Here is a 52,732-nt window from a genome sequence, read left to right as displayed (position 1 = left end):
GGGCCGCAAGATGTCCAAGTCGCTGGGCAACGGGATCGAGCCCCAGGACATCATGAAGACCCTGGGCGCGGACATCCTGCGCCTGTGGATCGCCTCGGTCGACTACAGCAACGAGATGTCGTTGTCGCAGGAGATCCTCAAGCGCAACGCCGATGCCTACCGCCGCATCCGCAATACCGCGCGCTTCCTGCTGGGCAACCTGCACGGCTTCGAACCCGGGCGCGACCTGGTGGCGGTCGACGACATGGTCGCGCTCGACCGCTGGATCCTGCATCGCGCCTGGCAGCTGCAGGAAACCATCAAGGACGCCTATGCCCGTTACGACTTCGCCGAGATCGTCCAGGCGCTGCTGAACTTCTGCAGCGTCGACCTGGGCTCGATCTACCTGGACGTGACCAAGGACCGCCTGTACACGATGCAGGAAGACTCGCGCGGCCGGCGTTCGGCGCAGACCGCGATGTACCACGTGATCGAAGCCTTCGTCCGATGGATCGCGCCGGTGCTGGGCTTCACCGCCGACGAATTGTGGGGTTACCTGCCTGCGCCGGCCCAGGGCACGCGCGAGGCCAACGTGCTGTTCGCCACCTGGTACGAGGGGCTGGCACCGATGGCCGACGATGCGGCGCTGTCCCCGGCGCGCTTCGAGCGCCTGCTGGAGCTTCGCGAGGACGTCAGCGGGGTGCTCGAACCCATGCGTGCCGCCGGTCGCATCGGCGCCGCGCTCGAGGCCGAGATCCGCCTGTCCTGCGGGGTGGCCGACCAGAACTGGCTTGCGCCGCTGGCCGACGAACTGCGTTTCCTCTTCATCAGTGGCGACGTCGAGGTCGTCGCCGACGACGACGCCAAGGACGTCCGGGTCGAAGCCGAACCCACCACCAAGTCCAAGTGCGTGCGCTGCTGGCACCATCGCGCCGACGTTGGCCAGGTCGAGGCCCATCCGCTGCTGTGCGGACGCTGCGCAAGCAACGTCGACGGCGACGGCGAAGACAGGCGGTGGTTCTGATGGCCGCGCCGCGTCCCCGCCCCGATGCGCTGGCCTGGCTGGCCCTCTCGGTGCTGGTCGTCGTCCTGGACCAGTGGAGCAAGGCCTGGGTGCTCTCGTCGCTGCCGGAGTACACCGCCATCCCGGTGATCGATGGCTTCTGGAACTGGTACCGCACCTACAACACGGGCGCGGCGTTCAGCTTCCTCAGCGATGCCGGCGGCTGGCAGAAGTATTTCTTCACCGTCCTGGCGGCCGGCATCTGCGGACTGCTGGGCTACTGGCTGTCGCGCACGCCGCGCCGGGACTGGAAGACCGCCGCGCCCTACGCGCTGGTCATCGGCGGGGCGATCGGCAACGTGATCGACCGCTTCATGCACGGACACGTGGTCGACTTCATCCAGTGGCACTGGCAGGACCATTTCTGGCCGGCGTTCAACATCGCCGATTCGGCCATCGTCGCCGGCGCCATCGGCATCGCCGTGCACGGCCTGTTCAGCGGTTCGCGCCAGGCGCAGGCCGACTGAGTCGGCGTTACACTGTCGCTTGTCGGCCGCACCCCGCGTGCAGGCCATCGCCCTCCCGCTTGGATCCCATGGACGTACTGCTCGCCAATCCCCGAGGTTTCTGCGCCGGCGTCGACCGCGCCATCGAGATCGTCAAGCGCGCGATCGAGACGCTGGGCGCGCCGATCTACGTACGGCACGAGGTCGTCCACAACCGCTTCGTGGTCGACGACCTCAAGCGCCGTGGCGCGGTGTTCGTCGAAGAGCTCGACGAAGTGCCCGATGGTGCCACGGTCATCTTCAGCGCCCATGGCGTGTCCAAGGCCGTGCGCGAGGAGGCCGACCGTCGCGGCTTGAAGGTGTTCGATGCCACCTGCCCGCTGGTGACCAAGGTCCATTTCGAGGTCTCGCGCCACTGCCGCGCCGGCAACGACGTCATCCTCATCGGCCACGCCGGCCACCCCGAGGTCGAGGGCACCATGGGGCAATGGCAGCGGGAGAAGGGCAAGGGCAACATCTACCTGATCGAGGACGTGGATGACGTCGAGCGGGTGCAGGTCGGCCAGCCCGAGCACCTCGCGTACACCACCCAGACCACCTTGTCGGTGGACGACACCCAGGCGGTGATCGCGGCCCTCAAGCGGCGCTTCCCGGCCATCCAGGGCCCCCGCAACGACGACATCTGCTACGCCACCCAGAACCGCCAGGACGCCGTGCGCGAGCTGGCCGCCGAATGCGACCTGGTGCTGGTGGTGGGCTCGGTGAACAGCTCCAATTCCAACCGCCTGCGCGAGCTGGCCGAGCGCGAGGGCGTCGAGGCCCACCTCATCGACGGCGCGATCGAGATCGACCCGCGCTGGGTGGAGGGACGCACGCGCATCGGCATCACTGCCGGCGCCTCGGCGCCCGAAGTGCTGGTCCGCGGCGTGATCGAGCGCCTGCGGGAACTGGGCGCCGCCCACGTCGCCGAGCTCAGCGGCGAACCCGAGAGCATGGTCTTCGCCTTGCCCAAGGAGCTGCGCGTCCAGCTCGTGGACTGAGCCGCCCGCCATGGGCGCCCGGCCCAGCTTTCGATTGACCCGGGCGCCGGCCCCGCCTAGAATTCAGCTCCCGCGGCCCGCCGCGGCGCCGCGCTTCGCAAGGCGGCATGCTCCACGCCGGAGTAGCTCAGTTGGTAGAGCACGTCATTCGTAATGATGGGGTCGTAGGTTCGATTCCTATCTCCGGCACCAATCCCCCTTGGCCCGTCTACGTTTCCCGCGATCTTGGGGCGTAGGTGGGGCCTAGGCGGCCTTCTCGCGCTGCTGGCGGGCTCGCAGCTTCTCCGCCCAGTCGTCCAGCTCCGACTTCCTCCACACGCGCCGCTTGCCGATCCTCGCCGGCGCGGGGAAGCCAGGCTTCGCTGCGAACTCCAAGAACGTCTTGCGCGGCATCTGGCCAAGGTATGCCGCTGCTGCGTCAGCGCATAGCCAACGCTCGCCTTCGACCATCGCCGCCAGGATTGCGACGACATCAGGTGCTGCGTGCTCAGACATCTAGATAGCCCCTCGCGGCCCCACCGGCGGCAGGCCGCGGCCAGCCACGGGCTGCGTCGCGGATCCTTGGATGGTGGGCCGGCCGGGGTCGTGCTCGATGAGCTCACCGACGAAGCCGGTGGGGCGCAGGCGCTTCGTCCCGACGGCCTTGATCATGTCCACCTCGACCTTGGCCGAGTTGATGATGGTCTGGGCGACATCGGCGACGCCCTTGGCTTTCTCGAGACTGATCTTGTCGTTGCGCAGCTGGTCCAGGGTCTCGAACAGAGCGGTACGAAGCTCTTCAACGGTGTGGGTCATGGCGTGGTCTTCCGACGGCGATGGTTGATGGAGCGCACCAGGCCGGCGCGCTGATGTATCACCCGCTTCAACGGCGCGGGCAGGTTGTGTATGGAGTTGCGGCGCATGCGCTCGCCTTGGCTCACCAGCTCGAGGTTCTCGATCCGGATATCGGACTTGTCGCCGTTGAGGAAACCGACCTGGTGGCCGGGCGGCACCGGTCCGCGGTGCTCCTCCCACAGCAGCACGTGCACGGCGCGCCAGCGGTGCTGGAGCGGCATGTCGTCGTTGACCTTGCGCTGCAGGTAGCCGTCCTTTGAGATTCGAGTGGCGCCGATCGGCTGGTACACCTCCCTTGCACGTCCGCCGCGGTGTCCCTTCTTGAACTGGGTTTCGGCCATTCGACCCGGCGCCCAACCTGGCGGACGTCGCACGCCCTTGTTGTGCGGCACATGGTTGCGCTTGAACCGGCAGGCCACGGCGTTCGGGCGTGCCCAGGTCGCCCAGAGGTGGGCGTGCGGATTGCGGTGGAAGCCCGGCCCCTTGCGCAAGCCGAGCTTGTTGGCTAGGTAGTGCACGCTCGATACCGAGCGGCCGACGACGTACGCGATCAGGAAGTTCGGCCAGTCCGCGTAGTTGATGCGCACGGTCTCGATCTCGTCGTCGTTGTAGGGAGCGCGGCTGCTCACTCCCCGTCTCCCTGGTCGACGCCGGCGGCGCGCTGTCGCTTACCGCGCCTGGACTTCTCGCGGCGCGCGGCCGCCAGCAGCGCCTGCATGGCGGGTATCCGCTTGGCGAGGTCGGCGATGTTCGCGGCGAGCGCCGCGTCCGTCATGCGGTTCACGGCGAAGTTCAGGCAGCGACGGGAGGCGGATCGGCTCACGTGATAGGCCCTTCCGGTGGCACGCGCATCCACGGCCGTGGGTCTTGGATGCCGGCGGCCTTGAGCTCAATGCGGAACGCAATGCAGGCCTCGGCCTCCTGGACCGAGGCGTAGATGCCGCCGACCACGCCGTGGGCGTCTCCTGAGTGCCAGTTGATGACAAAGCGCTCGCCCTTGGGGACCACGCTGTACGTGACGCCATGGGCAGGCGCTTGAACCTCCGCCGGCGGCGCCGGCGGAGGCGCGGCGAACAGGTCGAGCTGCGGCGTGCTCACGCGGCCTTGCTCGCCTTCTTGGCCTTGGGCTTGGCAGCCGCGGCGCGCTTCTTGGCGGGCGCTTTGGCGGCCTTCTTGGTCGGCTTCTTGGTGGCCTTGCCCTTCGCCGCGTTGCCGTAGCTCGGGCCGCGCAGCGTCTTGGGCAGCCAGCCGGTACCAGCCAGCAGCTTGGCTGCCTCGGCCGCCAGCTCGCCCTTCTTCAGGCCCTCGAGCGACTTGGCGACGTCCTTGCCCTTGGCCTCGGCGATCGCTGCCAGCAGGTAGGGCTTCGGAACGCGGGCCACGAAGTTGTCGCAGCCGGGGTTCCATCGCTCCGCCATCTCGAAGCCGATGGCCTCATGCAGCTCCTGGACGCCGGCGTGGCCACGCTCGTGGTCGGTCATGCCATCGAAGCTCTGGGCGACCAGGTCGGCGAGCATGTCGAGCAGGTCCTGCTGCGGTTGCTTGATCAGCCATGTCAGTCGCTTGGCGCGGGGCATCTTCTTGCGGCAGGCCTCCGCCGCCTCACTCTTGGGACGCAGCGCGTTGTAGTTGTCAGGCGCGATCGCCGCGGCATCGGCGCCCCGGCCCCCGGTCGCGGTGAGGAGTCGCGCGTGACTGAAATTGCCGGCCAGGTCCGAGGCGAAGCGGTCGACCAGCAGCGCCAGCGCGAGCTGGGGGTCCCGGCTCACGTGGTGGCGTGCCTCTTCGCTGCGATGGGCGCTGAGGTTGCGCAGGACGGCCGCGCTGAGCGTCAGTGCCTTCGGCTTGGCCGGCGCACTCGGATCGGCCCCGCCGGTGACCGCGCCGCTCTTGCCCAGCTTCTCGCCGGGCTTCAGGCGGCCATAGGTGATCGCGACACCGCCGCTACCGACCGTGACCAGCGCACCTGCCTGCGCCATGATCCGCTCGGGCCAGATCTCGCGTTTGCGCGCGGCGATCTCGTCGAGCTCCTCCTGAAGGTCCCAGTACTCGTTCTCCCCGTCATCCTTCTCACCCTTGTCCAGGGCTTGGAGGCGCGCCTCAATCTCGGTCTCCCGCGAGGCGTCTTCGGGCGTCGCATGTGTGAGTTCGACCCCGCGATCATCGACAGCCGGGAACTCGGCACGTGTCGCGTAGTCCAGGTCGATGCGCGCCTCGACCCACGACCAGCCCGCGTCGCGCAGCGCCTGTGCGGCCTGCTCGAGGCGATCCATGGCCAGTTGGTCCAAGAGGGCCCGGTCGGTCAACCAGGCGCGATCGCTGAAGAGGTCGCGGCGCACGGTTCCGCCGGCCTGCTCGTAGGCCTCCAGCCCCACGAACTTCGCGAGGGCCTCGTCTGCCGACACGTCGCTCTGGGTGAGGAACTGGCGCAGCTGGTAGGGGCTCCGCTCGTAGTCCTGGCGGTTCTTGCCCCAAGCCTGCTTCTGCAGGTCGTGGTTGTCGGTCAGCGCCAGCACCTGCAGCTGCTCGAGCGTCATCCTACCGTCGCGGTAGACCTGCACCAGGTCCGGATTGACGTTGGCCAGCTTCAGCCGCTGGCGGACGACGCGGTCGGCGACGCCGAAGTGGGCGGCGATGTCCGGGATCGGCTTGCCGGCGTCGATCATACGGCGGAACGCGTCGAACTCGTCGGCCGGGTGCATGGCCTCGCGCAGCGTGTTCTCCGCCGTCGATGCCTCCACGGCGATGTCGGCGTCGTCGACCACCAGGCAGGAGATCTCCCGCAGCGTCGCCGGCAGGCGACCCTGGGCGTCGAGCAGCTGCAGGGCCGCGAGGCGGCGGCCGCCGGCGATCACCTCGAAGGTGCCCGCTTCATCGGTCGGCAGGACCGTGAGGTTCTGCAGCAGGCCGTGCGCCTCGATGCTGGCGGCCAGGTTCTCGACGCCTTCGCCCTGGGTCTTGCGGGCATTGAGCGGTGACAACTGCAGGTGGGCCAGCGCGATGCGCTGCAGTGACGCCGCTTCGGGGCGCGCGAGCGGAGCGACGGCGTTCATGCCGGCACCTCCGCCACGTCGTTCGGGTGCACGCGGTACAGATGGGCCGGGCAGCTGAAGGCCGGCTCCGGGGTGGACAGCAGCGTCACCCAGTGGCCCTGGGCCGAAGAGACAGCGCCAGGCTTCAGGTGCCAGGCTTGGATACGGGCGCCGCGCTTGGCGGCAGCTCGCAGATCGGTGTACTCGTCCTGTGCGTTCATGGTGACCTCAGCGGCTGGAAGGGGTGATGGCGTGGCTGCGGCCGCGACCGAGCTGGGCCAGGAGACGCTCGGGCTTGGCGGCGATCGCGAGGCTGGACTCGGCGGCCTGCAGGGCGTGCTGGTCGCGCCGCCACTCGCGCGCGAGGGTACGAAGGCCTTCGGCGCTGACCTGCAGGCCCTGTCCCTCGGTCTGGTCGGCGAGGGCGTCGAGTTGGTCGGGGCCGCTAGTCGCGGCGTCGTGCGTGTTGAACATGGGCAGTCCTCAGGCGGCACGCTTGCCGCGTTTCGTGGGATGGATCTCGCTGCGCTCACGCCGGAAGGCTTGGGCCTGCCGCTCGCGCTCGGCGATTGAGTGGGCGGTCTCGCCCATGGCGAAGGTCTGCACGCGGCCGCCGCGCGCCAGGAAGGCGTCGACATCGCGCGCGAGGGTGTCGCGCAGAGGCTTCTTGACCTCGACGGCCGAGCACATCGTCGCGACGGTCGGCGCGGCGTCGCGGACGGTGGCGAGCGGCGCCGCCAGCGAGGTCTGGAGGCGGTTGGGCGCAGCCCTGGTCGACGCGGCGACCTCTCCCGCGCGCAGCGCCAGCGCGACGCGCTTGGGCTCAGGTTTCGGCGTGGCTACGGTCATGCCGCTGCGGCGGTCGACGAAGCTGGCGGCATTGGTGAAGAACCGGTTGCCGCGCTTGTCCAGCTTTCCGTGCTTGACCATGGTGGCCAGCATTGAGGATGTTGTCCGGCTCGGGCCTTCTCCCACCAGGAAGCGATGCACCTCGCGCGTGGTGGCGCCGTTCGCACGGCCCGCTATGAAGGTGCGCACACGGCCTGCGGTGGTTGGCTTGCCGGTAGTCATGCCTGGCGCTCCGCCGACTGATCGCCGCAACCCGGTCCGGTCATCCCCTTGTCGTTGGGATCAGTAAACTCGCGCCAGTCCACCCAGCCGCGCTCCGGGCAGTGGAAGCCCCAGGTACGGAGGCGAGGCCCCGTGATGAACAGAGTCCAGCACGAGATTGGCGTGTCATTGCCGGGCTGGCTCGCGACGAAGTCGCGGATCTTCAGCAGCTCGATCCGGTGCGCCCGGCGTGGCCCGCTCAGCTTGATGCTGGGGGCGCTACGCTCGCGGCGGCGATGGATGCCGCCTGCGGCAATCGTGTGCTCGATGTAGCCACCGCTCAGCAGGATGCTGCACCAGGGCCATGGGTGGTCGTGTAGGGCACGGTCGTCGTCGTCACGCAGGAAGCAGTGCAGGTAGACGTTGAACACTGGATTGCGCGGGATCAGGAACCAACGCAGCAGGTAGGGCTGTTCGACGCCGCCGACCACGAAGTCCGGCTTACGTTGGCGGGCCCAGGTGATGAGCGCGGACGCAGCTTTCTGGATCATGCGGCACCTGCCTGCGGGCCCTTCGTCGCCTCGGCGATCGCCTGCGCCAGCTGCAGGCCCTTGGCCGTCAGGGCGAAGCGGGTCGGGAAGCCCGGCTGGTCGGACTCGACCAGGTAGTCACGCTCGAGCATCAGCATCAGGCGCTTGGTGAACGTCTCCACCTGCAGCGGCTGGCTGCGGTTGGCCTTCGGGTACGCGCCGGCGGCGACGTAGCCGGCGCGTTGCCGGGTGAAGCTGTGGGAGGGCGATGCCAGGGCTGCGAGAAGCGCGCGGCGCTGGAGCAGGGACAGACTCTGGAGTGTCGTCATGGGAACCTCGGGATCAGGCAGCGGCGGCGACGACCGCCGCAATGCGTTCACGCACGCGGGGCAGGTCGGACAGCGGGATGTGGCCCATCGGGTCGCGCCAGCGCAGCTCGGTGATGGCGCGGCTGGGCGAGGGGACCGTGGCCACGCGGCAGCGGTGGCACTCGATGTGGAAGTGGGGCGGGCAGGGCGCGCCCACGCGATGGCCCGCCGGGGCCCCGCGGGTCTCGACGAGCTGCGGGCGGTGGCCCGGGACGCAGGTGGGGATGTCCGCCGGGAGCGGACGGCTTTGCTGGATCATGGTCAGAGGCCTCCGGTCGAGGTCTTGCGGTTCGCCAGGTGGAAGAAGCCGGCGGCGGTGCGCATGCCGAGGCAGAAGCCCAGGCACAGGCAGACGTAGGCGGTGATCAGGACGGTCATCGCGACGCCCACCCACGCAGTCGGCCGGCGATCGTGTGGCAGGTGTCGGCGGCCACCAGATCGAACCAGTCGGCCAGCCACGCGGCCGTCAGGCGGACCCAGTAGTCGGCCCAGGCGCGTAGGCGGGCACTCATCGCGCACCATCCTGCGCTTGCGCCGGCGTGGGTTGAGGCGGCCATGCGGGCGGCGGGTTGCCGCCGAAGAGCCGCAGCCACTCGCGGTCGCTCTGCTCGCGTACCGGCCCCAAGGACGCGAACTCGCGCTTGATGTCCATGGGGGTCATGACGCACCGCCTTCGATTTGAGCGATCAAGGCCTTTGCCGTGGCGTACTCCCTTTGCCAGCGCATGCCTGGGCCAGGCTCGCCATCCAACTCGTCGATCTTGTCGATGAACGAACGCGCGAATGCATAAAGATCAGGTGCGGTAGCGATCAGGCGCGCGTCGGGATGGTCTGCGCCGCCTGCGTCAGCGAAGTCATGCATGATCCCGCCGCGGCGACCACGCTCGCCGTGGCCCCAGAGGGCAAACCTTGGTTGCGCCCCTTGCATACCCTGCCTGGCGAAACCCATCACATAGAGCTTTCCCCGATCCGGGGTCTGCAGGCGCACTTCGCCGCTTGGAGTTGTCTCCCATGCCCAAGGCCCTGGCGTATGCCCGCTCATGCCGCACCGCCTTGCAGAGACGCCAGGTGGTGCCGGGTGCGCTGCAGCTGGAAGGCGACGGCCTGGCCGTTGCGGCCGGCCTTGAGCTCGGCCAGGACGGCGCGAATGCAGGCGCGGCGGTCGGGCGGGGAGGGCAGGCGGTTGGCCTGCGCGAGTGCGTTCTCGATTGGGCGCAGCGGGATGACGGTGGCCATCAGCGCACCTCCGCCAGCAGCTCGGCCGCCAGCGCTTCGGTGCGCAGGGCGGTGCGGTGGAGCCGGTTGCCGCGGCGGTTGTGCCGCAGACGGTGCTGCGCCTGGCCCGACTTGCGGTGGGCCTCGGCGTAGATGTGGTCGCGGGCCGTGGTGCGCAGCACGGCGCGCACGCAGGCGGGGACCATCGGGAGGGGGAGGGCCGCCAGCACCGCCTGGTGCTGGGCCTCGAGATCGCGGGTGTCGGTAGTGTCGAACATGTGCGCCTCCATCGGAGATGAAGGGCGGCCGGGCCCGGCGCGGGGGGAGATCGCGCCGGGCCCGGCTCTGTCCGCCTATGGCCGCATCGGGTCGGCCGGGGCGGGTGCCCTGCCGGTCCTAGGGGGAGCCGGCAGGGAAAATATAAGCACACTTACATCATGACATGCAAGCGGGCTTATATCTGGCGTTGCTATCGTCGAGCATTCAGCCTCAGGGGGAGACCGAAGTGCAGATTCTTTTCTTGCTAATTTCCTTGGCCGCGTTCTTCGGCGGCGTGCTTCTACTCGGTGGGGCGAAGAGCGCGATTCACGAGATCCTCGCCGGCGTCACCTTCCTCATTTGGGCGGTGTTCCTCGTCGGTGCAGGTGTCATCGGCGCTATCCGAGAGGCGGCCAAAGAACTGTTGGCAGCTCAACAGAAGTAGTCGGCTTTGAGCCTAAGTTCTCAGGCAGGCCGCCAGGCCTATGCCTGAGATCACCAGATCAGAAGTTGCGGAGTGTCCACCAAGCCGCCACCCGGCCGGCAATGTGTAGTTGCTCGATTTCTTCTGGCGCGACGTCTTCGGGCGGGTATGCCGGGTTTGCGGACTGGATCTGAAGTCGTCCCGTCCGCAAATTGGGGACGAGACGCTTGATCAGGGCGCGGCCCTGCCAGTTAAAGACGTAGATGCCTTCGCCTTCGTAGTGATCTATGCCGGTGTCGACGAAGACCACGTCGCCGTGATTGATCACACCGGCCATGCTGTCGCCACGCGAGCTGATCAGCTTGACGCGGTCCAGGTCTCGCGGGAGGTTCTGGCGCGCCCACCATTCGGCGACGTCCAGGAACTTCACGACGTCGGGTTGCTCGTCGCTGTAGGTGCCATAGCCCATGTCCCCCTCCATGTTCAGTAGCGGGAGACGAACGTATCCAACGGGTGTCTCTGAACCTGCGACGTAAGTGGCGGGCTCGTCAGCGACACCGATGCGCTCTCGCTTGGCGGGGCCGCTTCCGTCAATGAGCCACTCGATCCGGAAGTCGGTGTAGACCCTCCCGAGTTGCACGGCAGTCGTCCCCTTCAGCGACTTCGTCGTGCCGTCCTCGAGTTGATAGAGCGCAGACGGCGAGATGCCCGCCTTGTGAGCGGCGATCGCAGGTTCGTTGTAGCCAGACTCGACGCGTGCATGCGTGAGCCGTTCGCCCAGGGTCATAGTCATGTTAGCGAGCTTATAGGGAGCCAATGTAAGCGCCCTTGCATGCAGCGTATAAGCATGCTTATACTCGTTGCCCATGGACATGCCGCCCATCTCAAAGGCTGAAGCGATTGCCGCTTACGGAGGCAATGCCTCCGCGCTCGCAAACGCGCTCCGGATCACGCCATCCGCCGTCTACCAGTGGCCTGAGGGGCCGATCCAAGAGCGCCACGCCCTCAAGCTCCGATTCGTACTGAAGCCCGACGTCTTCGGCCCCACGCCGGACGCACCGACGCCGGAGGCCGCCTGAAATGGTGCTGGGCATGGACTCCCAACCTGGAGGGTTCGTTCGCTGCGTACTGGTTCGTAAAGGGCCGGCAGGCGAGATCCTCGGCCAGATCACCTTCGGCGGTGCGCACCTCACGGATACGCAGTTCTCGATGCTGGCAGAATCGGCCGCACGAGCCCTGAGTGAACCGAAGGTCCAGGCACCTTCAGCCACGGATTCGGCGCAAGTGGTGAACGTCTTCGACCTCGGTGAAGTCGAGGATGCGCTCGAGCGACAGCATTCGCTGCTATTGGAAATCGTGCGGAAGTCGGTCAATCGCCAATCGATTGATCCTTCCCCGCAGCGGCCTCCATCACTTCGGTCAGGTACGACATCTGTTCCTGGAAGGCCGCTCGATACTCGGCCCCTTGGAACAGGCCTCCTTCCATTTCTACGTCGACTAGGTCGTGCCTTGCGCGATTCCAGGCTGCTAGGAGCTTCTCGGGCGAGGGGTGACAGCCCATGACGATGCCGAGGCCGTACTTCATCGCAGTCACCTCTCCCAAGAGGCGCGCCAGCAGCGTCTCGTGGAGCTGGATGCGCTCTGCTGCCCAAGTTGGAAATTCGGCCAATGGAATGCTCTGCGGACCCAGGCCGTGCAGTGTCTTGTCCATCGGAGTGCCTCCTTCTCGCTTTCGGGTTGATATCCGCGCTCTCCAAGCTTACTTCGGATCCGCGGGAACAATTGATCAGGACTGCTACGAGCCGGCCAGGACCCGTGTCGACATGGAAGTGACGCAAGGCGGTCAGGCGAGTTCGGCGGGGCAGGGCGGTCATGTTTGTCATGACGCCCATGGTGCGTGTCGCATGGGGCGATACGCATGAAGCTCGCGCCTCATTTCCTGCCGCCGCGGCAGTCGGTGGTATACGGCTACACGCGCCGCATGCTCGATGAGACGGCCACCAACGCCAACAGCTTCGCCATGGCTGTTGCCGAGCACTACCTCGCCACCGTGGCGCCCGACGTGCGCCACGTGCCGTTCAAGCTGGGGGAGGGCGATGCCCTGCTCGCGGCGATGAAGGCGAACGGTCAGACCCTTCGCCGCTACATGGATGGCACCGTCAAGGTGCTGCCCGCTGATCTCGAGGATGCATGGGTTATGGCGCTGCCGGAGGCCTACCGGAGCGCATGCGAGCGCGACCTGGCCAAGCGCCGGGGCCGGCTCTCCATTGCTGCAATCGAGGACGCCCCGCATGCCCCCGCCGTGGGCATGGCCGCGCTGGCGACCGAGTTCGCGCAGCTGGTGGAGGCGCTGGCCCCGGCGCTGGCGGACGGCAAGCTCAATGCCGACGACCTGCCGCACGCCAAGCGAATCCTCAACGAATCCGACGACCTGATGGCCGCCCTGTTGGGCATGCGCCGCCAGGTCACCGCACTGCTGCCAGAGGGGGACGCCGCACATGCCTGACCAGATGGACCAGGTGCAAGCCATGAACGAGCTGCACACCGAGAACGCCTTGCGAACGCACGCGCGGCGCGAGCGGTCGCAGGGGCTGACCCACTGCGAGAACCTCGACTGCGGCGAGCCCATCGCGGCGGTGCGGCAGGCGATGGGTGCGCGGCTGTGCGTGCCTTGCCAGAAGGGCGAAGAGGCCGCGGCCGCGCACCAGCGGGCGTGGCGCCGTTGATCATGGCCGCCCGCCGCGCCCTGCCGCGAGGTGTCCACGCCGGCGACCGGCCGTTGCGGCACCCGGCTTCGGGGCGTGCGCTCGACGGCATGACAAGAGCCCTTGATGCCCTGCGGGCGCCGGCGACTGGCATGACCCACGAACAGGCGCTGGCAGAACGCGCGCAGTGGGCCGCGGAAGATGCGGCGAGGCGCCTGCCGCAAGGCTGCCTCGCGCTGGAGCCGGCGAAGTGAGCGTGAGCCATTGCATGGGCAAGGCGCTCGAGATTGCGGCGGGCCCCCTGGACACCTGGGCCGGCAAGATTGCCGCGCTGCCGGACGCCTGCCTCCACAGCGACTGCGGGGCGCCGCGCAACTGCCGCGAGCGCATTGCCGACTACCTGCGGGTGCAGTACCGCGCCGCGAAGCGCAAGGCCGCCATGCCCTCCAAGAAGGGGGCGCGATGAACCGGATCGACGTCGGCGCCCTGAGGGCGCAAGTCGACATCGTCCAGGTCGTCGGTGCCTACGTCGACCTGAAGAAGGACGGGCGCGAGTACAAGGGACGGTGCCCGTTCCACGACGAGCGCACGCCCAGCTTCTATGTCTCGCCCAGCAAGGGCTTCGTGCACTGCTTCGGCTGCGGTGCCCACCACGACGTGATCGACTTCTTGCAGCGCTATGAGGACATCACGTTCCAGGAAGCGTGCGCACGTCTGGGCGGCGATGCATTCCGCCCCTCACCGGAGGCCCGTCCCGCGCAGCGGGCGCCCCAGGTTGAACAGGCGGGCGGCAAGTGGGTACCGCTGATGCCCGTCCCGGACGACGCCCCCGAGCTGGTGCAGGGCGATGGCTGGACCGTACCGGTGTGGAACGTGAAGCGCGGCAAGTTCTCGCGCTTCAAGCCGGTGACCGCGTTCGACTACCGCGACAGCCAAGGTCGGCTGATCGGCTACGTCCTACGGTGCGAGTTCGAGGATGGAAAGATCACCCCAACGGTGACCTGGTGCATCGGCCCTGACGGAGCGATGCAGTGGTGCATTCAATCCTTTCCCCGGCCGCGGCCCTTGTTCGGCCTTGACGCGCTGGCAGATCGCCCGGGCGCACCCGTGCTGCTGTCCGAGGGCGAGAAATGTCGCGCGGCTGGCGCTGACGCGCTGCCCATGTACGTGTCGGTCAGCTGGGCCGGCGGTGGCAAGGGCGTGGCGTACGTCGACTGGTCGCCCTTGGCCGAGCGTGACGTGGTGCTCTGGCCGGATGCGGACGACGCCGGCCGCCAGGCCATGCTCGGCCACCGCGATTACGCGGGACGCTTCCACGTCGGGGTCGCCCAGTTGCTCAAGCAAGCCGGGGTGCGCTCGATGCGCGTGGTGGACCCCGCGGGCCAGCCGAAAGGCTGGGATTTGGCCGATGCGCTGGCGGAAGGGTGGACCCCTCGCCAGCTGGCCACCTGGGCGGCGCACCGCGTCGCTGAAATCGACGTGGTGCGAGGGTGAGCGTGGCGCGTAAGCGACTGGAGGTCATTGACGGTGGCGGTACGCCGCCAGGCGGGGGCTCGCCGGGCGACAGCGATTGGCGCCTGGCGTTGACGACGAACCGCGACGGTCGCATCGAGAGCACCTTGCACAACCTGATGCTGATCCTCGAGCACGACGACCATTTCGCCGGCGCCTTCTGGCTGAACGAGTCGAGCAACCAGGTGGTGCTGGCCAAGGATCCACCCTGGGTGGGCGGCAACCGCGACGAGTTCACCGACACGGATGCCTGCGAACTGGCGGCCTGGCTGCAGCGGCCCGATCGCTACAGCATGCTGGTCAGCGACGAGATGGCGCTCAAGGCGGTCATCACCGTGGCCCGCCGGCACAGGCGGCACCCGATCCGTGAATACCTGCAAGGCCTGAATTGGGATGGTACGCCGCGCGTGGAGCGCATGTTCGTCGACCTGTTCGGGGTCGAGGACCGTGCCTACAACCGGCACGCGGCCCAGTGTTTCATGGTCAGTGCCGTCTCGCGCATCCTGTGGTTCGACCCCAAGCAACCCATGGTGGGCGCCAAGGTGGACTTCATGCTGGTGCTGGAAGGCATCCAGGGAAAGAAGAAGACCACGGCCATGGGCGTGCTGTTCAACCCGAGCTGGTACGTCGAAACGCTGGAGTCGCCCTCGGGCAAGGACTTCTACCAGGTGATTCTGGGGTGCTGGGGCGTGGAGATCGCCGAGATGGACAGCTTCACGAAGGCCGATATCACGGCAGTGAAGGGCGCCATTACCCGCCGCGTCGACAAGTATCGTGCGCCGTACGAGCGCGTGCCTCGGTCCTACCGCCGTGAGTGCGTGTTCGTCGGCACCACGAACGAGACCGAATACCTGCGCGATCACACCGGTGGCCGACGCTTCCTACCGGTCCGGATCCAAGACGGGGGACAGATCGACCTTGACCGCCTGCAGGCCGTGCGCGACCAGCTGTGGGCTGAGGCGGTCGCGATGTTCAGCGCCGGCTTCCAGTGGTGGGACCTGCCCGATGACGCCGGCGACGAGCAGGAGGCGCGCTACTTCGAAGACAGCTGGGAGGGACGCGTGGCGCGCTGGCTCGACGGCAGGGACCCTGGCGAGAAAGCGTACCCATCGAGGCTCTACGGCAAGACGCCCACCTGGACCACGACCGATGAGCTGCTGCTGTTCGCCATTGGGGTGGACGCAGCCAGGCATGGCCGGCCGGAGCAGATGCGCGTGGCCAACATCATGAAGCGGTTGGGATGGCGCCACGATCGCGGTATCGTGCCCGGCGGGCGCCGTGAGCGACGGTGGCTGCAGCCGGGCCTGACCTGGGCCGCGATGGCGGCCGCCGAGACGCCTGGCAAGGCAGCAGGGGGTGACGATGACATCCCGTTCTAGCCCGACCTTGGGCGCGCTGCCCAACCTCTGCCCAACCTCCTGCCCGACCTCGGGCCTTTCGCCGTGGGCATTGCCCAACCTGCCCAACCTTTTGTCCCTCGCGTGTATGGAGTGGGTCCGCCACTACATTCTCCCCATGTGTAATAACAGGTTGGGTAGGTTGGGTAGGTTGGGAATAGCCAACAGCCGCAAGGGTTTCCGCTTCCCAACCTCCTGCCCAACCTCAGTCGAGGTCGGGCAGGGCGAGGCGGGCCCGGTCGGGCGCGGCACCGCGAGGGGCGCCGGCCCCCGGCGCGCGGGTCCTCCCGGGGCGCCGGGTAGTGCGGGTAGCGAGGCCGCGAAACTCGTGCAAGTTTTTGATTTTGTTATTGGTTCCGGGGTTCCGATGGTGGCAGGGGGTTCCGGTGACCGCTGAAACCCGCTTCATGACGACCGCCGAGTACGCCCAGCACCGAGGATGCAGCGACTCCTACGTCCGCCGGATGCGCCGGGACGGGCGGTTGAAGCTGGCGCCGGATGGCAAGCGCATCGATGTCGCCGCCAGCGACGCCCTCCTGGCGGAGACCACCGATCCTGTGCGTGGCGGCGATCGCACGCGCGACGCGCACGACGCGACACCAGGTGACGACGTGCCCACGGCGACCGTCGCGCCGCTGCATGACCGGGTCGATCTGCGCGAGGCCATGCGCCGCGAGCGTCTCGCCAAGGCGCGCGAGGCGGAGCTGCGCCTGGGCGAGCTCTCTGGCGCGCTCACGCGCACGCACGACGTCCGCCGCGACACCTTCACGCTGGCGCGGCAGGCGATGGAGCGGCTGCGCCGCATGGGCAGCAAGCTCCGGCTCAAGCTGGCCGCGGAGTCCGACCCGCATGCCTGCGAGCAATTGATCAACGACGAGGTGGCGCGTATCAGCGAGGAAATGCAGAAGGCGGCCCAGGCGCTGGCGCAGAAGCGCGCCATGCCGACCGAGGACGCCGCATGATGCTCGAGACCTTCGACGTCGACTTCGACGTCCAGCTCGCTGACGCGAGCGCGGTCGTCGCCGCGGCCTGGGCGGAAGGGTGGACCATCCCGGCGCGCATGACGGTCAGCCAGTGGGCCGACAAGTACCGGCAGATCGCCCAGGGCGCCGGCGCCGAGCCGGGCGAGTGGCGCACCAGCCGCACGCCCTACCTGCGCGAGATCATGGACGCGCTGAGCGAGCACACCCGGGTCACCGACGTCACGTTCAAGAAGTCGGCGCAGATCGGTGCGACGGAAGTCGGGATCAACTGGGTCGGGTACGTGATCGACCGCGGCCTGGACTCGATGATCGTGGCCCAGCCGGTGAAGGACCTGGCGCGCAGCTGGAGCGTGTCCAAGTTCGAACCGGCCGTGGCGATCATGCCGACGCTGCAGGCCAAGCTCGAGAGCGACAACACCTTCGAGAAGCAGTTCCCGGGCGGCACGCTGTGGACGATCTGGGTCAACTCGAGCAAGCAGCTGCGCCAGCGCACCGCGCGCTTCGTGTTCCACGACGAGTACGACGAGTCGCCGACCGATATCGGTGGTCAGGGCTCGGCCGCCGAACAGCTCGCCGCCCGCGCCATGTCCTACGGCGATCGTGCCAAGCGCTACCGCGCTTGCACGCCGACGGTTGCCGGGGCGAGCCAGATCGACGATGACTTCCAGGACGGCGACCGTCGCTATTACCGCGTGCGTTGCCCGGAATGCGGCGCGCACCAGGTGCTCAAGCCCGACAACCTGCACCCGCAAGGCTTCTTTGCCTGCACCGCCCACGGCTGCGAGATACGCGAGCACCATCGCGAGGCCATGCTGCGCGAGCGCAGTGCCTGCCCGGACTGCGGTGAGGTGCCGCTGCGAGTGATCCATGCCCAAGAAGGCAAGGGGCGGCTGGTCTTCGCGGATGTGTGCTGCCGGACCGTCATCGATCCACCTGCGCCCGACGGCGCCTTCTGGGAGCCCACGAATCCCGAGGCGCCGCGCTCGCACCAGAGCTATCACATCTGGGCCGCCTACTCGCCGGAGGGCATTGGCGACTCGTGGAAGGCGATCGCCGACAAGCGCGCCGCCGCCGAGAAGAACCCGGACAAGCTGGCTGGCTTCACCAACCTGGTGCTGGGCGAGGTCTACGAGGGCGAGCGCAAGACCCAGAACGCCGAGGACGTGAAGTCGCTGGCTGAGCCGGGCGTCCATGCCGGCGTCGTCCCGGAGGCGGGTCTGATCCTGACCGCCGGCGTCGACCTGGCGCACGACCGCTTCGAGGTCCAGGTGGTGGCGTGGGGTCGTGGCCAGCGAGGGCGCGTGGTCGAGTACGCCATCCTCGATGGCGATCCCTCCAAGCCGGATGGCTACGCCGAACTCGACCGGTACCTGCAAGGCGTGTGGCACAACGTCCATGGCAGGCCGATGCACATTCGCGCCGTGGCGATCGACGGTGGCAACTGGACCGAGATGGCGGCCAAGTTCGTGCAGTCGAAGGTGGCGAGCTCGGGCCGCGACCGGATGATCCAGGTCGATCGGGGCTATCGCACACAGGCGCTCTATCTGATCCGCGGCCGCGCCGAACACAAGTCCGAGCGCGCAGTGTACCGTCCCTCCAAGACCGAGGTGAACGACCGCGACAAGACACTCGCGCGAAGCGTCGGTGTCTGGGGCGTGGGCACCAGCGTGCTCAAGCACATCATCTACGGCTGGCTGTCGTCGGCGATCCTGGCAAAAGAGGCCGCGGACAAGGACGGTGAGCCGGATCCGATCGACGCGCGCATGATCCGTTTCCCCGGCGGGCGGGGCGAAGAGTACGACCCGCTCAAGCCGGATCCGGGCGCCTTGGAGCCCAAGTACTTCGAGGGCCTGGTGGTGGAGTACTTCGACGAGGCGGCGAAGAAGTGGATCCGGCCGAAGGGCTCCTACAACGAGCCGCTGGATACGCTGGTCTACGCGCTGTGGGCCGCCTACGCGCCGGCCGTAAAGATCGATGCCATGCGCGAGGCGCAGTTCAAAGCCCTGGAAGCAGCGCTCCTGCCGGACCCACAGGACCTCTTTAGCCAGCCGGCCCATGATTCCCGTGAAACATCGACGCCGGCGAAGCCGGCCAGCGCGCCACCCCGGGCGGCACCGAAGCGGGGTGGCGTCGTGGATGGGGATTGGAACATCGGATGAGCAACAGCCGAGACCTCGACAAGACCGAGGCCCTGCGCGCGGAGCTGGTGCAGGCGATCGTGGAGGACCTGGGCGCGACGGAGTCGATCGCGCTGCCGTTCGCCAACGTCATCGTCGACTACCTGCAGCGCGAATACCCGGGTGAGCGTCTGTACATTCCCAAGCCGGGGCGGCAGTACGACGTGTCGCAGATGGAAGTAGAGCTTCGCAACGGCGCCGACGCATCGCGCGTCGCGGGACGCCACGGGATCACGGTCCGGCATCTGCGCCGCCTGTTCCCCGGCGGACTGCCAAAAGGTGGCGCTGAAGCGGCCTAAAGGTGTGCCGCGGACATGTTTTGGCAAAACTTGTCCGCGCGCAATCCTGAAACGTAAGCAGGGCAAGGCTTTCAGATTCGGTCGCGGACACGTTTTGCCTACGAATGTCCGCGCGACCCCGGCAACCTACTCATGTGCCGACCCTCAACCAACAGCGACTCGACCTCTACCTGGCCGCCGAGGCGAAGATCCTCTCGGGCCAGTCGGTGCGCTTCGGCGACCGGCAACTGACGCGCGCAGACCTTGAGGCGGTCCAGAAAGAGATCGCCCGCTTGCAGACGGTCGTGGATCGCGATGCGCGCGTCGCAAATGGTGGGGGCCGCTTCTCCCAGGCCGACTTCGGAGGCCGGATCTGATGGCGGGCTTGACCGCCACCGTCGCCCGTGAGCGCCTGCAGGCCCTGATCCCCACGGATCACGCGGTCATCGCTGCGGAGGCGCGCCACGACCAGACCCGCCGCGAGCTGGACTCGGCCCGGCGCGTCCAGGCGGTGGTCCACGAAGCCACCCGCCCAAGCCGCAGCCGCAAGATGGCGATCGATCACGGCAGTGGTGACCGCATCGTGGGACTGGACGCCAAGCAACTGCGCGACAGCGCCCGTGCGCTGTGCCGCGACCACGACGTGGCGCGGACCGTGCTCTCGGTCTTGGTGCAGAACGTGGTCGGGTCGGGCATTGACGTGATCCCGGCGCCACGCCGGCGCGGCGGCAAGGTCGATCGCGGCCTGGCGCAGGACCTGCGCGATGCCTGGGACCTGTGGTGGGACCGCCCGGAGGTCACCTGGCAGCACGATTTCGGGAAGTCGCAGCAGCTCCTGTTCGGTGGCTGCGCTCGCGACGGCGAGTCCTTCTTCCAGGACCTGACCGGCCGCATCCCGTACCTCGACCACGGCACCGAGGTGCCGTTCTCGATCGAGATGCTCGAGGCGGACCTCATCCCCCTCGACTTCAACGACGAGGCCCGCAACATCCGGCAGGGCGTCGAGCGCAATGCCTGGGGGCGCCCGGTCGCCTGGCACGTCTACAAGCAGCACCCGGGCGACGGCCTGTACTGGAAGGCCGAGACCAAGCGCGTGCCGGCCGAGTTCATCTGTCAGCTCGCCAACATCGACCGCATCCACCAGGTGCGCGGTTTGTCGATGTTCGCCCCGGTCATGAACCGGCTGCGCGATATCCAGGACTACGAGGACAGCGAGCGCATCGCGGCCAAGGTCGCCGCCAGTCTGTGCGCGCAGATCATCAAGGGCGACGCTAGCGGCTATGGCTCGAGCAAAGACCCCGTCACCGGGCAGGCGCTGGAGGCGGCGGCCTACCGTGCCCTGACGATGGTGCCCGGCATGATCGGCGACGACCTGCTGCCCGGCGAGCAGATCGAGATCCTCGACAGCAAGCGTCCCAACCCGAACGTCGCGGTCTACATCAACGACCAACTGCGCCGGGTCGCCGGGGGTACCAGCACCAGCCACAGTTCCGTGTCGAAGAACTACGACGGTACCTATTCCGCGCAGCGCCAGGAGTTGGTGGAGCAGTGGGGCGCGTACGCCATGCTCGGCGAGTTCTTCACTGCACGCACGATGCGCCCGATCTGGACCCGCTTCGTCCAGGCCTGCCTGCTGGCGCGCATCGTGCGCCTGCCACGTGGCTGGACGCAGCGCGAGCTGATGGCCGCCATCTTCGTGCGGCCGCAGATGCCCTGGATCGATCCGCTCAAGGAAGCGCTGGCCCGGGGCGAGATGGAGGACCGCGGCTGGCAGGCGCCACAGCAGAACATCCTGCTGTCGGGCAACGACCCAGAAGAGGTGCTGCGCCTGCGTGAGGACTGGCGAGACCAGACCGCCGGCCAGTCGACGCCTGAAGGCACGAACCCCGACGACACGCGCGCATCGCGGCGGAGCCTTGCCCGCGCCCTCGCGCTGAAGGAGCCCGAATGACCATCAAGCTGAAGAAGATTCCGCAGGCCATGCGCGCCATCCTGGGCCGCGGCGGCGACCGGCGTACCTCGGCCGCGGCGGCTGCCCGCGCCGTTCCCGGCCGCATGGAGGTGCGCGCCGAGGCCGGCGATGACCAGGCCGAGCTCCTGATCTACGGCAACATCGGCGAGAGCTGGTGGGAGGACACGGTTACCGCCAAGTCGGTGGTCGACGAACTGGGCGATATCAGCGCCAGCACCATCGTGGTGCGCATCAACAGCTACGGCGGCGCCGTCTCCGACGGCGTGGCGATCTACAACGCCCTGCGCCGGAAGGCGAGCGAGGGCGCCACCATCGACGTGCACATCGATGGGATTGCGGCCTCGATCGCCAGCCTGATCGCGATGGCCGGCGACACGATCACCATGCCCGACAACACCCTGATGATGCTGCACGCGCCGTGGGGCTTCGCCTACGGCAACAGCGCCGAGCTGCGCGAGTACGCCGACGTGCTGGACACCTTCGGCAAGGCGATGGCCACCAGCTATGCCCGCAAGAGCGGGCGTCCGGCCAGCGAGTTCGAAGCCCTGTGGGCGTCGGGCAAGGACTACTGGTACACCGCCGCGGAGGCCGTGGATGCCGGCCTGGCCGATGAGGCTGTGGATGCCGAGGCGCCGGAGGAAGCCGAAGAGGACGCCGCCGCGAGCGCGGCCGCTCTCCAGCGCCTGTCCGCACGAGCGCCCCAGCACATCGCCGCACAGCTCGACGCGCTGCTTCACCCGCGCGACTCCCATGCGACGGCCGCCGCTGCCGCGCACCCCACCCCCCGTTCGCCGGCGGCCGCCGGCACCACTTCGCCGGCCGTGTCCGGCATCCATGAGGACATCGACATGCCGAACCCGACCCGCACCGCGGCGGCCGAACCCGCGGCCAACCCGCAGAACGCCGAGAGCCCGATCGCGGCCCTGCAGGCGCGCAACGCCGAGATCCGCGCGATCGCCACCCCGCACCTGGGCCACCCGGATGTGCGGTCGTACTACGACGAGGTGATCGCCGGTGCCGACCCGGAGGTCACCGCGGACGACGTCAGCCGCCGCATCCTGGCGCTCATCGGCCAGGGCCGCGAGCCCATGAACGGCAACGCCGCCGTGGCGGCCGGTGACGATGACCGGGATAAGAAGCGCCAGGCGATGGCGCTGGCCATCGACTCGCGCCTGGGCGTGACCCGCGCGGCAGGCGACAACCCCTTCCGCGGCCACACCATGTTCGAGCTGTCGCGCGCCTGCGCGGAAGCGGCAGGGGTGAACACCCGGGGCATGGACCGCATGGAGATCGTGGCCAGCTCGTTCACCCACAGCACCAGCGACTTCCCGCTGCTGCTGAGCGACGTCGCGCACAAGTCGCTCAAGCGCGGCTACGAGGAATCGCCGGAGGTCTTCCCGCTGTTCACCCGTCCGGTGACGCTGACCGACTTCAAGCCCACCAGCCTGGCGGGCCTGGGCCGCTTCAGCAACCTGGACATCGTGCCCGAAGGCAGCGAGTACAAGTACGGCACCTTCAACGAGTCCGGCAGCCCGCTGCGCCTGGTCACCTACGGCAAGATGTTCAGCATCACCCGCCAGGCAGTGATCAACGACGACCTCAATGCCCTGGCCGACGTGCCGCGCAAGATGGGCCAGGCCGCCAAGCGCACCCTGGGCAATGCGGTGTTCTCGATCTTCACCAGCAACCCGGTGATGTCGGATGGCAAGGCCCTGTTCCATGCCGACCACAACAACCTGGTAAATCCCGGCTCGGCGATCAGCACCACCACCGTCGATGGCATGCGCGTGCTGATGGCCACCCAGAAGGACGCCGCTGGCAACGTGGTCCGCGTGCCGCTGAAGTTCCTGGTGGTGCCGGTGGGCCTGGGTGGCCTGGCGCGGACCGTGCTGGAGAGCCAGTTCGAGGTCAGCGGCAGCAAGAACAACACGACCCCGAACATCGTGCGCAACACCTTCGAGGTGATCGAGGACCCGCGCCTGGACGCCGCCGACCCGGCCGCCTGGTATGGCGTGGCCGACCCGACGTTCTACGACGGCATCGTCGTGGGCTACCTCGACGGCCGCCAGGAGCCGTACCTGGAGTCCAAGCAGGGCTGGAACGTCGACGGCACCGAGTGGAAGGTGCGCCTCGACGCGGCCGCGGCCGCGGTCGATCACATCGCCCTGGCCAAGAACCCCGGCGCGTGACGGGACGGGTGGGGCGGCTGATGGCCGCCCCACCGAGCTCGAAGCACGCCTCCCCGTAACGCCATTCTCGGAGAACCCTCATGGCGAAAAACTTCATCCAGCCGGGCAATGTCATCGACTACACCGCCGGCGCCAACCTGTCCTCGGGTGTGCCCCTGATCGTGGGCATCCTGCTGGCCATTCCGATCGCCGACATCGCCAATGGCGACACCGGTGCCGTACAGATCGAGGGCGTGTGGGAGCTGCCCAAGCTGTCGACGGCCGTCATTCCCGTCGGCGCTGCGGTCAACTGGGACTCCGACGTCGGCGAGGTGATCATCGCCGCTGGCGGCGCGGGCGACCTCAACGCCTTCGGCGTCGCGATCGAGGCCGCCGGCAACGGCGCGACCACGGTCAAGGTCAAGCTGACCCCCGGCAGCGGCGTCGCCGGCAGCTGATCGTGACCCCGCAGCCCCGCCATCGCTTCCCTGAGGCGACCCCCGCCCGCCGCCGACTCGTCCCGGCAGCGGGTGGGGTGATCGCTTGCATGGAGCGTCGGCCGTGAGTTCGGCATTCGAGTACTGCCTGCGGATCTTGCTCGGTCACGAGGGTGGCGAGGTCAACCACGCCGCGGACCCGGGCGGTCACACCAACCTGGGCATCACGCAACGGACCCTGGATCGGGCACGAGGCGTGATCCAGCACCTGCCCGCATCGGTTTCCAGCCTCACGCTCCTTCAGGCCAAGGTGATTTACGACGTCATGTACTGGCGCCCGATTCACGGCGACGCACTGCCACTGGGCCTGGCCTTGCTCGCGTTCGACGCATGTGTGAACCAAGGTGAGGGCGATGCCAAGCAGTTCCTGCAGAAGGCCCTGCGCGTCAAGGTCGATGGCCAGATCGGTCCGCGGACGCTTGCCGCAGCGGCACGAGCCGGCCGCGCCGAGCTTGAAGAGTACGCGGCACTGCGAATGCACGACTACATGCTCCTGGACCACCTGGACGACACGTTCGGGCTCGGCTGGAGCCGCCGCTTGTGTCGGGTCTTCGCCACGGCACTGCTGGCAGAACAGGGGGGAGCCTGATGCGCAACGAAGTATTCGCCACCGTCATGTCCAAGCAGGTCCCGGCCGCCAGCGGCGCCGTGGGCATGGTCATTCTGGGCGTGCCGTACGGCGTCCTGATCGCCGCGCTGCTGGGCGCGACCCTGAGCTTCTACTTTCGCAAGGGCGAGCCCGAGACGCGCATCCCGCGCGTGGTGTTCGGGATCGTGGCGATGGCGTTTTCGGGCGCGTGGTTCTCGCTGGTGCTCCCGCACGTCGACTTCATCGGCCTGGGTGCCATGGCGGCCAAGGTCGACCCCAGTGCGCGTGCGGGCCTGTGCGCGTTGGCGTTCCAGTCGATCTGGAACCTCGGCCACCGCTTCGTCGAGCGCAAGGTGGAGGCAACCTGAAATGAGCTGGCTCTGGACCGCGTCGAACCTGATGGCCTGCGGTGTGATCTGGTTCGTGGCCATGTACTTCTACCTGCGCCATGGCCGCCCGCGCTGCGTGCGCCACCATGCCAGCCAGATCGCCCTGGTGTTCGTGGCCGTCGGCGCGATGGCGATCGCCATTTCCGAACTGCGCGGGCACCCCGCGCACTGGTGGGAGATCCTGTTCCGCATCGGCGTGGCGCTGCACATGGCGCACTGGCTGTGGCGCTGGCGCCTGCAGCGGGGGCGAATCGCATGACGCGCATAGCGATCGCCTTGGCCATCGCCCTGGCCCTGTCGCTACTGGGCAACGGCCTGCAGCTCTACCGCGCCGGCGGCGCCGGTGAGCGGGCGGACGCCGCCCTGCAGGCGGCCCGGGACGCGGGCGCCATCGCGGCGCTGCACGGCCGACTGGACGTGGTGAACGGCGTGGCACGGGCTGCGGACGCCGACAACGTGGCGCTGCTCGCATACCTGGCGTCCCTGGTCGAGCGCGGGCGCGAGCGCGTCACCGAGTTCCGTACGGTCGAGCGCAACTTGCCGCCGATGCCGGGCAACTGCGGCCCCGGGGCGGCGCGCGTGGAGGCATTCAACCGGCTCTCGGGGGCGACGCCATGACCCAGCTGCTGATGGCCGTGGCCCTCGCACTGGCGCTCGCCGGCTGTGGGCCGAAGCGCCCCGGCCCGCCGCCGCCGGCCGTCCCGGCCCTGTGCAATGCCCTGTGCTACGTGCCCTGCAATACACAGGCGCCGGCGTGGACGCCCCGCGACCCGGACAGCCCCGAGGCCTGGCGCGAGCTGGGCGAACAGGTCATCGCGCCGCTGGTCGGCCAGCTGGACCAGTGCGAGGCGCGCCGCAAGGCCTGCGCCCAATGCATCGAGCGACACAAGGCCAATGGGGTGCTGCTGTGATGCTGGACCCGGCGTTCACCGACATGGACGACAGCCTGTTCGAGGTCTTCGGTGTCGACGGCACGGTCCAGCGCGGGCTCGACGTGGCCGTGCCCGTCCGCCTGATAATCGACGAAGGCGTCGCGCGCCTGGGTGACCACGGCCAGAAGATCGGCCAGGTCACGGTGGCGAGCTTCAAGGTGCCGCAGTGGCGGCCCAAGGTCGGCGACCTCGTGACCATCGATGGGGTGGCCCGCAAGGTCGATGACGTCGACAGCGACGACGGCTATGTGGCCCGGGTGGTGCTCCTTGGCTGACACCCCGATCCCCTGGGCGATCCTCCAGGCCATCCAGGCGCGCCTGCAGGTCATCAGCATCGCAAACGGCTACCACACCGATGCCGGCGACGACGTTCGCATTGAGCCCAGTAAGACTGACCCGGACGCACCGCTGATCACCATCTACAGCGGCAGCATCGTTGGCGACAACGAGCGCGTGCGTGGCCAGCGTGAGTTCGACCTCATCATTGAGGCGCAGGTGCCGGTCGGGTTCGACAACGCGCACGCGCTGGTGGTGGCGATCACCGACGACATCGAGGCCGCTCTGGACCAGTGGCTGCCCCTCCCCGGTGCACTGCCGCTGCAGTGGCTGGAGGCGGTGTATCTGGACCGGCCGGAAGGCCTGCCCGTCATGGCCTCGCAGTCGATGCTGCGCACGGGGTATCGGCGATGACGCGCCGGGACAACGTCCGCTTCGAGTTGCAGGGCGAACTGGCCGCGGTGCGCAATGCCCAGGCGCTGGGCGCGCAGTTGCCGTACGTGCAGGACCGCGCGATCGCCACCCTCAAGCGCCGACTGCCGGTGTTCGCGCGTCGCGATATCCAGGCCGAGTACAACCTGAAGGCCGGGCGCATCAATCAGGACCTCATCGTTCGCGGCGACGGCAACGGTATCTCGCTGTCCGGCCGCTGGGGACGCGGCATCGGCCTGTTGAACTTCGGCGCCCGCCAGGTGCGCAAGGGCGTGACCGCCGCGATCTTCCGCGGCAAGCGCGAGCTGCACCAGGGTGCCTTCAAGGCCCGCCTGCTCAGCGGCAACACGCAGATCGTGACGCGGTCCGGAGCCCCGCGGCCGATGACGGCGGGCCGCTACAAGGGCAAACGCCGAGAGCCGTTGGCCGTCGAGTACGGCGCCACGATCGCCCAGGCCCTGGCCAAGGGGCGCCGCCCCGAGCGCATCGCCGACTTCGCCCGCGGCGTGCTCGCCGCCGAGGTCGACCGCCTGCGCGAATCCTACGAACGCCGTGGGCGAAAGAGCGCCAGCGGATGAACCCCGACCGGTGGCCTGCGGCCCCCGATTCCTTGACCTCATCGTTTAACCGGAGATCGCCGCGATGAAAGACTTCAGCTTCCAGGGCCGTATCGAGCTCGGCACCCGCCTCGCGGGCCCCAAGCCGGGCAAGCTGTTCTGGGTGGGCGACCAGTCGTCCTGTGACCTGACCTTCGAGACCGACACCGAAGACCGCACCGAAACCTACTCGGGCAACCGCCTGCAGTCGGCCCAGCTGACCACGGCCACCCGCGTGAGCCTGGGGCTGGTGCTGCGCTACGGCACGGCCGAGAACCTGCAGCTGGGCCTGTATGCCACGCCGAACAACGTCGCCGGCGCCAGCGTGACGGACGAGGCGCTGCCGGACGCCCTGGTGGCCGGTGACCGGATCGTGCTGGCCAAGGGGGCCAACGTGTCGGCGCTGACGCTCAACGACGCCACCCCGGCGCCCGTGGATTCGGGCGACTTCGTACTGGAAAACGCCGCCGGCGGAATCGTCCGGATCATCGATCCGACGGGCTACACCCAGCCGCTGACGGCCGACTACACCCACGAGGCGTTCACCAGCCTGCCGTTCTTCACCGCGCCGCCGCCGGAGCGCTACCTGTACCTGCACGGCGTGAACACGCTCGACAACAGTCCGGTGCGCCTGCACTTGTACCGGGTGAAGTTCCAGCCGATCGCGAGCCTGCCGCTGATCAATTCCAGCTTCGGAGAGATCAGCCTGACCGGCACCGCGCTGTTCGACAGCGAAGGCGCGCTCGATCCGACCTTGGGCGGCTTCGGTCGCATGGAAATCCCGCAGGAGTCCTGATGGCCCGCAAGTTGCCCCGGGAGGACGCCCCTCCCGCCGCGCCAGCGACCGCGCCGCCCGCCGTCCCCGATCCGGGGACGGCGGGGCTGAACACGCTCGCGCCCGACCTCACCACGCAGATCGCCGGCCGCGAGGTCACCATCCGCGAGTACGGCTTCCTCGAGGGCCTGGGCATCGCCGAGCGTGCCAGCGACCTCATCGCCGACATGGTGGCGCTGTGTGCCGACGGCACCATGCGCTACGCACGGGTCCGGCGCCTGTTCGGCAAGCACCGCGCCGTGGTGGTGCCCATCGCCGCCGAGTCGGCGGGTGTCGAGCCGGAATGGATCGAACGGCTGGAGCCGGCGGACTCGGAGCTGTTCCTGAGCACGTGGTTCACGGTGAACAGCGGTTTTTTCGTGCGCGAGGTGGCCGTGGACATGCGGGACGCGGCGCTGGCGGCCGCACATCGCGTGTCGACTGGTTCGAGCTCTTCGCCCGGCTCGCTGCCGCCGGGATCGGAGACCACGACCGCCTCGGACGGCTCACCGAGCGTCAACTGAGGGCCTACGACGCCGCCCTGGCTCGCCTGGAGCGCCGCACGCGCGCCAACGCGATCGAGGACGCGGCCGTGGCGCACTGGGGCGGCAAGGAAACGCCCAAGCGGATTGATCGACTGAGGAAAGGCTAATGGCCACCCGCAACAAGGACTTCGAGATCGACCTGAAGATGCGCGCCGAGTTCGGTGAGGCGCAGCGCGAGCTGGTGCGCACGGAAAAGCAGGTGAAGTCCCTGGCGCGCAGCCTGAGCCAGGCCAACCGCGACCTCGCCGGCGGCACGGTGGGTTCGAAGGCGGTGGACCGCACGACCCAGTCCATGGACAAGGCGACCCTGTCGGCGAAGCAACTGCAGCAGGCCACGCGCCAGCTGCCGGTGCAGTTCACCGACATCTTCACCGGTTTGGCCACCGGGCAGCGGCCGCTGCAGGTGTTGCTGCAGCAGGGTGGTCAGCTGAAGGACGTGTTCGGTGGCATTGGGCCGGCGGCGCGCGCAGCCGGTGGCTACTTGCTGGGGCTGATCAACCCGCTGACGTTGTCGGCTGGCGCGGTCGCGGCCTTGGCCTACGCATGGAATGAAGGCAGCAAAGAATCCCAAGCCTTCAATGAGGCCTTGATCGAGACCGGTGGAATCGTCGGGCTGACTTCAGATCGTCTCGCCGAAATGTCTCTGACGCTGTCCGATGGCGAGAACAGCCAGCGCAAGGTGGCTGCCACCTTGGCCGAGATCACGAAGTCCGGGAAGTTCACTGCGGACCAGGTTGCGGCGATCACCGGGGCCGCGCTGGATCTCCAGCGGATCGGCGGAGTTGCGGTAGAGGAAGTCGTCGAGCGATTTGCCAAGCTCGCCGACGAGCCGGTCAAGGCCGTTCTTGCTCTGAACGATGCTACGCACTTCCTGACGCTCGAGGTCTACGAACAGATCAAGGCGCTCGAAGAGCAGGGGCGCACGCAGGAGGCGGCCACGCTTGCCATGCAAACGTACGCGGACGAGGTCCAGCGCCGCACGTCGCAGATTGAGGACAACCTCGGCCTGCTCGAGAAGGCTTGGAGCCACATCACTCTGGCTGCCGACGCAGCGTGGGACAGCATGCTGGGTGTCGGGCGTGCCGAAACCGGGCAGGAGGCATTCGTCGGTCTTCAAGAGCAGATCCTCGCAATGGAGGAGGCGCTGCAGACTCGGGCAAGTGGTGGCTTCAGCTTGTCCTTCCTGCAGCTCAGCGACCAGGAGCTCAACTCCCGAATCGCCACCATGCGCGATCAAATGCGAGCGTTGTCGGACGCCAATGTCGAGGAGCAGAAGGCGGCAAACCGGCGAGCCGAAGCACAGCGGGCCGAAGAAGCCGCGATCGCACTCGACCAAGAAGCGGCCAAGTACGCCTCGGCGGAGGAGAAGCGCGCCCAGCGCATCGCCGCCGCGCGGCAGCAGGCCAACGATGCGGTCGAAGCCGCCATGGCGGCCGACAACAAGGAGCTGGTGGCCAAGATCCGCGCCGACGAGGCGGCCATCATCGCCGGCATCGAAGCCGAGGCGAAGAAGCCCCGCAAGCGACGGCCGAAGAAGGGTGAGGACCCCGACGCCGCGGCCAAGTCCGCGCTGGCCAACCTGCAGCGCCAGGTGGCCTTGCTGGGCGAGGTGGAGGAAGGCGAGACGCGGGTCAGCGAAGAGGCCCGCGTCCGATACGAGATCCAGTCCGGTGCCTACGCCAGCGCCAACGATGCGCTGAAGGCCCAGCTGGTGGAGAACGCGAAGCTGCTCGATGCCGAGCGCGCCCGGCGCGACCAGGCCAAGGAGCAGAAGAAGGCGTTCGAAGAGGCCGAGAAGGCATACGAGCGGATGCTGGACAGCCTGCGCACGCCGGCGGAAGTGGCGCTCGACACGGCGATCGAGCGCGTCCAGACGCTCAATGAGGCCATGCAGCGCGGCATCGGCGATGCCGGCGATTACGACGAGGCCCTCGAGCGAATCCTCAAGGACTCCTTCAAGAAGGCGCCGAAGTTCCAGGGCCTGGCGCCGGAGGTGGCGGGGCCGTTCGGCGAGCTGGACAAGATCGACGAGGCTCGCACCCAGTTGCAGGAGTGGTACGCCGAGCAGCTGCAGCTGCTCCAGAACTACCGTGACCAGCGCCTGTTCACGGTGGCCGAAATGGATGCGGCCGAGCTGCGCATAGAGGCCGAGCACCAGGCAAAGCTGCGGCAGCTGCAGAGCGCGCAGTCCCAGGTGATGCTGGCCGGCGCGTCGGAGATGTTCGACGGCCTGGCGGGGATCGCGCGTGCGTACGGGGGCGAGCAGAGCAAGACCTACCGGGCCCTGTTCGCCCTGAGCAAGGGTTTCGCGGTGGCGCAGGCGGCCGTGGCGCTGGGGCAGAACGTGGCCGAGGCCAGCAAGGCGGGCTACCCGCAGAACATCCCCCTGATTGCGGCCGCGTTCGCCCAGGGCGCGCAGATCGCCAGCCTGCTGGCAGCCGCGACCTATGGCGGGGGCGACGGGTACGCGACCGGTGGGCATGTCCGCGGCGCCGGTACCGGGACCAGCGACAGCATCAATGCGCGGCTGTCCGACTACGAGTATGTGACCCGGGCCGCCGTGGTGCGCCAGCCCGGCGCGCTGCCGTTCCTGGAGGATTTCAACGAGCGCGGCATGGACGCGCTGTACGGGTGGACGCGGTTTGCCGATGGGGGCCTGTTCGAGTCTGCCAACGAGCCCCGCCTGCCGACGCCGCGATACGACACCTACGCCCCCACGATCAGCCCCGAGATGAGCGTCGCGGTCATCAATGCGCTCGACCTCGATGACGTGGCCGAGCGGCTGGCCGGCAATCGCCGCTTCAAGAAGGCCGTCGTGAACACGGTGATCGAGGATCAGAACACCGTCCGCTCCGGGTGGGAGGGCTGATGGCATTCACGCCGGGCGGGCCCGTGCCCTGGACCGTGCCGCCGGATTGGGCACGGCCGGTGCGTGAGTCGCTGGGGTGGGGCACGAACACGCTGCGGGCGAACACGACGGGCGTGTCGTTCCATGCCAGCCTGCGCGAGACGCCCGCGCGGGCCTTCGAGTTCGAGGTCTTCGACGAGGGCCTGCCCTGGCGCTTCGCGGACGCACTGCTGCATACCGCCAGCGGTCAGGCGATGCTGCTGCCGGTCTGGCCGGACCTGCAGCTGGTGGGGCCGCTGACCAGTGGGCTGGGCAGCATTGCCTGCGCGACCGACGGCTACGACTTCACCGATGACGGGCTGGCCCTGCTCTGGGGTGGGGTGAACACGTGGGAGGTGCTGGAGGTGGCGACGGTCGATCCGGGGGCGTTGGTGCTCGCATCCCCGACCTCCCAGGCCTGGCCGCGCGGCACGCGTCTGTATCCGCTGCGGCGAGGCCGGGTCCGCAACGGCCTGCAGGAGACCGTGCGCGCCGACGACAAGGGCCGGCGCACGGTCCGCTTCGAGGTCCGTGAGCCCTGCGCATGGCCTGCCGCGGCGCCCGTGGCCACCTACCTGGGACACCCCGTGCTGGAGTGGCGGCCGGACGATGGGACGGACGAAGGCGGCAGCTACAACCGCCTCATGGCGGAAGTCAGCAACGACCTCGGCGGTCCGGCCGAGTTCGATCTCGCCAGTGTGCAGTTGCGCGGCAGCTCGATGGGTTGGCATTTGTGGGGTCGTGCCGATCAAGCCGCGGCGCGATCGCGCCTGTACGGCATGCGCGGGGGCGCGGTGCCATTGTGGGTACCGAGCTGGAAGCAGGACCTGAGGCTGGCCGCGCCGATCAGTGCCGCGTCCACCACGATGACGGTCGAGTGGACCGGCTACGCGGCGCTGGGCGCGCTGCAGCCCAACCGGCGGGATCTCCGCATCGAGCTGAGGGACGGTACCGTGCTGTATCGACGGGTCACGGGTGTTGCGGACGCCGGTGCCACCGAGAGCCTGTTCCTTGATGCGCCGTTGGGGGTTGCTGTGGCCCCCGCCCAGGTGCGGGCCATTTCCTATCTCACGTTGAGCGTGGGCCCCGACAGCCAGGAGATCGCCCACTACACCGATGCCGATGGCCATGCGCAGGTGAGCCTGTCCTTCTCGGCGGTGGTGCCCGATGTTTGAGGACCTCGAGCTCTCCCGCTTCTTCGGCCGCAAGGTCGCGCTGTACCTGTTCAAGCGCGGCGCGGTCGAGCATCGCTTCACCAGCCGCGATCGCGACCTCACCATCGGCGGTGAGACCTACGTCGCCGCGCGCGGCATCTCGCACTCGGAGATCCGCCAGACGGCAGCCAGCCCGCAGAAGAACCAGCTGACGGTGACGGTGCCATACCGCATGGACCCGAATGCGGCCGACCAGCCGGTCACGCAGGTGCTGGGCGACTGGTTCAACCCGTACCCGCCGGGCGAGCGGGTGCTGGTGACGGTGATGACGACGCACCTGGGCGACCCCGACGAACAGGTCAACGTGGAATGGCTGGGCCGCGTGCTGGGCCCGAAGTTCACCGACACCACGCTCGAGCTGGCGTGCGACCCGTCGTACCGCAACGCCCGTACCAGCGGGCGCCAGGCGCGCATCGGGCGCAACTGCGACGTGCCGGTCTACAGCCAGGGCGAGGGCATGTGCAACCTCGACAAAGCCGCGCACGAGGTGCCTGCGACGCTCAGCGCCGTCGCCGGGCTGGCGCTGACCGCGCCGGCGTTCGCGGCGGCCCCGCGCAACCTCGGCGGCGGGTTCATCGAGTGGACCCGGCTCGATGGCCTTACCGAGCGCCGCACCATCTGGTCGCACGCCGGCGACACCGTCGTCGTGAACTTCGGCGCGGCCGACCTGGCCATCGGGCTGGACCTGTCGGCCTACCCCGGCTGCGCGCACAACAGCGAGGCCTGCGACAGCTACGGCAACGGCGTGAACTACCCGGGCTACAAGAACCTGCCCACCTCCGACCCGCTGCCCAGGAGCCAGGCATGGGGCTGATCGCGCGCAAGCTGCACTGGGCCTACTGGATGGCGCGCTACTGGGCGATGGACAAGTACGCCACGCCCTGCCGGCGAGCGGTGCTGGTGGCCGCGCTGGTCGTGTTTTCCGTCCAGGCGGTGGCGCTGTGGCAGGCCGCGCCGGCGGCGATCGCGCCGGGCGCGCCTCGGGGCGCCTGGGTGCAGGTCGTCATCCAGATCGCGCTGCTGGTGATCTCGGCCTACATCGCCTACGCCTCGCGGCCCAAGCCGCAGGTGCCCGATCCCGTGAGCGGGCAGGCCCCCGAGACGAAGGACGGCAAGGCCCTGAAGGAGCTGTTCGGCACCGTCTGGGTCGACGACAGCGCCATCGTCGGCTGGGCCAACGGCACCCCGGAGCCGATCCGGAAGAAGGGGGGCAAGAAGTGATCGTGACCATGCGCCACGTGCGCACCATCCCGTACTTCCGCGCCCGGCCGGGCTTCTGCCTGCCCAAGGTGCGCACCTGGTTCGGCGAGCACGGGCTGGACTTCGCCGCGTTCATCCGCGAAGGCCTCGACGAGGCGGTGCTGCTGGCCACGGGCGACGGCATGGCCGAGGCGCTGGTGCGCTGGGCCCACGAATGCGAGGCGGCCCATGGGCAGTAGCAAGAAGCAGACCGTCGGCTACTGGTACCACCCGGCGATCCACATGGTGCTGGGCAAGGGCCCGATCGACGCCGTGCTGAAGATCCGCGGCGGCGACGTCGACGCCTGGTCGGGCGAGGTCACCAGCAACGCGACGATCACGATCGATAACCCGAACTTGTGGGGCGGGGAAGAGGCCGAGGGCGGCATCCAGGGCGACGTCGACCTGATGTTCGGCGCCGCCGACCAGCTACCTAACCCCGCGATCAGCAGCCTGATCGGCCCCGACAGCTCGGCGCACCGCGGCCACGCCGCGCTGCTGTTCAAGGGCGGCCGCTACGGCGCAATGAACCCATACCCCAAGCCGCTGTCGGTGATGGTGCGCCGGATCCTGAAGGGCTGGGACGGGGACGTGTGCTGGTATCCCGAGACGGCGGAGATCTTTGTGGAGCAGGGCGGTCTGCTCGCGCTGTCGCCCGAGTCCGGTGGCTGGCGCTACACGCAGGTCACCCTCGAGAACACCGATGACTACTCGGCGCCGGGCTATGACGACAGCAGCTGGGCCGTGGGCGCCGCGCCGTTCGCGAGCGAGCCGGGCCACCCCTACGCGGCCTCGGCGGGCTTCCCGGCGACGCAAGGCACCGAGTGGACGCTCAACAGCCAGATCTGGGTGCGCCGCACGTTCGACTTGCCCACGGTGTTCGACTTCGGCCTGACCGTGTTCGTGGATAACCTGGCCAGCGTCTGGATCAACGGCGTGAAATTGCTCGACAACGCCGGCACGACCTCCACGCCGTCGGGGCCTGCGTTCACGCACGATATCGCCGTGCCGGCCTCGATCCTGGTGGAGGGCCAGAACCACTTCGCGATGGTGTGCCGCGACGTGGGGACCTATTCCTACGCGGCCACCAAGCTCATGTCCGAGGATCCGGGCCTGATCGGGATCAACCCGGCGCACCTGATCTACTACAGCCTGACCGCCGCCAACATGCAGGGCGAGCCGGTCGAGCTGATCAATGACGCGAGCTTCCGCGCCGCGGCCGACCAGCTGTACGCGGAAGGGTTCTGCCTGTGCACGGAATGGGACCCGGACCAGGAGACCGTCGAGCAGTTCCGGCAGCGCATCTGCAACGTGATCGCGGCCAACTGCACGCGCAGCACGGTCGACGGCCAGTGGTACCTGGACCTGGTGCGCGGTGAGTACGTCCTCGAGGACCTGCCGGTCCTGACCGACGACGATATCCTCGACTTCGAGGCCGAGCCGACCCTGCTCGATGACGCCGTCAACCAGGTCGCCGTGAAGTGGTTCGACCCGTTGACGAAGCAGGCACGGACCACCGCGCCCCTGCATGCGTTGGGCGCGGTCGAGGCCAGCGGGATCAATGCCGAGACGATCGACTACAGCGCCATCCCGGTCGAGCCCCTGGCGCTGCGCGTCGCGGAGCGCGACCTGCGCTCGCGATCCACACCCTTGTGGCGCTACACCCTGACCACGAACCGTCGGCCCTACAACTGGCGCCTGGGCACCTACTTCCGCCTGCAGGCGCCCAAGCGCGGCATCGCCGACAGCGTGTGCCTGGTCGGGGACATCGGCAAGGGGACCCTGCGCAGCGGGGCGATCAGCCTGGTGGCGACGCAGGACGTCTTCGCGATGCCGACGACCACCTACGTGACCGGCGAGCCGCCCGTGCCGCCGGCGACGGGGGAGCCGGCACCGGCGCCGGCCCAGGCGGCGTTCGAGGCGCCCTACGTCGAGCTGGCCGGCTCGCTGCCGGCGGCCGACCTGCAGGCGCTGGACGCCGAGGCCGGCTACGTCCTCGTCGTGGGCGCACGCCCCGCGGTCGGGCTCAACTACCAGCTCAATACCCGCCTGACCGGCGGTGAATACGAGGCCGCCTCGCTGTTCGACTGGTGTCCCAGTGCCGTGGTGGAGGAGGGCGACGACCTCACGGGTCCCGCCACGGCCTTCACCCTCACCGATGGCAGCCTGCTGGACCGGGTCGCGCTGGGCGAGGCCGCCCTGTGGGGCAACGAGATCGTCCGCGTGGACGCGCTCGACGTGGGCACCGGGGCGGCTGTCTTGGGGCGCGGGTGCGGCGACACGGTGCGCCAGGCGCACGCGCCGGGCGAGCGCATCTGGTTCTTCGACGCGTGGGCCGGCTCGGACCTGGTCGAGTACGTCACCGGCGAAGAGGTGCAGGCCAAGCTGCTGACCCGCACGGGCAACGCGATCCTGGACTTGGCGACGGCGCCCGAGTCGAGCGTCACCCTCGACCAGCGCGCCTACCGGCCCTATCCGCCGGCGGGCTTCACCGTCCAGGGCGAGAGCTATCCCGGCGCGGCGTTCGGCGAGATCAGCCTCTCCGCCGTGCACCGGGATCGGGTCCAACAGGCCGACCAGCTGGTCGACGACACCGAAGGCACCATCGGCCCCGAGGCGGGGACCACCTACAACGCCCGCTTCTACGCCGACGGGGTCCTCGAGCACACCGTCTCGGGAGCGACCGCGTTCCCCATCACCTACACGCCCGCCGGCAACTGCCTGCTCACCATCGAGCTGGAGGCCGAGCGCGATGGCGTGGCCAGCTGGCAGGCGCACACGCACACCCTCAGCTACACGGTGGCCGAACCGACCCAGCGCCTCACCGAGGCCGGCGACGTCCGGGTGACCGAGAGCGACGATCGACGAATCACGGAGTAACCCATGCCCGACTACAAACTCAGCACCGGCACCGCGGCCGAGCCCCTCTCGGGAACCGAGCTCCTCGAGGTCACCCAGGATGTGGGCGGCACCTTGCAGACGCGCGTCGCCACCGCCGCCGAGATCGCCGACCTGGCCAGCGGCGTGCCCGCCGGCGCACCGGTGGCGGCGGTGGCCGCCAGCCTCACGCTCGGCGCCGGCCAGGCCGGGCGCTTCCTGGCCTGCGACCATGCGACCACGCCGATCGTCATCACCGCGCCCCAGGACAGCGACTGGGCGGCCGCGGTGGGGACGGAAGTCCATGTGTGCTGGTCCGGGGTCGCCGCGGTCAGCGTCGCGGCCGGCACGGGCGCCACGGTGTCCAAGGCCGCGGCCTTCTCGCTCGGCCTGCGGCAGCGCTATGCGGTGGCCACCCTGAAGAAGGTAGCGGCGAACACCTGGCTGCTGTTCGGCCTGCTGGGGGACGCGTGATCCCCGGCGTGGTGGCGGGCGCAGCGGCCGCTGCAGGCGCGGGGGGCGACTACGCCACCTTGCTGGCCAGCCTGGGGCCGGTCACCTACCTGAGGTGCAACGACAACGCCGCCAACAGCACGGTCGTCGACGTCTCCGCGGCGCCGGCGAATGGCGCGCTGCTCTCGGTCGTCAACGGCGTGGCGACGTCGGCCAAGAACACCGACACCGTGAGCGCGGCCGGCCTGCTCGCGGGCTCGAGCGACAAGGCGTTCGCGATCGCCGGCAGCGCAGTCGTCACCTCGCCAGCGAAGACCCTGACCAGCGCGACCGGCTGGGCCGGCACCTGCATCGTTCGGCCTGACGCGGCGCCGGGCGCCGGAAACAGCAATGTCAGCGTGATCATGCAACTGGTGGGCGACGGGGCAGGGTGCCCGGAGCTGCGACTGGTGCACGTCACCGCGACCACTTTCCGGCTGGCCATGTACAGCTCGGGCGTGGGCCAGATCGCCAGCACCGGGGCCGTCACCTGGCCCTACGGCTCCAAGCTGGTGATCGTCCTGAACAAGCTGCCGGCCGGCAAGCTCGAGCTGTGGGTCAATGGCGTGAAGATTGTCGAGTCGACGGGCGAGCCGACCCTCAATTACTACGCCAAGCCCTCCTGGTGGGGCGCGGCACGATTCGGCGCAGCGCTCACGGCCTTCTACCAGGTCATTGGTTCGGTCGACGAATGCGCGCTGTTCAAAGACGGACCGCTCACCTCCACCGAGATCGAGGACCTGGCCGCGGCCGCCTAGCCAATGCCGCTGCCGAGACGCTGCCTGGCTCGAGTCTCCGCAGTGCCCCAGGCCCGGTGCGCCAACACCTAACCCGCCACCGCAGGGTGAAAGATCAGTGATGCGCTTGGTGCTGCTACTCTTTTCACAACTCTTAGCCTGGAGCGATGGCCGGTGTCAGGAAATCAACGCACGTCCCGTCGATGGCTGCTAATTGCGGCGATAGGTGTGATGGGCATAGTCGCCGTCTACTTCCTTTCCGGCGGCCGTCAATTCGGTGGACTAACAGTAGATTGGGGAACCTTGGGAACGTGGGTTTCGGGATTGGGTACGCTGGTGGTCGGAGTTTTAGCTTGGTGGACGTCGAGACGGGCGACTGATATAGCCAATAGTGCGAAGGCAATCGCCCGGGAAGATTTTGAGTTTCGGCGAAGGGAAAGCGCTGCAAAGGGCATGGTAATAGCGCGACTTGTCCACGTTGAAGTCGGCGAGCTGGCTCCGCGAGTGCAAAGACCCATCCAAACGCTGGTTATGAACGTAGTTTGGAAGGAACGTCGAACCTTATTGGACGCTGCCGCAGTCCATGAGTCTATGAAGGAGCTCAGAGAGATTCCTATGAGGACCGTTGAGACTGTTCTGGACAGCGTGCACTATCTTCCTGCTGCTTTAGGCCCAGATCTTGCAACCTTGTTCGCTTATCGTCGACAGCTCGGCGCCATAGCAGGTGAGGGAATGGGCCTCTGCGTCTCGTTGGGTCTTGCCAAGGGCGTGGAGCTTGACCCTTTCCAATACCGAAAGCTGATGCTTGTGGTCAAGCAAGCCATACTCTTTGCCGAGCTTTCCATTGATCTTTCTCGTGAGCTGCAAGAGTTCATCGGGGTCGAGCTCCTGGACCATTCTTTAGTTCAGGAAGTCATTAAAGGTGTGAAGGCCACTGAGCTGAAAGACTGCTAGATCGCACCATGCTCCCCGACGGATTCAAGTGGACGAAGCGCAGCCAGTACGACGAAGAGGGCACCGCCGTCGTGCTGGGCGATGTCCAGGTTGCCATGCTGCTCGAGCGCGTGGATGGAGGCTGGCTCGCGCGGCTCAATGCCCACTGGGGCATGGACAGGCCGCTGGTGACGCGGCGCTGCCAAAGCAAGGCCACCGGCACCGCCGGCATCGAAGCGTGGGCCAGGCGCCACGAGGCGCGCCTCAGGGCGGAGGCTGCGGCACAGGCGCGCCCGGTCCCGCGCGGGCGTAAACTCACCCCATGAGCACAGACCGCTGCGTCACGGAGGACGAGCTGCAGGCCCGCTGCGACGCTCTCGAGGCCCAGCTCCCCGCCCTGATTGCCGAGTACCCGGAGGAGGGCGACTTCTGGAGCGCCTTCGCTGGCATCGCCGACGAGATCGTCGAGGACGCTGTCAGGATGGACGCCGCCGGCGACCTCCACGCCGTGCACTGGTTGCCGGTCAACGGCCGGCTGGTCGAGATGCTGGACGCCCAGGGCATCGCCCACGACCTCCAGACGAATGATTGAGCCGGCCTTGGGGTGAGGACGCTGCTGTTGGCTCACCCGCCTCCGGTGGCCCCTACTAGTGCGTCGATCGTGATGTCTATCTCTTCTTCTTCGTAGGGCCCTAGGAGCTCGACACCAACGAAATGGGTGCGAATGAGCTCAGCCTGGATTTCGTAGCGCGCCGTCTCTGCCAACTCAGAGAAGTGTGAAGCCATCCACTTGAAGTGGGGTGCAAGAAAGTCGGCAATGTCTGTGCCCAGCGAGATTACTCGCGCGTTCCCTCCACTGATGCCAAACATGACGGGATCTTTGGGCGGTGTGGGGGTTAGGAACATCCAAAGACTCTTTGCCCTCCCAACGCCGTCGTCGTGCGCGACCATCTTGTCGCGAAGCGTCAGAACGTACTTGTGAACCCTAAGCCTCTCATCGTCTAGTTCTGCTGCGATGTAGCTGCGAGCGTCAAAGCCCGGAGTCCTTGCGTGCCCGACTCCAACAGCACGACCGTAGGTGATGATTGCCGAGTTCCACAGGCTCTCTTCAACGAAATCCGGTGCGTCGTCGTCCATCTGTCTGCAGGCGTCCAGAATTTCGTGAGCCCGTTCTAGGTCTCGTCTTATATCTGTCAGTGCTGCGAAGCGCGCGACCAGGGTGGAACGAACGTGGAATCGGCCATAGGTCCTGACGGTGTAGTTTCCTTGGTCGTCGAAAATGGCCCGCGGGAATCTTGGCAAGTCAGTGGTGGTCATGCACGAGCTCCTTCATGCGGCGCTCCCTACGCAGCCAATCGGTGCTCGTAGTAGGGGTGTCGCTTGTCGTCGAAGATCGCATACAGCGCGGCGAGGTCGGCCGGGTCCGGCTGCAGCCAGGCGTCCAGGTGCTCGGGCTTGATGTTGATGATCGTGCGGTCGTGGCCGGCCGCAGCGACCTCCGGCTCGGGCTCGTCTGTGATCGCCGCGAACGACAGCAGGTCCGGCTCCTTGCCCAGGGGGTCGGTCCAGTGGGACCACAGGCAGGCCACCAGCATCGGCTCGCCGGTGCGCGGCTCGAACTCGAGGACCTGGTTGGTGCCATCCGGCCCCTCGACGTTCTCGTAGAACCGGTCGGCGACCATGATCCCGTGGCTGTAGCCGAACTGGTCCTTCCAGAAGCCCTCGAGGTTGTCCCGCCTGGCGTTGTAGGTGCCCGGGTACTTCCGGTCGTAGACGGAGGGCTTGCCCGCCGGCCGGCACTGGTAACGCATCAGCTTCACGTGGCGCTTCCCGTCCTCGATCACCAGTACCGGGCAGTAGACCCCGGGGTAGATCCGGTGGTCCTGCTCTGACGCCTTCCCGGCGATCGTGTCCAGCCGGCGCCGGGCCGCCTTCACCTTGTTAGTGCCGATCCGCACGTCCTCAGCGGCCTTCTTCGTGGCCTTGGCCTGCAGGGCCCGTTCGCCATCGGCGACACGCTTGCGTTGATTGAAGAGTTCCTGGGTCAGGTCGTTGACCTCAGCGGCATCCCACTGGCGGATGAGCTCGGCCACCTCGGGTGGCCCGTGCTCGAGGATGTCGCGCTCCGCGGCGCGCGGGACCTTGGGCCGCCGACCCACCGGCCGGCCATCGTCGCCCCAGTACGTCTTCACATAGGTCTCGATGTCCATGATGGCTCCGTACTCGCGCACGAAGCGGGTGAACTCTGCTTTGACCAGGGCGGAGTAGCACATGCGGGCAAGGCTGTAGCCTCCGAGGCGCGCAGTCAACATTGAGCAAACGCTGAAATCTTCAACTGAGCCGCTAAGCGCGCTCACTTTGAGGTAGGATTCAAGCGCGGTGAGCAGTGAAAGGCGGGTGGTGGCGTCAAAGAATTCGCAATGAATTCAGTTGCTTGCGATGGCGCTGGCACTTGGCGCTACCTCCTCCGCCTAGGTTGCCTCGCGGTCGACGGCTGAGCTCGCTGGGGATAAACTGAGCGTATGAAAAAGCACAGAATTTATGCGGTCGACCTGTTCTGCGGAGTTGGAGGTCTGTCGCTCGGCTTGAACAATGCTGGTGTAAGTGTGGTTGCCGGTTACGACTTCGACGAGAGCTGTCGGGCTGCCTATGAGGCCAATATCAAGGCCCCATTCCACGCGCGAGACATTCGTGACGTTTGTGGTAAAGAGTTGGCCGCGCTCTTTCCAGAACACGGCCTCAAGCTCATGGCAGGTTGCGCTCCATGTCAGCCATTCTCGACACATATGCGGGGCCTTGACACATCGCAAGATGCCAAGTGGAGCCTGTTAGATGAGTTTTCCAGACTTATTGAAGAGGTGCGGCCAGATTTTGTCACGATGGAGAATGTTGCAGGCCTGCGAAGAACTGCTGTCTTCAAGCGTTTTGTCGAGAGGCTCTTGAGCAATGGGTTTAGTGTGCAAGAGAGGCTCTGCTACGGGCCTCGGTTTGGACTTGCGCAACGTCGCCGCAGGCTCGTCCTCATTGCGTCAGCCATAGGAGAGCTGGATCCCCTGCCTGACAGCTCCGCAGGCACATTGACCGTACGCCAAGTGATTGGGGAATTGCCAGCGATTGGGGCAGGCGAGCAGCACCCGACAGATCCGCTTCACAAAGCCCGCTCACTTTCGCCATTGAACATGAAGCGCATCAAGGCGTCGAGACCAGGTGGCACATGGCATGACTGGCCACTTGATTTGCGATCAGCGTGTCACAGGAAGTCCACGGGTTCGACATTCCGTAGCGTCTATGCGCGTATGGCTTGGGACGAGCCCGCGCCGACTATCACAACCCAGTCATACAATTTTGGCACCGGCCGTTTTGGACATCCAGTCCAGGATCGGGCAATCACACTGCGTGAGGCTGCACTTTTGCAGGGATTTCCTTGCGACTACAAATTCTTTGGCTCCGATGGCTCCATAGACTTTATGACCGTGGGGAAACATATCGGGAACGCCGTCCCTCCGCCCTTGGGTGCGGCAGTCGGACGACATCTGGTGAAACACCTCAAGTCCTAAGGAAGGAGAAGCGATGTGACCTCCATTGATGTCGGCGAAATCACCCAAACAAGCGAGGATGTTGAAGAACCATTGCGTTTCGAGGTGCATCTCAACGTCTTGCACCACCTCGGAATGAAGCTCTATGCGAGTGCACCTTCCGTGCTAACCGAACTGGTTGCAAATAGCTGGGACGCGGAAGCGGAGACTGTAAAGGTAGAAGTGAACTCTGAGGATGGTCGATTAACTGTGACAGATGATGGTCACGGAATGGATCGATCCGCTCTCCAGTCTCGATTCCTAAGTGTTGGTTATAGTAGGCGCGAGTTCGTAGGGTCGAACATGTCCGATAACAACAAGCGCCGCGTAATGGGGCGCAAGGGTATCGGCAAGCTGGCAATGTTCTCTATCGCTGGTAAGGTTCGAGTTACTACCCAAGTCTCTGGTATGGAGCCTATAGGATTTGAGATCGACGTGGATGAGCTCGAGGCGCGGTCGCGAGCGAACGCTCTATATCTTCCTCGGATGCTTGCAGAGCCCGTAGCCCTGCCGAAAGGCCATGGCACCAGAATCGAGCTTGAGCAGCTGAATCGCTCTGTGGAGCGAAGCGCGAGCTATCTCATACCTCGCCTAGCACGTCGTTTCGGAATCATCGGGCCTCAACATAACTTCAGAGTTTTTCTGGGAGATCATGAGGTTACTCGGGCGGATGCAGGCGTTCATCGAGACCTCCAGTTTATTTGGTACTTCGACGAAGATGCTTTGAATGAGGCGGTGGCGCTTCGCGCGCCCTTAGCCAAACCCGAATCCCTCAATGGCAAAGTAGCTGCAAAAAAGATTTCGAATGTTATCGATATTGAAGGAAGAGCTGTTAGGGTTCGTGGGTTCATCGGTACGGTAGATGTTCCTAGTAAGCTTGGTTCGGAGGGAGAGAGTATCAATCAGGTGTCACTCTTCGCCAATGGAAGACTCTGGCAAGAGGACATGCTCGCGGACGTTGGTGACACGCGCTACTTCAACAGCTACATCGTCGGCGAGATACATGCAGATTTCTTAGATTCGGATGATGTCGATAGGGCGACATCTGCACGAGAATCTGTTATCCAGTATGACCCCGTCTACATTGCTATTAGATCGCATCTAATAGCGACTCTTTCCGAGATCCGTGATCAATGGGATCTTTGGCGATCCGAGGTGGGCGGAGAAGAGGCTGGTGCTGACTCCGATGTCATCGGAGAGTGGATCGACAGTATAGAAAGAACGGCTGACAAGAAGTTGGCCAGAAAACTGATTCGATCTATTGAGAAAGTCCAGTTCTATAACGATGGTGCGAGAAACCGACGCGCTAGATCAATGTTGTATCGCAGCACCATGGTAGCCTTTGAGAAGCTCAGGGTAAAGAATGCCTTGGATCAGCTTAACGGAGTTGAAGATGTTTTTTCTCCAGAGTTTCAGGCTATATTTGCAACCCTCGATGCTGTAGAGGAGAGTTACTTTCATGAGATAAGTCATCAAAGGCTTGAGGTAATCCAGGCCTTTGAGACAAAGATTAATTCGTCAGAACTTGAAGGTGTAGTGCAGGGCTACCTGCTGGATCATCTGTGGCTTCTTGATCCTACGTGGGATCGTATCCAGGGCACACAAAAGAAGGAGGTTCGGCTCTCAGAGTACCTGAAGAAGAGCTGCCCGGACACTAAGGATGGTGCAAGGTTGGATATTGCTTACAGAACGCAGTCAGGAAGACATGTCGTCGTTGAGTTAAAGAGGCCCGGCGTTCGAGTACCATTCGGAAAAATTTTTGACCAATGTAATCGTTATAGGCGTGCTGTGGAGGAGTACGTTCGGCAACATAGCGAGTGGATGGATGGCGGGGGCGCGTCCGCAGTTGTTTCAATATACTTTGTATGTTCTGATCGCTCTCATCTAGACGGTAAGGAACTTGATTCTCTTGAGGCCTTGGGGGCTCGAGTGCTGACTTACGAGAGCCTCATTTTGAGCGCACGTGCGGCGTACGAGAGCTATTATCAATCGAGGGATGAAGCGAAGGGTAGGCTAGAGAAGTTCTTGCACAGACTTGAAGCCGACGCTTAGTTGTATTTAGTCTGGTATCTCGTACATTTCGCTGCGGTGAGAGAATGCTTCATTGGCCAGATTTGGGCCTTTGAATCTAGTGAGTAGGTGTGGGTTGCAGTCGCCTCTAAAGGCGGTCAGCCAACTCGTCGGCGTCTGCTTGATAATAAATCATGAGACTTTTCAAGTCGCGATGGCCGATGACCCTTGCCAGCTCCATAACGTCCAGTTTCTTGGACAGGCGCCAGATCGCCTCGGCCCTGGAGTCGTGGAAGTGAAGATCTTCGATTTTGGTAGCTTGGACGGCCTTTCGCCACAATGCATCCCGGGTGCCAGGGTGAAGATTGAAGGCCGTCTCAGCGACTTGCGGTAGTGCCGCGACGATCTCGCGAGCCCTTGGCGACAACGGAACTCGCCTAGCATCGCCATTCTTTGTCTCTGACAGCGTTACCGACTTGTTCCCAATGTCCTCCCAGCGTAGCCTGAGGATCTCGCCGGCGCGCATTGCGGTCTCCAGGGCGAAAAGGAACGCCAAACCGGTACGTTGAAGGGCGGTCTCTGCGTTGTCGCCGTCGACCAGGTCGCAGGCAATAGCAACTCGCTCCACCTCTTCCGGCGTGATCCGACGCTTTCGGCTTGGCGGCGATCGAGGGCGCCTGACATCGGTCATTGGGTTCGTGCGGATCCAGCCCCAGTCGCGCCTGCAGACCTCGAGCACCGATCGGAGCAGCGTCATCTCTCGGGCGACAGTAGCCGGAGCGACTTCCCTAAGCCTGTCGTCCCGCCATTCGGCGACGTCCGGCCCGACCAGCTCGGCCACTGGCGTGCGGGCAATGGGATGCCGGGACAGGGAATCCAATCGGAGGGCTTCCCAGCGAGCCCCCTTGTGCTCGGGGCTCACCTCGCGCTTGTATCGGTCCAGGGCCTCTGCCAGGGATTTGTCTGGCACCTTGGTCCCCGAAATCTCCGCCTCGCGCTGCAAGGCCCACTGGGCCGCCTCGCGCTTCGTCCTGAACGTGGCAGAATCCCGGCCGTGCCGGTTCTTGATCTGGACGCGCCAGCCATTGCGGTACGGGACGATGCTCGCCATACGGTCCGTGGGGCCAAACGTGGGGCCGCAGGATACCGCAACGGGGCCAAATGGGGCGGGACGGGAACCTTGCTCGAGACCTGAAAGCCATAATTGACGGGCTTTTCAAGCGAACAGGACCGAATTGCGCGCAACGAGATTGGTGCCGAAGACGCCTATCTCCGGCACCAATTGACGGTTTCAGCAAGTCCCAAGACAACCCGAAATCATCACGAAAGCCCCGCAAACGCGGGGTTTTTTGTTGCCTGACGTTCCAAGGCGTCCCATTGCAGCCCTGCAGTCGCGGGGGTACCGTTGGGGGTATCCGGCCCCCTGTGGGGGTATCGAGAGGGGCGTAGGGCATGGCAGCGAACACCGGCAAGCTGACGGCGGCGGCGATCAAGGCGGCCAAGTCTGGCAAGTTGTTCGATGGTGGGGGACTGTTCCTGCTGTCCACGGACAGCGGCTCACGCCTGTGGCGAATGAAGTACCGCCACGCGGGGCGCGAGAAGCTGCTGTCCTTCGGTGCGTGGCCCGAGGTATCGCTGGCCGAGGCCCGCAAGCGCCGCGATGAGGCGCGGACCGTGATCCGTGACGGCGGCGACCCTGCTGCGATCAAGAAGGCGCGCAAGCGAGCTGAGAGGGTCGCAGCGGCCAACAGCTTTGAAGCCATCGCCCGCGAGTGGTTGGCCGGCCAGAAGCGAGGCATGGCGACGGCGACATACGCCAAGGCGCTGGCGTGCTTCGAGAATGATCTGTTCCCGTGGCTGGGCGCGCGCCCCATTGCCGAGATTGACGCCCCCGAACTGCTGGCGACCCTGAAACGGATCGAAGCCCGAGGTGCCCACGAATCCGCACACCGAGCCAAGCAACGGGCCGGGCAGGTGTTCCGCTATGCCGTCGCCCACGGTGCCGCGACGCGCGACCCGTCCGCAGACCTGCGCGGGGCGCTGGCCCCGGTGGTGACCCGCTCGCGCGCTGCGATCACCGACCCGGCGCAGATGGGCGACCTGCTGCGAGCAATGGACGGCTATACCGGCCAGTTGGCGACCCGATGTGCCCTGCGGCTGGCACCGCTGTTGTTCGTGCGCCCCGGCGAGTTACGGGCGATGGAATGGGCCGAGCTGGACCTGGACGGTGCGGAATGGCGCATCCCGGCCGGCAGGATGAAGATGCGCGAGGCGCATATCGTGCCGCTGTCGTCGCATGCGCTGGCGATCCTGGGCGAACTGGAGCCACTGACCGGACGCGGGCGCTATGTTTTTCCGAGCCTGCGAACGCCTAACCGGCCGATGAGCGAAAACACGATCAACGCAGCCCTGCGCCGGCTCGGCTACGACAAAGACACCATGACCGCGCACGGCTTCCGCGCGATGGCGTCTACCCACCTGAATGAAATGGGCTGGTCGCCGGACGTGATCGAGCGCCAGTTGGCCCATGCTGAGCGAAACAAGGTCCGCGCCGCCTACAACCGCGCGCAGTACCTGAGCGAGCGCCGGAAGATGATGCAGGCGTGGGCCGATTTCCTGGATGGCCTGCGGGTGGGGGCCATGATCATTCCGATAAAGCGCAAGGCCAATTGATTGATTTGTAGCGCCGAGTCCGACGGGGCGAAAAGTCAGATACCGCTGTCGCATGGCGCGGCTATTCTGCATGGTGAGTGAGGGGGCGCAATGAGTAACAAGGGTCTGCTAGATAGAGCCTTTAAAAATGTGGAGGCAATGGCGCGTGGTGAGGCTTTAGATCTCGACGCCCAATGGGAGGAAGTGGAAGCGTGGTATCGCTACCTAGAGGACGTTCGAGGCGGAGATTATCCGGTTGCAGACTCGTTCAATGAAGCTTGGGATGAGCTTAACGAGCAGTACAGCATTCACGGAAAGCCGATCATGAAACGCGGTTCGGAGTGCAAGACGTCAGACTCGCCACTTTCCACGCTGTTCTACTACGTTGACATGGGCTTCTATCCCCCGCCCGAGCTGCTTTTCGGATTATTCGAAGTCTGGAAGCGTTACGTGGGTGCGAGAGGGAAGATGAGTCTGGAGGAGGCTTTCTTCGGTCCGACCAAAAAAGGGGCAGGGAACTATGCCAAGCGAACGGCGTCGCGGTTTCGAAAAGTGTGGTTGACGTGGGAGTTTGACCGAATGCTGCGCGAAGGCATGACCCGCAGTGAAGTCGCCGAAGAGCTTTCGAACCAGATGGGCGGTAAGCCGGACGCAGACAGCATTCTACGGATGATGCGTGGGTTCACAGGACTGCACGTATCGAGCGCTAGTGAGGAAAAGTAAGGTCTGAACTTTTCCTCGCGTAGTAGATCCTAAATCAATAGTTTGTGCATTGCTGCATCCCGCAGCGGCCAGCACCATCCGGCGCCGGCCAATGATGTTTGAGGGGTACAACCATGCGACAAACGACCTCGGCGAATGCCGTCTATGGCTTGCTGCGATTGCCACAGGTACAAGCTAGTACAGGGCTTTCGCGTAGTGAGATTTACCGTCGGGTGCGGTCCGGTGACTTTCCCGCACCCGTGAAGCTAGGTGAACGTGCAAGCGCGTGGGTGGAGCGCGAAATTGTTGAATGGGCCGCGCGTCGCATTGCCGAACGCGATGCAAAGGCGGTCGCATGAGCCACCCCAACGAGAACCCCCTGACCCCGGCAAGTTTGGCGACCGACGGGAATCAGGGGGCAGGTGCAAAGGCTGACAGCCCCTGCGGCTGCGAGCATACCCCGTGCAATGCGTGTCTGCACGAAATGGCAGCGCTGGCCGTCGAGGTGGCCCGCCGGATGCTCGCATTGGTGGCGGCCGGTACCGACTACCCCGAGCCGGGCACGGTCGATGCAGCCGACTTGCTGGACACGGCGGCTTGCTACCTGCACGGCGAGTTTTGCCAGGCCCTAAAGGGCGGGCGAGGCGGTGGGGCTTGAACGCCCCCAACCTGGCCGGCCGCGCGTGCCTGTGCCGCGCCTGCGGCGAATACTTCAGCCGCGAACGGGCCTTTGACCGCCACCGCACGGGCGACTATGCCGCGCCGGGCCAATGGCAAGGCAATCGGCGATGCCTGACCGAGGCCGAGATGACGGAGCGCGGTTGGCATCGTAACGCGGCTAGATGCTGGACGATGGAAACGCTTGACCTTGCCGGCCGCAATAGAGTTAGGCCCGCCGACGGCTCGACTGCTAACTCAGTAGCCAAGAAGGGCAACGGCAGCGTGTATGTCCAAAGGCCGGCAACGTACTGGCCCTTCGCAAACCAGCGGGGCGATCAAGATGAAGCCGCGTAGCCGCTTGAATCACAAAGGGCGCAGGGAATCCGGCACGTTCACAGCGATCCCCCACGCTGTGCAGGACTGCGCCAACTGGAGGCAGTGCAGTGGAACTGGAATCAAGCTGCTGTGCGACCTGGCACGCCAGTACAACGGGCGAAACAATGGGGACCTGTGCGCGGCGCTATCGGTGCTGAGGCCGCGCGGGTGGACTTCGCCGGAAACCATCTGCAATGCCCTAAAGGAACTGCGTCACTACGGATTGTTGCTGCTAACCCGGCAAGGCGGTTTGCTTTGTCCGAACCTATACGCGCTGACCTGGCGTCCCGTCGATGATTGCGACGGAAAGCTCACATGTGCTCAGGCGACGCGAGTTGCGCCGGCCACCTGGAAGGAGCCGCGCGAGCGGTTCAAACGGCCACCGAAGAATCGCAAGCCCACTACGCCTCCCGTATCAGACAGCTACGCCATCCGTAACGATGAGGGGAAAAAGGCTGCGTGACTGCTACGTCATCCGTAGCTATTTGGCCCGATTCTCTCCTTGGCCTGCTACGCCATCCGTAGCCCTTTATAGATTCTTACCAAGCGGTGGCGTGGCGAGTGACACGAAAGTAGGTGCGTCTCGACAAATGGGCGCACCTGAGAACAGGACGATCCAAGGAGGCAGGGTCAAGATGAGCGACGACAACCTCAGCCACGACAATGATCGTGCGAACCGCCAGCAGCGCGCGCGACGGTCGCGCATGGTGCGGATCGACTACATGCCCGGCGACCATGCGCGGGTGGTGATCGAGGCCAAGCGGGCGACGTGCCGGCCGGGCAGCATTGAGGCCACTAACAGCGCGGTCATTGACGCGATCGTGACGGAATGGGCCGAGCTGACCGGAATTGAATACACGCAAATAGACGTGTCCATGACTACGGGCCAGCAGCCGGAATTAAGTCACCACTTCGCGCGCGCGTATGACTTCGATAGTTGCTCGGGCGAGCGGTCGGCTCCGTTGGGAGAGGCCACCCGCCGCTTTTGTGGGGCGCGGACCCGAAAAGGGCATCCTTGTCGGGCAAAGGCCGAACCTGGCAAGCGGCGCTGCAAATGGCACGGGGGACGAAGTACAGGGCCGAGAACTCCTGAAGGGAAAGCTAAGGCGCTAAAAAATCTGAGCAAGAGAAAATGAGGGGTGACAGCCAGATCAACGAGGTACTATGCGAGCTGTCATGCGCCTAAAGATTCAGCGATAATTTTACTCTGGAGGGTCTTATGAGATCGATGTGCCTTCTTGCCCTCGTAGCCTTGGGAGGATGTGACAACCTCGCGTCTAGATCAGAGCAAGAGGTAATGAGCGCCAGGCTGAAGAATGTGGAAGACCGCAACTTGGAACAGTTGGCGCGCATTGTTGAACTTGAGTCACGCGTAGATCGGCAAGGACAATCTAGCGCCCCGAGTCCGGTGGCTGAGATTGATCCAGCAGGAGAAAGTGGCTTTCACGTGCTGGATACCGGGATTTCCCCGGTTCTTGTTTCGCTGGATAGCACGTCGCAGAGAGCTGACGGTTCACTGGTTAAGTTGCGGGTCGGCAACATCTCTGCGGGCGACATTACCGGCGGCACAATAAGAGTTCTATATGGGCCTCGGTTTGATGCCCAAGGGGCCCAGGACTACAGTGCATGGAGAGCAGCCCTGCGTTCGAAAGAGCAAAGCATTGTTATGCCTCTCCGCAGCGGTTCGTGGACACTCGTTGACTTGCCTCTCAACTCGCCTCCAGATCGGCTCGGATACTTGCAGGTTCAGATTCAGTCCTCGCGCGTTTCATTGAATCAAACCCAATGAGCAAGAGATCCCAAGGAGGTCGCATCGAGAGCGCATCCTCCTATGGGATCGAAGCGACAATGTAGTGTCATCGGGCGAGTGGAATGTGACGCTTCTACAGTCAATGGGATGGCGGTCGGCCTAGCTCACTCGATCGATTGCGGTCGGAGCGATCGTAAACATCAAGTCCCAGAATCTGGACGATTGGCTCAATCCCTATCCACCGGTCTTAACCTCGCAGTACAGAGGTTTCGATGACAAGCGACACCCATTCCTTGAGCATCGCTTAGTGGCCTAGAACAGCAAGGGGGGGGCTGACGGAATTCCTCTCGCATGAATGCGGGCACCGCCATCGGACCTCCTTTCATGCATCCACGTTTCAGAGGACGGTTTGGCAGTGATCGACGGCAACCCAGCGCGGCCATCTTGGGGGTGTTTTAGGGGGTATTTGTGGAGTTGTCTGGGTTTAAATACAAGAAAAATCAATAATATAGATAGCTTTTGAGGTTCCTATCTCCGCACCAATCCCGGCATGCAGGGCGCCCCCGCCCTGGATCGCCATCGACGAAAAAGCCCCGCTTGCGGGGCTTTTTCGCGTCCCGGGGCCGAACGTGGTTGGGCCGTTACCCGTTGTTGTTCCCCGGCGGCGTCTTGCCCATGAAGCTCGCCGAGGCCGGGCACAGGCTGGCGAACTGCGTGCTGGCGACGATCCCCGGCGGGGCGTCCTCGCGCGCAAGGGTTCGGTAACCCAGCCGCTGGAAGAAGCCGGTCGCGGTCGTGGTCAGCAGGAATAGACGTTCTAGGCCGCGCGACACGGCTTGCCGCTCGGCATGGGCCACGAGCGCCTCGCCGAGCCCCTGGCCGCGGGCTTCGCCGGCGACGGCAAGCGAGCGGAGCAGGGCGGCATTGCCGTGCATCTCGAGGCCCACCAGGCCCTGCAGCGCGCCATCGGCGACACATCCGAACAGCATGGCGCTGGACTTCTGGAGATCGCTTGCATCGAGGTCGCAGACGGCGAGCAGGGCGTCGACAGCGGCGTCATGGTTGATCGCTTCGATCAAGCCGGGCCGGCTGGGCGGCATGACGCCATCGCCTTCAATCTGCATCGGCGTGTACCCAGTCCAGCACCGGATCGACCCACGCCGGCATCGGCGTATAGAAGGCGCCATGCCGCTTGCCGGTCGCGATCCCGATTTCCTCGAACGAGGCCAGCTCGCGCGACTGCTCGGCGATGGGCTGGCAGCTGCCGGCCAGTTCGTCGCTCTCCTCGAAGATCGAGAGAACGCGGCCCGTGAACTGCAGGTGCGCCGGCACGTCCCCCATCGGACACGCGGCCAGCAGGACGAAACGTACCCCGGGCCGCCTCAGGAAGCTGGAGACACGCGTCGCGATCCCGCCGCCCTTCGAGAAGCCGACGACGACGATGCGGGTGGCCGGCACGCCCCGCGCAATGAGCGCTTCGACCTGCGACACGACGACACCGGCATAACGGCTCATCTCGGTGCCCGGGGGGCGCTGTGCCGAGATCACGACGGCACCCCGGCCGGACAGGGCCTCCAGCACGGCGGGATAGTCGTAGCGGCCGAAGCGGGAATCGGTAGGCGTCGGGCCGGCGTTCTCGATGATCCGGCCATGCAGGTAGATCAGGTGGACCCGCGCAGCGTCCGGCGACTCGGGCACATCGGTCATGACGGCGGCGGCGGCCGTCGGGGCCACGAGGGTCAGCACCAACAGGATCCAGGTTCTCAAGGCGTACTCCGGCATGGGGTCTGAAATGGCAGGAACATCGCAACGATAACGGCAACCGTCGTCTTCGTCGCTGTGCCGGAAGTTCTGGTTCTGAAGGGATTAGGCGCGTGAACGACGCATACCGAGCGCTACAGCAGAACTTGCCGACACCATGGCCAGCAAGACAAATGCGGCCAGAGAAACATAGAAACCGGTGTTGTCGATGTGTCTACACATGCCGGCGATGCAAAAGCTCCCGACGTCCCCCCGCCTTCAGTAGCAAGGCGGTTTAGAGTCCGGGATCAATCGTAGCGGATGCCAGCTGGCTGGCGTAGTCGCTCGGGGTCAGTCCGCCGAGCACCTTCTTGGGTCGCTCCTCGTTG

At 66.1% G+C, this 52,732-nt stretch carries 71 protein-coding genes and 1 tRNA gene (1 of these 72 cut by a window edge); 48 read left to right on the top strand and 24 right to left on the bottom strand.

The window, feature by feature from the left end; translation table 11 throughout:
- The 4 genes from ileS to H4F98_RS15210 all read left to right on the top strand — a co-directional run.
- Window positions 1–1,003, top strand: the 3' end of a protein-coding gene (ileS, locus tag H4F98_RS15225) for an isoleucine--tRNA ligase (RefSeq protein ID WP_220479249.1). It extends 1,793 nt beyond the left edge of the window; only the last 1,003 of its 2,796 coding nucleotides appear in the window; its start codon lies off the left edge, out of view; it ends in the stop codon at window positions 1,001–1,003.
- A complete protein-coding gene (lspA, locus tag H4F98_RS15220; protein WP_182688689.1) occupies window positions 1,003–1,509 on the top strand; it encodes a signal peptidase II in 507 nt (168 codons plus the stop codon). Before ileS ends, lspA begins: the two co-directional genes overlap by 1 nt.
- A gap of 68 nt (window positions 1,510–1,577) precedes the next feature.
- On the top strand, window positions 1,578–2,528 hold the full coding sequence (gene ispH, locus H4F98_RS15215) for a 4-hydroxy-3-methylbut-2-enyl diphosphate reductase (RefSeq protein WP_182688688.1): 951 nt from the start codon (window positions 1,578–1,580) through the stop codon (window positions 2,526–2,528).
- A 116-nt stretch (window positions 2,529–2,644) separates the two neighbouring features.
- Window positions 2,645–2,720: transfer RNA gene (locus H4F98_RS15210), tRNA-Thr, on the top strand.
- 51 nt (window positions 2,721–2,771) lie between these two features.
- On the opposite strand, the gene H4F98_RS15205 is transcribed toward H4F98_RS15210, so the two are convergent.
- From H4F98_RS15205 to H4F98_RS15125, 17 genes are all read right to left on the bottom strand, one after another.
- Complete coding sequence (locus H4F98_RS15205) at window positions 2,772–3,023, bottom strand: helix-turn-helix transcriptional regulator (protein ID WP_182688687.1); 252 nt, start codon at window positions 3,021–3,023, stop codon at window positions 2,772–2,774.
- Window positions 3,024–3,323, bottom strand: coding sequence for a hypothetical protein (locus tag H4F98_RS15200; RefSeq protein WP_182688686.1), 300 nt, complete (start codon window positions 3,321–3,323; stop codon window positions 3,024–3,026).
- Complete coding sequence (locus H4F98_RS17000; protein WP_182688685.1) at window positions 3,320–3,991, bottom strand: HNH endonuclease; 672 nt, start codon at window positions 3,989–3,991, stop codon at window positions 3,320–3,322. The genes H4F98_RS15200 and H4F98_RS17000 overlap by 4 nt, the downstream gene beginning before the upstream one ends.
- A complete protein-coding gene (locus H4F98_RS15190; protein WP_182688684.1) occupies window positions 3,988–4,185 on the bottom strand; it encodes a hypothetical protein in 198 nt (65 codons plus the stop codon). The genes H4F98_RS17000 and H4F98_RS15190 overlap by 4 nt, the downstream gene beginning before the upstream one ends.
- Window positions 4,182–4,460, bottom strand: a complete 279-nt coding sequence (locus H4F98_RS15185) for a hypothetical protein (protein WP_182688683.1) — start codon at window positions 4,458–4,460, stop codon at window positions 4,182–4,184. Before H4F98_RS15185 ends, H4F98_RS15190 begins: the two co-directional genes overlap by 4 nt.
- A complete protein-coding gene (locus H4F98_RS15180) occupies window positions 4,457–6,415 on the bottom strand; it encodes a ParB/RepB/Spo0J family partition protein (RefSeq protein WP_182688682.1) in 1,959 nt (652 codons plus the stop codon). The genes H4F98_RS15185 and H4F98_RS15180 overlap by 4 nt, the downstream gene beginning before the upstream one ends.
- Window positions 6,412–6,615, bottom strand: a complete 204-nt coding sequence (locus H4F98_RS15175; protein ID WP_182688681.1) for a hypothetical protein — start codon at window positions 6,613–6,615, stop codon at window positions 6,412–6,414. The genes H4F98_RS15180 and H4F98_RS15175 overlap by 4 nt, the downstream gene beginning before the upstream one ends.
- A 7-nt stretch (window positions 6,616–6,622) precedes the next feature.
- Window positions 6,623–6,868, bottom strand: a complete 246-nt coding sequence (locus H4F98_RS15170; RefSeq protein ID WP_182688680.1) for a hypothetical protein — start codon at window positions 6,866–6,868, stop codon at window positions 6,623–6,625.
- Between the two features lie 9 nt (window positions 6,869–6,877).
- Window positions 6,878–7,465, bottom strand: a complete 588-nt coding sequence (locus H4F98_RS15165) for a hypothetical protein (protein WP_182688679.1) — start codon at window positions 7,463–7,465, stop codon at window positions 6,878–6,880.
- Complete coding sequence (locus H4F98_RS15160) at window positions 7,462–7,995, bottom strand: hypothetical protein (RefSeq protein ID WP_182688678.1); 534 nt, start codon at window positions 7,993–7,995, stop codon at window positions 7,462–7,464. Before H4F98_RS15160 ends, H4F98_RS15165 begins: the two co-directional genes overlap by 4 nt.
- Window positions 7,992–8,303 (bottom strand): hypothetical protein, encoded by a 312-nt coding sequence (locus H4F98_RS15155; RefSeq protein ID WP_182688677.1) that lies wholly within the window; start codon window positions 8,301–8,303, stop codon window positions 7,992–7,994. Before H4F98_RS15155 ends, H4F98_RS15160 begins: the two co-directional genes overlap by 4 nt.
- A 13-nt stretch (window positions 8,304–8,316) precedes the next feature.
- On the bottom strand, window positions 8,317–8,601 hold the full coding sequence (locus H4F98_RS15150) for a hypothetical protein (RefSeq protein ID WP_182688676.1): 285 nt from the start codon (window positions 8,599–8,601) through the stop codon (window positions 8,317–8,319).
- 115 nt (window positions 8,602–8,716) lie between these two features.
- On the bottom strand, window positions 8,717–8,854 hold the full coding sequence (locus H4F98_RS15145) for a hypothetical protein (RefSeq protein ID WP_182688675.1): 138 nt from the start codon (window positions 8,852–8,854) through the stop codon (window positions 8,717–8,719).
- Window positions 8,851–9,003: a hypothetical protein gene (locus H4F98_RS15140; RefSeq protein ID WP_182688674.1), complete on the bottom strand. Its 153-nt coding sequence runs from the start codon at window positions 9,001–9,003 to the stop codon at window positions 8,851–8,853. The genes H4F98_RS15145 and H4F98_RS15140 overlap by 4 nt, the downstream gene beginning before the upstream one ends.
- The gene (locus H4F98_RS15135; protein WP_182688673.1) at window positions 9,000–9,329 is read right to left on the bottom strand and encodes a hypothetical protein; all 330 of its coding nucleotides are present in this window, start codon (window positions 9,327–9,329) and stop codon (window positions 9,000–9,002) included. The genes H4F98_RS15140 and H4F98_RS15135 overlap by 4 nt, the downstream gene beginning before the upstream one ends.
- A gap of 50 nt (window positions 9,330–9,379) precedes the next feature.
- Window positions 9,380–9,577 (bottom strand): hypothetical protein, encoded by a 198-nt coding sequence (locus tag H4F98_RS15130; protein WP_182688672.1) that lies wholly within the window; start codon window positions 9,575–9,577, stop codon window positions 9,380–9,382.
- Window positions 9,577–9,834 carry a hypothetical protein gene (locus tag H4F98_RS15125; RefSeq protein WP_182688671.1) on the bottom strand — a complete coding sequence of 86 codons (258 nt, stop codon included), beginning with the start codon at window positions 9,832–9,834 and terminating at the stop codon, window positions 9,577–9,579. Before H4F98_RS15125 ends, H4F98_RS15130 begins: the two co-directional genes overlap by 1 nt.
- A gap of 227 nt (window positions 9,835–10,061) precedes the next feature.
- Here H4F98_RS15125 and H4F98_RS15120 point away from each other — a divergent pair, with 227 nt between their 5' ends.
- Window positions 10,062–10,259 (top strand): hypothetical protein, encoded by a 198-nt coding sequence (locus H4F98_RS15120; protein WP_182688670.1) that lies wholly within the window; start codon window positions 10,062–10,064, stop codon window positions 10,257–10,259.
- A 58-nt stretch (window positions 10,260–10,317) separates the two neighbouring features.
- Here the strand turns inward: H4F98_RS15120 and H4F98_RS15115 are convergent, their stop codons facing one another.
- Window positions 10,318–11,112 carry a helix-turn-helix transcriptional regulator gene (locus H4F98_RS15115; protein WP_182688669.1) on the bottom strand — a complete coding sequence of 265 codons (795 nt, stop codon included), beginning with the start codon at window positions 11,110–11,112 and terminating at the stop codon, window positions 10,318–10,320.
- Between H4F98_RS15115 and H4F98_RS17070 the strand changes: the two genes are divergently transcribed.
- Window positions 11,105–11,317 (top strand): Cro/CI family transcriptional regulator, encoded by a 213-nt coding sequence (locus tag H4F98_RS17070; RefSeq protein ID WP_220479242.1) that lies wholly within the window; start codon window positions 11,105–11,107, stop codon window positions 11,315–11,317. The two genes, H4F98_RS15115 and H4F98_RS17070, sit on opposite strands and share 8 nt — an antisense overlap.
- Window positions 11,318–11,607: 290 nt before the next feature.
- Here H4F98_RS17070 and H4F98_RS15110 read toward each other — a convergent pair whose 3' ends face one another.
- Window positions 11,608–11,949: a hypothetical protein gene (locus H4F98_RS15110; RefSeq protein WP_182688668.1), complete on the bottom strand. Its 342-nt coding sequence runs from the start codon at window positions 11,947–11,949 to the stop codon at window positions 11,608–11,610.
- A 207-nt stretch (window positions 11,950–12,156) separates the two neighbouring features.
- On the opposite strand from H4F98_RS15110, the gene H4F98_RS15105 reads away from it, so the two are divergent.
- The 33 genes from H4F98_RS15105 to H4F98_RS14945 all read left to right on the top strand — a co-directional run bounded on the left by H4F98_RS15105 (window position 12,157) and on the right by H4F98_RS14945 (window position 39,471).
- The gene (locus H4F98_RS15105; RefSeq protein WP_182688667.1) at window positions 12,157–12,744 is read left to right on the top strand and encodes a hypothetical protein; all 588 of its coding nucleotides are present in this window, start codon (window positions 12,157–12,159) and stop codon (window positions 12,742–12,744) included.
- Between the two features lie 22 nt (window positions 12,745–12,766).
- On the top strand, window positions 12,767–12,964 hold the full coding sequence (locus tag H4F98_RS15100; RefSeq protein WP_211345341.1) for a TraR/DksA C4-type zinc finger protein: 198 nt from the start codon (window positions 12,767–12,769) through the stop codon (window positions 12,962–12,964).
- A 229-nt stretch (window positions 12,965–13,193) separates the two neighbouring features.
- Window positions 13,194–13,409, top strand: a complete 216-nt coding sequence (locus H4F98_RS15095) for a hypothetical protein (protein WP_182688666.1) — start codon at window positions 13,194–13,196, stop codon at window positions 13,407–13,409.
- Window positions 13,406–14,437 (top strand): CHC2 zinc finger domain-containing protein, encoded by a 1,032-nt coding sequence (locus tag H4F98_RS15090; RefSeq protein WP_182688665.1) that lies wholly within the window; start codon window positions 13,406–13,408, stop codon window positions 14,435–14,437. Before H4F98_RS15095 ends, H4F98_RS15090 begins: the two co-directional genes overlap by 4 nt.
- Before the next feature lie 2 nt (window positions 14,438–14,439).
- Window positions 14,440–15,834 carry a virulence-associated E family protein gene (locus H4F98_RS15085; RefSeq protein ID WP_182688664.1) on the top strand — a complete coding sequence of 465 codons (1,395 nt, stop codon included), beginning with the start codon at window positions 14,440–14,442 and terminating at the stop codon, window positions 15,832–15,834.
- A 404-nt stretch (window positions 15,835–16,238) separates the two neighbouring features.
- Complete coding sequence (locus H4F98_RS15080) at window positions 16,239–16,814, top strand: hypothetical protein (RefSeq protein WP_182688663.1); 576 nt, start codon at window positions 16,239–16,241, stop codon at window positions 16,812–16,814.
- Window positions 16,811–18,994, top strand: a complete 2,184-nt coding sequence (locus H4F98_RS15075) for a terminase gpA endonuclease subunit (RefSeq protein WP_182688662.1) — start codon at window positions 16,811–16,813, stop codon at window positions 18,992–18,994. Before H4F98_RS15080 ends, H4F98_RS15075 begins: the two co-directional genes overlap by 4 nt.
- Entirely contained in the window at window positions 18,991–19,311 is a 321-nt protein-coding gene (locus H4F98_RS15070; protein ID WP_182688661.1) for a hypothetical protein, read from the top strand. Before H4F98_RS15075 ends, H4F98_RS15070 begins: the two co-directional genes overlap by 4 nt.
- Before the next feature lie 134 nt (window positions 19,312–19,445).
- Window positions 19,446–19,667, top strand: a complete 222-nt coding sequence (locus H4F98_RS15065) for a primosomal replication protein PriB/PriC domain protein (RefSeq protein ID WP_343064777.1) — start codon at window positions 19,446–19,448, stop codon at window positions 19,665–19,667.
- Complete coding sequence (locus tag H4F98_RS15060; protein WP_182688660.1) at window positions 19,667–21,241, top strand: phage portal protein; 1,575 nt, start codon at window positions 19,667–19,669, stop codon at window positions 21,239–21,241. The genes H4F98_RS15065 and H4F98_RS15060 overlap by 1 nt, the downstream gene beginning before the upstream one ends.
- On the top strand, window positions 21,238–23,451 hold the full coding sequence (locus H4F98_RS15055) for a ClpP-like prohead protease/major capsid protein fusion protein (protein WP_246373270.1): 2,214 nt from the start codon (window positions 21,238–21,240) through the stop codon (window positions 23,449–23,451). Before H4F98_RS15060 ends, H4F98_RS15055 begins: the two co-directional genes overlap by 4 nt.
- A gap of 80 nt (window positions 23,452–23,531) precedes the next feature.
- A complete protein-coding gene (locus H4F98_RS15050; protein WP_182688659.1) occupies window positions 23,532–23,888 on the top strand; it encodes a DUF2190 family protein in 357 nt (118 codons plus the stop codon).
- 103 nt (window positions 23,889–23,991) lie between these two features.
- Entirely contained in the window at window positions 23,992–24,516 is a 525-nt protein-coding gene (locus tag H4F98_RS15045) for a glycosyl hydrolase 108 family protein (protein ID WP_182688658.1), read from the top strand.
- Entirely contained in the window at window positions 24,516–24,884 is a 369-nt protein-coding gene (locus H4F98_RS15040) for a hypothetical protein (RefSeq protein ID WP_182688657.1), read from the top strand. The genes H4F98_RS15045 and H4F98_RS15040 overlap by 1 nt, the downstream gene beginning before the upstream one ends.
- A 1-nt stretch (window position 24,885) precedes the next feature.
- Window positions 24,886–25,164, top strand: a complete 279-nt coding sequence (locus H4F98_RS15035) for a hypothetical protein (RefSeq protein WP_182688656.1) — start codon at window positions 24,886–24,888, stop codon at window positions 25,162–25,164.
- The gene (locus tag H4F98_RS15030; RefSeq protein WP_182688655.1) at window positions 25,161–25,523 is read left to right on the top strand and encodes a hypothetical protein; all 363 of its coding nucleotides are present in this window, start codon (window positions 25,161–25,163) and stop codon (window positions 25,521–25,523) included. Before H4F98_RS15035 ends, H4F98_RS15030 begins: the two co-directional genes overlap by 4 nt.
- Window positions 25,520–25,816, top strand: a complete 297-nt coding sequence (locus H4F98_RS15025) for a hypothetical protein (protein WP_182688654.1) — start codon at window positions 25,520–25,522, stop codon at window positions 25,814–25,816. Before H4F98_RS15030 ends, H4F98_RS15025 begins: the two co-directional genes overlap by 4 nt.
- Window positions 25,816–26,112, top strand: coding sequence for a head-tail joining protein (locus H4F98_RS15020; RefSeq protein ID WP_182688653.1), 297 nt, complete (start codon window positions 25,816–25,818; stop codon window positions 26,110–26,112). The genes H4F98_RS15025 and H4F98_RS15020 overlap by 1 nt, the downstream gene beginning before the upstream one ends.
- Entirely contained in the window at window positions 26,105–26,527 is a 423-nt protein-coding gene (locus tag H4F98_RS15015) for a hypothetical protein (protein WP_182688652.1), read from the top strand. The genes H4F98_RS15020 and H4F98_RS15015 overlap by 8 nt, the downstream gene beginning before the upstream one ends.
- A complete protein-coding gene (locus H4F98_RS15010) occupies window positions 26,524–27,123 on the top strand; it encodes a hypothetical protein (protein ID WP_182688651.1) in 600 nt (199 codons plus the stop codon). The genes H4F98_RS15015 and H4F98_RS15010 overlap by 4 nt, the downstream gene beginning before the upstream one ends.
- Before the next feature lie 64 nt (window positions 27,124–27,187).
- Window positions 27,188–27,937 carry a phage tail tube protein gene (locus H4F98_RS15005; RefSeq protein WP_182688650.1) on the top strand — a complete coding sequence of 250 codons (750 nt, stop codon included), beginning with the start codon at window positions 27,188–27,190 and terminating at the stop codon, window positions 27,935–27,937.
- Window positions 27,937–28,479, top strand: coding sequence for a DUF6631 family protein (locus H4F98_RS15000; RefSeq protein WP_182688649.1), 543 nt, complete (start codon window positions 27,937–27,939; stop codon window positions 28,477–28,479). The genes H4F98_RS15005 and H4F98_RS15000 overlap by 1 nt, the downstream gene beginning before the upstream one ends.
- Before the next feature lie 127 nt (window positions 28,480–28,606).
- Complete coding sequence (locus H4F98_RS14995) at window positions 28,607–31,369, top strand: phage tail length tape measure family protein (protein ID WP_182688648.1); 2,763 nt, start codon at window positions 28,607–28,609, stop codon at window positions 31,367–31,369.
- Window positions 31,369–32,562 carry a hypothetical protein gene (locus tag H4F98_RS14990; RefSeq protein ID WP_182688647.1) on the top strand — a complete coding sequence of 398 codons (1,194 nt, stop codon included), beginning with the start codon at window positions 31,369–31,371 and terminating at the stop codon, window positions 32,560–32,562. The genes H4F98_RS14995 and H4F98_RS14990 overlap by 1 nt, the downstream gene beginning before the upstream one ends.
- Complete coding sequence (locus tag H4F98_RS14985; RefSeq protein ID WP_182688646.1) at window positions 32,555–33,415, top strand: phage BR0599 family protein; 861 nt, start codon at window positions 32,555–32,557, stop codon at window positions 33,413–33,415. Before H4F98_RS14990 ends, H4F98_RS14985 begins: the two co-directional genes overlap by 8 nt.
- Entirely contained in the window at window positions 33,406–33,822 is a 417-nt protein-coding gene (locus tag H4F98_RS14980) for a hypothetical protein (RefSeq protein WP_182688645.1), read from the top strand. The genes H4F98_RS14985 and H4F98_RS14980 overlap by 10 nt, the downstream gene beginning before the upstream one ends.
- A 2-nt stretch (window positions 33,823–33,824) precedes the next feature.
- Window positions 33,825–34,040 (top strand): hypothetical protein, encoded by a 216-nt coding sequence (locus H4F98_RS14975; RefSeq protein ID WP_182688644.1) that lies wholly within the window; start codon window positions 33,825–33,827, stop codon window positions 34,038–34,040.
- Window positions 34,030–36,720 carry a phage tail protein gene (locus H4F98_RS14970; RefSeq protein WP_182688643.1) on the top strand — a complete coding sequence of 897 codons (2,691 nt, stop codon included), beginning with the start codon at window positions 34,030–34,032 and terminating at the stop codon, window positions 36,718–36,720. Before H4F98_RS14975 ends, H4F98_RS14970 begins: the two co-directional genes overlap by 11 nt.
- Window positions 36,721–36,723: 3 nt before the next feature.
- Window positions 36,724–37,191: a hypothetical protein gene (locus tag H4F98_RS14965; protein ID WP_182688642.1), complete on the top strand. Its 468-nt coding sequence runs from the start codon at window positions 36,724–36,726 to the stop codon at window positions 37,189–37,191.
- Complete coding sequence (locus tag H4F98_RS14960) at window positions 37,188–37,967, top strand: hypothetical protein (protein WP_182688641.1); 780 nt, start codon at window positions 37,188–37,190, stop codon at window positions 37,965–37,967. Before H4F98_RS14965 ends, H4F98_RS14960 begins: the two co-directional genes overlap by 4 nt.
- A 210-nt stretch (window positions 37,968–38,177) precedes the next feature.
- On the top strand, window positions 38,178–38,900 hold the full coding sequence (locus H4F98_RS14955; protein WP_182688640.1) for a hypothetical protein: 723 nt from the start codon (window positions 38,178–38,180) through the stop codon (window positions 38,898–38,900).
- Window positions 38,901–38,908: 8 nt separating this feature from the next.
- Window positions 38,909–39,205: a hypothetical protein gene (locus H4F98_RS14950; protein WP_182688639.1), complete on the top strand. Its 297-nt coding sequence runs from the start codon at window positions 38,909–38,911 to the stop codon at window positions 39,203–39,205.
- A complete protein-coding gene (locus H4F98_RS14945) occupies window positions 39,202–39,471 on the top strand; it encodes a hypothetical protein (RefSeq protein WP_182688638.1) in 270 nt (89 codons plus the stop codon). The genes H4F98_RS14950 and H4F98_RS14945 overlap by 4 nt, the downstream gene beginning before the upstream one ends.
- A gap of 32 nt (window positions 39,472–39,503) precedes the next feature.
- Here H4F98_RS14945 and H4F98_RS14940 read toward each other — a convergent pair whose 3' ends face one another.
- Both H4F98_RS14940 and H4F98_RS14935 read right to left on the bottom strand, forming a co-directional pair.
- Complete coding sequence (locus tag H4F98_RS14940; protein WP_182688637.1) at window positions 39,504–40,196, bottom strand: hypothetical protein; 693 nt, start codon at window positions 40,194–40,196, stop codon at window positions 39,504–39,506.
- 26 nt (window positions 40,197–40,222) lie between these two features.
- Window positions 40,223–41,152 carry an SOS response-associated peptidase family protein gene (locus H4F98_RS14935; protein ID WP_182688702.1) on the bottom strand — a complete coding sequence of 310 codons (930 nt, stop codon included), beginning with the start codon at window positions 41,150–41,152 and terminating at the stop codon, window positions 40,223–40,225.
- A 249-nt stretch (window positions 41,153–41,401) separates the two neighbouring features.
- On the opposite strand from H4F98_RS14935, the gene H4F98_RS14930 reads away from it, so the two are divergent.
- A complete protein-coding gene (locus H4F98_RS14930; RefSeq protein WP_182688636.1) occupies window positions 41,402–42,436 on the top strand; it encodes a DNA cytosine methyltransferase in 1,035 nt (344 codons plus the stop codon).
- Between the two features lie 15 nt (window positions 42,437–42,451).
- A complete protein-coding gene (locus tag H4F98_RS14925) occupies window positions 42,452–44,506 on the top strand; it encodes a BbrUII/HgiDII family restriction enzyme (RefSeq protein ID WP_182688635.1) in 2,055 nt (684 codons plus the stop codon).
- 106 nt (window positions 44,507–44,612) lie between these two features.
- Here H4F98_RS14925 and H4F98_RS14920 read toward each other — a convergent pair whose 3' ends face one another.
- Window positions 44,613–45,575, bottom strand: a complete 963-nt coding sequence (locus H4F98_RS14920; RefSeq protein WP_182688634.1) for a tyrosine-type recombinase/integrase — start codon at window positions 45,573–45,575, stop codon at window positions 44,613–44,615.
- 341 nt (window positions 45,576–45,916) lie between these two features.
- Between H4F98_RS14920 and H4F98_RS14915 the strand changes: the two genes are divergently transcribed.
- The 7 genes from H4F98_RS14915 (at window position 45,917) to H4F98_RS14885 (ending at window position 50,642) form a co-directional block, all read left to right on the top strand.
- Window positions 45,917–47,137 (top strand): tyrosine-type recombinase/integrase, encoded by a 1,221-nt coding sequence (locus tag H4F98_RS14915; RefSeq protein ID WP_182688633.1) that lies wholly within the window; start codon window positions 45,917–45,919, stop codon window positions 47,135–47,137.
- A gap of 90 nt (window positions 47,138–47,227) precedes the next feature.
- Window positions 47,228–47,839 carry a hypothetical protein gene (locus tag H4F98_RS14910; protein WP_182688632.1) on the top strand — a complete coding sequence of 204 codons (612 nt, stop codon included), beginning with the start codon at window positions 47,228–47,230 and terminating at the stop codon, window positions 47,837–47,839.
- 113 nt (window positions 47,840–47,952) lie between these two features.
- A complete protein-coding gene (locus H4F98_RS17065; protein WP_182688631.1) occupies window positions 47,953–48,177 on the top strand; it encodes a helix-turn-helix transcriptional regulator in 225 nt (74 codons plus the stop codon).
- Complete coding sequence (locus tag H4F98_RS14900) at window positions 48,174–48,476, top strand: hypothetical protein (RefSeq protein ID WP_182688630.1); 303 nt, start codon at window positions 48,174–48,176, stop codon at window positions 48,474–48,476. Before H4F98_RS17065 ends, H4F98_RS14900 begins: the two co-directional genes overlap by 4 nt.
- Window positions 48,473–48,832 (top strand): hypothetical protein, encoded by a 360-nt coding sequence (locus tag H4F98_RS14895; RefSeq protein WP_182688629.1) that lies wholly within the window; start codon window positions 48,473–48,475, stop codon window positions 48,830–48,832. The genes H4F98_RS14900 and H4F98_RS14895 overlap by 4 nt, the downstream gene beginning before the upstream one ends.
- 656 nt (window positions 48,833–49,488) lie before the next feature.
- On the top strand, window positions 49,489–49,989 hold the full coding sequence (locus H4F98_RS14890) for an HGGxSTG domain-containing protein (RefSeq protein ID WP_182688706.1): 501 nt from the start codon (window positions 49,489–49,491) through the stop codon (window positions 49,987–49,989).
- Between the two features lie 161 nt (window positions 49,990–50,150).
- Window positions 50,151–50,642: a DUF3251 domain-containing protein gene (locus H4F98_RS14885; protein ID WP_182688628.1), complete on the top strand. Its 492-nt coding sequence runs from the start codon at window positions 50,151–50,153 to the stop codon at window positions 50,640–50,642.
- Between the two features lie 602 nt (window positions 50,643–51,244).
- Here the strand turns inward: H4F98_RS14885 and arsN2 are convergent.
- Together arsN2 and H4F98_RS14875 are read right to left on the bottom strand one after the other, a co-directional pair.
- A complete protein-coding gene (gene arsN2, locus H4F98_RS14880) occupies window positions 51,245–51,727 on the bottom strand; it encodes an arsenic resistance N-acetyltransferase ArsN2 (RefSeq protein ID WP_182688627.1) in 483 nt (160 codons plus the stop codon).
- Window positions 51,717–52,370 (bottom strand): alpha/beta hydrolase, encoded by a 654-nt coding sequence (locus H4F98_RS14875; RefSeq protein WP_182688626.1) that lies wholly within the window; start codon window positions 52,368–52,370, stop codon window positions 51,717–51,719. Before H4F98_RS14875 ends, arsN2 begins: the two co-directional genes overlap by 11 nt.
- Window positions 52,371–52,732: the final 362 nt, after the last annotated feature.

Origin of the sequence: Marilutibacter spongiae (assembly GCF_014145325.1) — a bacterium.
GTDB lineage: Bacteria > Pseudomonadota > Gammaproteobacteria > Xanthomonadales > Xanthomonadaceae > Marilutibacter > Marilutibacter spongiae.
Note: the sequence above shows the minus strand (reverse complement) of the source record. Positions and strands in the feature narration are given on the sequence as shown.

Bases quoted from the DNA above. Each gene is read 5' to 3' on its own strand.
- H4F98_RS15130 (WP_182688672.1), bottom strand. From the start codon at position 9,577: ATGGCCACCGTCATCCCGCTGCGCCCAATCGAGAACGCACTCGCGCAG.
- H4F98_RS14885 (WP_182688628.1), top strand. From the start codon at position 50,151: ATGAGCGCCAGGCTGAAGAATGTGGAAGACCGCAACTTGGAACAGTTG.
- H4F98_RS15105 (WP_182688667.1), top strand. From the start codon at position 12,157: ATGAAGCTCGCGCCTCATTTCCTGCCGCCGCGGCAGTCGGTGGTATAC.
- H4F98_RS15070 (WP_182688661.1), top strand. From the start codon at position 18,991: ATGAGCAACAGCCGAGACCTCGACAAGACCGAGGCCCTGCGCGCGGAG.
- H4F98_RS15040 (WP_182688657.1), top strand. From the start codon at position 24,516: ATGCGCAACGAAGTATTCGCCACCGTCATGTCCAAGCAGGTCCCGGCC.
- H4F98_RS15010 (WP_182688651.1), top strand. From the start codon at position 26,524: ATGACGCGCCGGGACAACGTCCGCTTCGAGTTGCAGGGCGAACTGGCC.
- H4F98_RS14920 (WP_182688634.1), bottom strand. From the start codon at position 45,575: ATGGCGAGCATCGTCCCGTACCGCAATGGCTGGCGCGTCCAGATCAAG.
- H4F98_RS14985 (WP_182688646.1), top strand. From the start codon at position 32,555: ATGTTTGAGGACCTCGAGCTCTCCCGCTTCTTCGGCCGCAAGGTCGCG.
- lspA (WP_182688689.1), top strand. From the start codon at position 1,003: ATGGCCGCGCCGCGTCCCCGCCCCGATGCGCTGGCCTGGCTGGCCCTC.
- H4F98_RS14965 (WP_182688642.1), top strand. From the start codon at position 36,724: ATGCCCGACTACAAACTCAGCACCGGCACCGCGGCCGAGCCCCTCTCG.
- H4F98_RS15170 (WP_182688680.1), bottom strand. From the start codon at position 6,868: ATGTTCAACACGCACGACGCCGCGACTAGCGGCCCCGACCAACTCGAC.
- H4F98_RS14990 (WP_182688647.1), top strand. From the start codon at position 31,369: ATGGCATTCACGCCGGGCGGGCCCGTGCCCTGGACCGTGCCGCCGGAT.
- H4F98_RS14915 (WP_182688633.1), top strand. From the start codon at position 45,917: ATGGCAGCGAACACCGGCAAGCTGACGGCGGCGGCGATCAAGGCGGCC.
- H4F98_RS15200 (WP_182688686.1), bottom strand. From the start codon at position 3,323: ATGACCCACACCGTTGAAGAGCTTCGTACCGCTCTGTTCGAGACCCTG.
- H4F98_RS14980 (WP_182688645.1), top strand. From the start codon at position 33,406: ATGGGGCTGATCGCGCGCAAGCTGCACTGGGCCTACTGGATGGCGCGC.
- arsN2 (WP_182688627.1), bottom strand. From the start codon at position 51,727: ATGCAGATTGAAGGCGATGGCGTCATGCCGCCCAGCCGGCCCGGCTTG.
- H4F98_RS15125 (WP_182688671.1), bottom strand. From the start codon at position 9,834: ATGTTCGACACTACCGACACCCGCGATCTCGAGGCCCAGCACCAGGCG.
- H4F98_RS14940 (WP_182688637.1), bottom strand. From the start codon at position 40,196: ATGACCACCACTGACTTGCCAAGATTCCCGCGGGCCATTTTCGACGAC.
- H4F98_RS17065 (WP_182688631.1), top strand. From the start codon at position 47,953: ATGCGACAAACGACCTCGGCGAATGCCGTCTATGGCTTGCTGCGATTG.
- H4F98_RS15020 (WP_182688653.1), top strand. From the start codon at position 25,816: ATGCTGGACCCGGCGTTCACCGACATGGACGACAGCCTGTTCGAGGTC.
- H4F98_RS15160 (WP_182688678.1), bottom strand. From the start codon at position 7,995: ATGATCCAGAAAGCTGCGTCCGCGCTCATCACCTGGGCCCGCCAACGT.
- H4F98_RS15115 (WP_182688669.1), bottom strand. From the start codon at position 11,112: ATGTCCATGGGCAACGAGTATAAGCATGCTTATACGCTGCATGCAAGG.
- H4F98_RS14995 (WP_182688648.1), top strand. From the start codon at position 28,607: ATGGCCACCCGCAACAAGGACTTCGAGATCGACCTGAAGATGCGCGCC.
- H4F98_RS15030 (WP_182688655.1), top strand. From the start codon at position 25,161: ATGACGCGCATAGCGATCGCCTTGGCCATCGCCCTGGCCCTGTCGCTA.
- H4F98_RS14890 (WP_182688706.1), top strand. From the start codon at position 49,489: ATGAGCGACGACAACCTCAGCCACGACAATGATCGTGCGAACCGCCAG.
- H4F98_RS14955 (WP_182688640.1), top strand. From the start codon at position 38,178: ATGGGCATAGTCGCCGTCTACTTCCTTTCCGGCGGCCGTCAATTCGGT.
- H4F98_RS14930 (WP_182688636.1), top strand. From the start codon at position 41,402: ATGAAAAAGCACAGAATTTATGCGGTCGACCTGTTCTGCGGAGTTGGA.
- H4F98_RS14900 (WP_182688630.1), top strand. From the start codon at position 48,174: ATGAGCCACCCCAACGAGAACCCCCTGACCCCGGCAAGTTTGGCGACC.
- H4F98_RS14935 (WP_182688702.1), bottom strand. From the start codon at position 41,152: ATGTGCTACTCCGCCCTGGTCAAAGCAGAGTTCACCCGCTTCGTGCGC.
- H4F98_RS15035 (WP_182688656.1), top strand. From the start codon at position 24,886: ATGAGCTGGCTCTGGACCGCGTCGAACCTGATGGCCTGCGGTGTGATC.
- ispH (WP_182688688.1), top strand. From the start codon at position 1,578: ATGGACGTACTGCTCGCCAATCCCCGAGGTTTCTGCGCCGGCGTCGAC.
- H4F98_RS15165 (WP_182688679.1), bottom strand. From the start codon at position 7,465: ATGACTACCGGCAAGCCAACCACCGCAGGCCGTGTGCGCACCTTCATA.
- H4F98_RS15140 (WP_182688674.1), bottom strand. From the start codon at position 9,003: ATGACCCCCATGGACATCAAGCGCGAGTTCGCGTCCTTGGGGCCGGTA.
- H4F98_RS14910 (WP_182688632.1), top strand. From the start codon at position 47,228: ATGAGTAACAAGGGTCTGCTAGATAGAGCCTTTAAAAATGTGGAGGCA.
- H4F98_RS15055 (WP_246373270.1), top strand. From the start codon at position 21,238: ATGACCATCAAGCTGAAGAAGATTCCGCAGGCCATGCGCGCCATCCTG.
- H4F98_RS15100 (WP_211345341.1), top strand. From the start codon at position 12,767: ATGAACGAGCTGCACACCGAGAACGCCTTGCGAACGCACGCGCGGCGC.
- H4F98_RS15060 (WP_182688660.1), top strand. From the start codon at position 19,667: ATGGCGGGCTTGACCGCCACCGTCGCCCGTGAGCGCCTGCAGGCCCTG.
- H4F98_RS15155 (WP_182688677.1), bottom strand. From the start codon at position 8,303: ATGACGACACTCCAGAGTCTGTCCCTGCTCCAGCGCCGCGCGCTTCTC.
- H4F98_RS15145 (WP_182688675.1), bottom strand. From the start codon at position 8,854: ATGAGTGCCCGCCTACGCGCCTGGGCCGACTACTGGGTCCGCCTGACG.
- H4F98_RS15180 (WP_182688682.1), bottom strand. From the start codon at position 6,415: ATGAACGCCGTCGCTCCGCTCGCGCGCCCCGAAGCGGCGTCACTGCAG.
- H4F98_RS15075 (WP_182688662.1), top strand. From the start codon at position 16,811: ATGATGCTCGAGACCTTCGACGTCGACTTCGACGTCCAGCTCGCTGAC.
- H4F98_RS14970 (WP_182688643.1), top strand. From the start codon at position 34,030: ATGGGCAGTAGCAAGAAGCAGACCGTCGGCTACTGGTACCACCCGGCG.
- H4F98_RS15050 (WP_182688659.1), top strand. From the start codon at position 23,532: ATGGCGAAAAACTTCATCCAGCCGGGCAATGTCATCGACTACACCGCC.
- H4F98_RS15150 (WP_182688676.1), bottom strand. From the start codon at position 8,601: ATGATCCAGCAAAGCCGTCCGCTCCCGGCGGACATCCCCACCTGCGTC.
- H4F98_RS15005 (WP_182688650.1), top strand. From the start codon at position 27,188: ATGAAAGACTTCAGCTTCCAGGGCCGTATCGAGCTCGGCACCCGCCTC.
- H4F98_RS15025 (WP_182688654.1), top strand. From the start codon at position 25,520: ATGACCCAGCTGCTGATGGCCGTGGCCCTCGCACTGGCGCTCGCCGGC.
- H4F98_RS15090 (WP_182688665.1), top strand. From the start codon at position 13,406: ATGAACCGGATCGACGTCGGCGCCCTGAGGGCGCAAGTCGACATCGTC.
- H4F98_RS15175 (WP_182688681.1), bottom strand. From the start codon at position 6,615: ATGAACGCACAGGACGAGTACACCGATCTGCGAGCTGCCGCCAAGCGC.
- H4F98_RS15205 (WP_182688687.1), bottom strand. From the start codon at position 3,023: ATGTCTGAGCACGCAGCACCTGATGTCGTCGCAATCCTGGCGGCGATG.
- H4F98_RS15110 (WP_182688668.1), bottom strand. From the start codon at position 11,949: ATGGACAAGACACTGCACGGCCTGGGTCCGCAGAGCATTCCATTGGCC.
- H4F98_RS14950 (WP_182688639.1), top strand. From the start codon at position 38,909: ATGCTCCCCGACGGATTCAAGTGGACGAAGCGCAGCCAGTACGACGAA.
- H4F98_RS17070 (WP_220479242.1), top strand. From the start codon at position 11,105: ATGGACATGCCGCCCATCTCAAAGGCTGAAGCGATTGCCGCTTACGGA.
- H4F98_RS14945 (WP_182688638.1), top strand. From the start codon at position 39,202: ATGAGCACAGACCGCTGCGTCACGGAGGACGAGCTGCAGGCCCGCTGC.
- H4F98_RS15000 (WP_182688649.1), top strand. From the start codon at position 27,937: ATGGCCCGCAAGTTGCCCCGGGAGGACGCCCCTCCCGCCGCGCCAGCG.